This window comes from Shewanella sp. SR43-4 (assembly GCF_014163845.1).
Taxonomy (GTDB): Bacteria; Pseudomonadota; Gammaproteobacteria; order Enterobacterales; family Shewanellaceae; genus Shewanella; species Shewanella vesiculosa.
Genome location: NZ_JACJEB010000001.1, coordinates 331,204 through 388,874 on the forward strand (window position 1 = coordinate 331,204; position 57,671 = coordinate 388,874).

General features: G+C 41.2%; 53 protein-coding genes and 1 tRNA gene (2 of these 54 only partly in view). 27 read left to right on the plus strand and 27 right to left on the minus strand.

Annotated features, from left to right (window positions below; genetic code table 11):
* Window positions 1–115, minus strand: the 5' portion of a protein-coding gene (locus tag H5123_RS01500; protein WP_182696782.1) for a hypothetical protein. Its footprint begins 2,708 nt before the window's first position; only the first 115 of its 2,823 coding nucleotides appear in the window; its start codon is at window positions 113–115; the stop codon falls past the left edge of the window.
* A gap of 230 nt (window positions 116–345) precedes the next feature.
* The gene (locus H5123_RS01505) at window positions 346–720 is read right to left on the minus strand and encodes a hypothetical protein (RefSeq protein WP_124015172.1); all 375 of its coding nucleotides are present in this window, start codon (window positions 718–720) and stop codon (window positions 346–348) included.
* Between the two features lie 303 nt (window positions 721–1,023).
* Between H5123_RS01505 and H5123_RS01510 the strand changes: the two genes are divergently transcribed.
* Window positions 1,024–2,232 (plus strand): potassium/proton antiporter, encoded by a 1,209-nt coding sequence (locus H5123_RS01510; protein WP_124015173.1) that lies wholly within the window; start codon window positions 1,024–1,026, stop codon window positions 2,230–2,232.
* 67 nt (window positions 2,233–2,299) lie between these two features.
* On the opposite strand, the gene H5123_RS01515 is transcribed toward H5123_RS01510, so the two are convergent.
* The 7 genes from H5123_RS01515 to H5123_RS01545 all read right to left on the minus strand — a co-directional run bounded on the left by H5123_RS01515 (window position 2,300) and on the right by H5123_RS01545 (window position 9,885).
* Complete coding sequence (locus H5123_RS01515) at window positions 2,300–3,517, minus strand: M56 family metallopeptidase (protein WP_182696783.1); 1,218 nt, start codon at window positions 3,515–3,517, stop codon at window positions 2,300–2,302.
* On the minus strand, window positions 3,517–3,891 hold the full coding sequence (locus tag H5123_RS01520; protein WP_124015175.1) for a BlaI/MecI/CopY family transcriptional regulator: 375 nt from the start codon (window positions 3,889–3,891) through the stop codon (window positions 3,517–3,519). The genes H5123_RS01515 and H5123_RS01520 overlap by 1 nt, the downstream gene beginning before the upstream one ends.
* A 187-nt stretch (window positions 3,892–4,078) precedes the next feature.
* Window positions 4,079–7,291, minus strand: a complete 3,213-nt coding sequence (locus H5123_RS01525) for an efflux RND transporter permease subunit (protein ID WP_182696784.1) — start codon at window positions 7,289–7,291, stop codon at window positions 4,079–4,081.
* Between the two features lie 16 nt (window positions 7,292–7,307).
* Complete coding sequence (locus H5123_RS01530) at window positions 7,308–8,540, minus strand: efflux RND transporter periplasmic adaptor subunit (protein WP_182696785.1); 1,233 nt, start codon at window positions 8,538–8,540, stop codon at window positions 7,308–7,310.
* A gap of 184 nt (window positions 8,541–8,724) precedes the next feature.
* Window positions 8,725–9,135, minus strand: coding sequence for a hypothetical protein (locus H5123_RS01535; RefSeq protein WP_182696907.1), 411 nt, complete (start codon window positions 9,133–9,135; stop codon window positions 8,725–8,727).
* Window positions 9,136–9,179: 44 nt separating this feature from the next.
* Window positions 9,180–9,356 carry a DUF3012 domain-containing protein gene (locus H5123_RS01540; protein ID WP_082707351.1) on the minus strand — a complete coding sequence of 59 codons (177 nt, stop codon included), beginning with the start codon at window positions 9,354–9,356 and terminating at the stop codon, window positions 9,180–9,182.
* A 163-nt stretch (window positions 9,357–9,519) separates the two neighbouring features.
* Complete coding sequence (locus H5123_RS01545; protein ID WP_124015177.1) at window positions 9,520–9,885, minus strand: STAS/SEC14 domain-containing protein; 366 nt, start codon at window positions 9,883–9,885, stop codon at window positions 9,520–9,522.
* 321 nt (window positions 9,886–10,206) lie between these two features.
* On the opposite strand from H5123_RS01545, the gene arfB reads away from it, so the two are divergent.
* From arfB to H5123_RS01565, 4 genes are all read left to right on the plus strand, one after another.
* Entirely contained in the window at window positions 10,207–10,623 is a 417-nt protein-coding gene (gene arfB / locus H5123_RS01550) for an alternative ribosome rescue aminoacyl-tRNA hydrolase ArfB (protein ID WP_124015178.1), read from the plus strand.
* A 156-nt stretch (window positions 10,624–10,779) separates the two neighbouring features.
* Window positions 10,780–11,226: a type II 3-dehydroquinate dehydratase gene (gene aroQ, locus H5123_RS01555; protein WP_182696786.1), complete on the plus strand. Its 447-nt coding sequence runs from the start codon at window positions 10,780–10,782 to the stop codon at window positions 11,224–11,226.
* 18 nt (window positions 11,227–11,244) lie between these two features.
* Window positions 11,245–11,640 (plus strand): DUF3859 domain-containing protein, encoded by a 396-nt coding sequence (locus H5123_RS01560; RefSeq protein WP_182696787.1) that lies wholly within the window; start codon window positions 11,245–11,247, stop codon window positions 11,638–11,640.
* Window positions 11,641–11,715: 75 nt separating this feature from the next.
* Complete coding sequence (locus H5123_RS01565) at window positions 11,716–12,723, plus strand: class I SAM-dependent rRNA methyltransferase (RefSeq protein ID WP_182696788.1); 1,008 nt, start codon at window positions 11,716–11,718, stop codon at window positions 12,721–12,723.
* A 141-nt stretch (window positions 12,724–12,864) separates the two neighbouring features.
* Here the strand turns inward: H5123_RS01565 and H5123_RS01570 are convergent, their stop codons facing one another.
* Window positions 12,865–14,625 carry an alkaline phosphatase gene (locus H5123_RS01570; protein ID WP_182696789.1) on the minus strand — a complete coding sequence of 587 codons (1,761 nt, stop codon included), beginning with the start codon at window positions 14,623–14,625 and terminating at the stop codon, window positions 12,865–12,867.
* 373 nt (window positions 14,626–14,998) lie between these two features.
* Between H5123_RS01570 and H5123_RS01575 the strand changes: the two genes are divergently transcribed.
* Window positions 14,999–15,421 carry an organic hydroperoxide resistance protein gene (locus H5123_RS01575; RefSeq protein ID WP_182696790.1) on the plus strand — a complete coding sequence of 141 codons (423 nt, stop codon included), beginning with the start codon at window positions 14,999–15,001 and terminating at the stop codon, window positions 15,419–15,421.
* A 123-nt stretch (window positions 15,422–15,544) separates the two neighbouring features.
* On the opposite strand, the gene H5123_RS01580 is transcribed toward H5123_RS01575, so the two are convergent.
* The 4 genes from H5123_RS01580 to H5123_RS01595 all read right to left on the minus strand — a co-directional run bounded on the left by H5123_RS01580 (window position 15,545) and on the right by H5123_RS01595 (window position 19,551).
* Window positions 15,545–16,723, minus strand: a complete 1,179-nt coding sequence (locus H5123_RS01580) for a tetratricopeptide repeat protein (protein WP_182696791.1) — start codon at window positions 16,721–16,723, stop codon at window positions 15,545–15,547.
* Between the two features lie 196 nt (window positions 16,724–16,919).
* Entirely contained in the window at window positions 16,920–17,930 is a 1,011-nt protein-coding gene (locus H5123_RS01585; protein WP_124015185.1) for an LLM class flavin-dependent oxidoreductase, read from the minus strand.
* A 34-nt stretch (window positions 17,931–17,964) separates the two neighbouring features.
* Window positions 17,965–18,489: a DUF3087 domain-containing protein gene (locus tag H5123_RS01590; RefSeq protein ID WP_182696792.1), complete on the minus strand. Its 525-nt coding sequence runs from the start codon at window positions 18,487–18,489 to the stop codon at window positions 17,965–17,967.
* 294 nt (window positions 18,490–18,783) lie between these two features.
* The gene (locus tag H5123_RS01595) at window positions 18,784–19,551 is read right to left on the minus strand and encodes an SDR family NAD(P)-dependent oxidoreductase (RefSeq protein ID WP_182696793.1); all 768 of its coding nucleotides are present in this window, start codon (window positions 19,549–19,551) and stop codon (window positions 18,784–18,786) included.
* 105 nt (window positions 19,552–19,656) lie between these two features.
* Between H5123_RS01595 and H5123_RS01600 the strand changes: the two genes are divergently transcribed.
* Window positions 19,657–19,992 (plus strand): helix-turn-helix domain-containing protein, encoded by a 336-nt coding sequence (locus tag H5123_RS01600; RefSeq protein ID WP_124015188.1) that lies wholly within the window; start codon window positions 19,657–19,659, stop codon window positions 19,990–19,992.
* Window positions 19,993–20,037: 45 nt separating this feature from the next.
* Here H5123_RS01600 and H5123_RS01605 read toward each other — a convergent pair whose 3' ends face one another.
* A complete protein-coding gene (locus H5123_RS01605; protein ID WP_182696794.1) occupies window positions 20,038–21,510 on the minus strand; it encodes an MBL fold metallo-hydrolase RNA specificity domain-containing protein in 1,473 nt (490 codons plus the stop codon).
* A 369-nt stretch (window positions 21,511–21,879) separates the two neighbouring features.
* Here H5123_RS01605 and H5123_RS01610 point away from each other — a divergent pair, with 369 nt between their 5' ends.
* Entirely contained in the window at window positions 21,880–23,088 is a 1,209-nt protein-coding gene (locus H5123_RS01610) for a porin (RefSeq protein WP_124015190.1), read from the plus strand.
* A 151-nt stretch (window positions 23,089–23,239) separates the two neighbouring features.
* Here H5123_RS01610 and H5123_RS01615 read toward each other — a convergent pair whose 3' ends face one another.
* Together H5123_RS01615 and H5123_RS01620 are read right to left on the minus strand one after the other, a co-directional pair.
* Window positions 23,240–23,749, minus strand: coding sequence for a peptidylprolyl isomerase (locus H5123_RS01615; protein WP_182696795.1), 510 nt, complete (start codon window positions 23,747–23,749; stop codon window positions 23,240–23,242).
* 94 nt (window positions 23,750–23,843) lie between these two features.
* Complete coding sequence (locus H5123_RS01620) at window positions 23,844–25,184, minus strand: M20 family metallopeptidase (protein WP_182696796.1); 1,341 nt, start codon at window positions 25,182–25,184, stop codon at window positions 23,844–23,846.
* Window positions 25,185–25,336: 152 nt separating this feature from the next.
* On the opposite strand from H5123_RS01620, the gene H5123_RS01625 reads away from it, so the two are divergent.
* Together H5123_RS01625 and H5123_RS01630 are read left to right on the plus strand one after the other, a co-directional pair.
* On the plus strand, window positions 25,337–25,855 hold the full coding sequence (locus H5123_RS01625; protein WP_182696797.1) for a GNAT family N-acetyltransferase: 519 nt from the start codon (window positions 25,337–25,339) through the stop codon (window positions 25,853–25,855).
* A 658-nt stretch (window positions 25,856–26,513) separates the two neighbouring features.
* Complete coding sequence (locus H5123_RS01630) at window positions 26,514–28,415, plus strand: EAL domain-containing protein (RefSeq protein ID WP_182696798.1); 1,902 nt, start codon at window positions 26,514–26,516, stop codon at window positions 28,413–28,415.
* 81 nt (window positions 28,416–28,496) lie between these two features.
* Here H5123_RS01630 and H5123_RS01635 read toward each other — a convergent pair whose 3' ends face one another.
* The 3 genes from H5123_RS01635 to H5123_RS01645 all read right to left on the minus strand — a co-directional run bounded on the left by H5123_RS01635 (window position 28,497) and on the right by H5123_RS01645 (window position 32,847).
* Window positions 28,497–29,708, minus strand: a complete 1,212-nt coding sequence (locus tag H5123_RS01635; protein WP_182696799.1) for a hybrid-cluster NAD(P)-dependent oxidoreductase — start codon at window positions 29,706–29,708, stop codon at window positions 28,497–28,499.
* A gap of 113 nt (window positions 29,709–29,821) precedes the next feature.
* Window positions 29,822–31,480, minus strand: coding sequence for a hydroxylamine reductase (gene hcp / locus H5123_RS01640; protein ID WP_182696800.1), 1,659 nt, complete (start codon window positions 31,478–31,480; stop codon window positions 29,822–29,824).
* 380 nt (window positions 31,481–31,860) lie between these two features.
* Window positions 31,861–32,847 (minus strand): DUF4382 domain-containing protein, encoded by a 987-nt coding sequence (locus tag H5123_RS01645; RefSeq protein ID WP_182696801.1) that lies wholly within the window; start codon window positions 32,845–32,847, stop codon window positions 31,861–31,863.
* A gap of 276 nt (window positions 32,848–33,123) precedes the next feature.
* On the opposite strand from H5123_RS01645, the gene H5123_RS01650 reads away from it, so the two are divergent.
* Window positions 33,124–33,792, plus strand: coding sequence for a DUF3157 family protein (locus H5123_RS01650; RefSeq protein WP_182696802.1), 669 nt, complete (start codon window positions 33,124–33,126; stop codon window positions 33,790–33,792).
* 145 nt (window positions 33,793–33,937) lie between these two features.
* Here H5123_RS01650 and H5123_RS01655 read toward each other — a convergent pair whose 3' ends face one another.
* Entirely contained in the window at window positions 33,938–34,198 is a 261-nt protein-coding gene (locus H5123_RS01655; RefSeq protein ID WP_124015199.1) for a DUF5062 family protein, read from the minus strand.
* Window positions 34,199–34,524: 326 nt separating this feature from the next.
* Between H5123_RS01655 and H5123_RS01660 the strand changes: the two genes are divergently transcribed.
* The 11 genes from H5123_RS01660 to H5123_RS01710 all read left to right on the plus strand — a co-directional run bounded on the left by H5123_RS01660 (window position 34,525) and on the right by H5123_RS01710 (window position 47,622).
* Window positions 34,525–36,675, plus strand: coding sequence for a M3 family metallopeptidase (locus tag H5123_RS01660; RefSeq protein ID WP_182696803.1), 2,151 nt, complete (start codon window positions 34,525–34,527; stop codon window positions 36,673–36,675).
* Window positions 36,676–36,873: 198 nt separating this feature from the next.
* Window positions 36,874–36,963: transfer RNA gene (locus tag H5123_RS01665), tRNA-Ser, on the plus strand.
* A 465-nt stretch (window positions 36,964–37,428) separates the two neighbouring features.
* Complete coding sequence (locus H5123_RS01670) at window positions 37,429–40,644, plus strand: putative Ig domain-containing protein (RefSeq protein ID WP_182696804.1); 3,216 nt, start codon at window positions 37,429–37,431, stop codon at window positions 40,642–40,644.
* Window positions 40,645–40,941: 297 nt separating this feature from the next.
* A complete protein-coding gene (locus H5123_RS01675) occupies window positions 40,942–41,403 on the plus strand; it encodes a hypothetical protein (RefSeq protein ID WP_182696805.1) in 462 nt (153 codons plus the stop codon).
* A 797-nt stretch (window positions 41,404–42,200) separates the two neighbouring features.
* Window positions 42,201–42,650 (plus strand): hypothetical protein, encoded by a 450-nt coding sequence (locus H5123_RS01680; protein WP_182696806.1) that lies wholly within the window; start codon window positions 42,201–42,203, stop codon window positions 42,648–42,650.
* Between the two features lie 94 nt (window positions 42,651–42,744).
* On the plus strand, window positions 42,745–43,551 hold the full coding sequence (locus H5123_RS01685; protein WP_182696807.1) for an alpha/beta fold hydrolase: 807 nt from the start codon (window positions 42,745–42,747) through the stop codon (window positions 43,549–43,551).
* A gap of 81 nt (window positions 43,552–43,632) precedes the next feature.
* Complete coding sequence (locus H5123_RS01690) at window positions 43,633–43,836, plus strand: hypothetical protein (RefSeq protein ID WP_182696808.1); 204 nt, start codon at window positions 43,633–43,635, stop codon at window positions 43,834–43,836.
* Between the two features lie 540 nt (window positions 43,837–44,376).
* A complete protein-coding gene (locus H5123_RS01695; RefSeq protein WP_182696809.1) occupies window positions 44,377–45,939 on the plus strand; it encodes a peptide MFS transporter in 1,563 nt (520 codons plus the stop codon).
* Between the two features lie 299 nt (window positions 45,940–46,238).
* Window positions 46,239–46,697 (plus strand): nuclear transport factor 2 family protein, encoded by a 459-nt coding sequence (locus H5123_RS01700; RefSeq protein WP_182696810.1) that lies wholly within the window; start codon window positions 46,239–46,241, stop codon window positions 46,695–46,697.
* A 13-nt stretch (window positions 46,698–46,710) separates the two neighbouring features.
* Window positions 46,711–47,172 (plus strand): DUF1499 domain-containing protein, encoded by a 462-nt coding sequence (locus tag H5123_RS01705; RefSeq protein WP_182696811.1) that lies wholly within the window; start codon window positions 46,711–46,713, stop codon window positions 47,170–47,172.
* Window positions 47,173–47,430: 258 nt separating this feature from the next.
* A complete protein-coding gene (locus tag H5123_RS01710; protein WP_124015207.1) occupies window positions 47,431–47,622 on the plus strand; it encodes a DUF3185 family protein in 192 nt (63 codons plus the stop codon).
* A 149-nt stretch (window positions 47,623–47,771) separates the two neighbouring features.
* Here H5123_RS01710 and H5123_RS01715 read toward each other — a convergent pair whose 3' ends face one another.
* Together H5123_RS01715 and H5123_RS01720 are read right to left on the minus strand one after the other, a co-directional pair.
* Entirely contained in the window at window positions 47,772–49,535 is a 1,764-nt protein-coding gene (locus H5123_RS01715; RefSeq protein WP_182696812.1) for a flotillin family protein, read from the minus strand.
* Window positions 49,536–49,632: 97 nt separating this feature from the next.
* Window positions 49,633–50,268, minus strand: a complete 636-nt coding sequence (locus H5123_RS01720; RefSeq protein ID WP_182696813.1) for a YqiJ family protein — start codon at window positions 50,266–50,268, stop codon at window positions 49,633–49,635.
* A gap of 369 nt (window positions 50,269–50,637) precedes the next feature.
* Here H5123_RS01720 and H5123_RS01725 point away from each other — a divergent pair, with 369 nt between their 5' ends.
* Together H5123_RS01725 and H5123_RS01730 are read left to right on the plus strand one after the other, a co-directional pair.
* Window positions 50,638–51,381, plus strand: a complete 744-nt coding sequence (locus H5123_RS01725) for a sulfite exporter TauE/SafE family protein (RefSeq protein ID WP_182696814.1) — start codon at window positions 50,638–50,640, stop codon at window positions 51,379–51,381.
* Window positions 51,382–51,520: 139 nt separating this feature from the next.
* Window positions 51,521–52,150 carry a flavin reductase family protein gene (locus H5123_RS01730; protein WP_182696815.1) on the plus strand — a complete coding sequence of 210 codons (630 nt, stop codon included), beginning with the start codon at window positions 51,521–51,523 and terminating at the stop codon, window positions 52,148–52,150.
* A 233-nt stretch (window positions 52,151–52,383) separates the two neighbouring features.
* Here H5123_RS01730 and H5123_RS01735 read toward each other — a convergent pair whose 3' ends face one another.
* Window positions 52,384–52,890: a glycine cleavage system protein R gene (locus tag H5123_RS01735; RefSeq protein ID WP_182696816.1), complete on the minus strand. Its 507-nt coding sequence runs from the start codon at window positions 52,888–52,890 to the stop codon at window positions 52,384–52,386.
* 639 nt (window positions 52,891–53,529) lie between these two features.
* Between H5123_RS01735 and H5123_RS01740 the strand changes: the two genes are divergently transcribed.
* Window positions 53,530–54,126 carry an acetate uptake transporter gene (locus tag H5123_RS01740; RefSeq protein WP_124015213.1) on the plus strand — a complete coding sequence of 199 codons (597 nt, stop codon included), beginning with the start codon at window positions 53,530–53,532 and terminating at the stop codon, window positions 54,124–54,126.
* Between the two features lie 57 nt (window positions 54,127–54,183).
* On the opposite strand, the gene H5123_RS01745 is transcribed toward H5123_RS01740, so the two are convergent.
* Both H5123_RS01745 and H5123_RS01750 read right to left on the minus strand, forming a co-directional pair.
* Window positions 54,184–54,702: a hypothetical protein gene (locus H5123_RS01745; RefSeq protein WP_182696817.1), complete on the minus strand. Its 519-nt coding sequence runs from the start codon at window positions 54,700–54,702 to the stop codon at window positions 54,184–54,186.
* Between the two features lie 4 nt (window positions 54,703–54,706).
* Window positions 54,707–55,504, minus strand: a complete 798-nt coding sequence (locus tag H5123_RS01750) for a helix-turn-helix domain-containing protein (protein ID WP_182696818.1) — start codon at window positions 55,502–55,504, stop codon at window positions 54,707–54,709.
* Between the two features lie 464 nt (window positions 55,505–55,968).
* Between H5123_RS01750 and H5123_RS01755 the strand changes: the two genes are divergently transcribed.
* Both H5123_RS01755 and H5123_RS01760 read left to right on the plus strand, forming a co-directional pair.
* A complete protein-coding gene (locus H5123_RS01755; protein WP_182696819.1) occupies window positions 55,969–56,790 on the plus strand; it encodes a cytochrome C in 822 nt (273 codons plus the stop codon).
* A gap of 7 nt (window positions 56,791–56,797) precedes the next feature.
* Window positions 56,798–57,370, plus strand: coding sequence for a hypothetical protein (locus H5123_RS01760; RefSeq protein WP_259395566.1), 573 nt, complete (start codon window positions 56,798–56,800; stop codon window positions 57,368–57,370).
* Window positions 57,371–57,589: 219 nt separating this feature from the next.
* On the opposite strand, the gene H5123_RS01765 is transcribed toward H5123_RS01760, so the two are convergent.
* On the minus strand, window positions 57,590–57,671 hold the final stretch of the coding sequence (locus H5123_RS01765) for a prolyl oligopeptidase family protein (protein WP_182696820.1). 2,012 nt of this gene lie beyond the right edge of the window; 82 of the gene's 2,094 nt are visible here — the last part of the coding sequence; its start codon lies off the right edge, out of view — the gene reads right to left on this strand; it ends in the stop codon at window positions 57,590–57,592.

Sequence of the window (57,671 nt, forward strand, 5' to 3'; positions counted from 1 at the left end):
TAACAACATCACTACCTGTATTGATATTAATATCGCCACCACAACCAGCGAGCCCTAATGTTGCAGCAAGAGCAGTAGAAAGTGCAGTCAGTTTAAAAAGATTTTTCAGTTCCATTATCATCTCCGGAGACGGATGTAAGCATGTGAGTAAGTTGGCTGGATGACAAACTAACCTGCAAAAATGACAAAGAGACTGCTTAAATATTACGCTTACATTTCATTAACATTTCAGAAATATTCAAGTTCAATGGTACTGCGGCTTAGAAGGGATTTTACTTGCGAAAAAAATTAACAAAAAAGACAAAAAAATAACTTAACAACTGTTTGCATAACAAATAATACTGGTTAATTGATGCTGACATATACTGCCCATAAGCCAAATATCAGCGCACTAACACCAGCAGGTCTGAACCAACTAATACAATGTGTACCGGCCCATAAAGCAAACATCTTATGATATTTTTCAGTCATAAAAACTAGAAAAACTGCAATGATAAACAGCAAGTTAGCTATCACCTCAAACACTAGCGGGAATGAAGTATTATCCGCATCGAGTAACAATGCTGCGCCAATCATTAACCGAGAAATGATTTCGACAGCATGAAAATACCTTTGGCGACTAAATAGAACAATAGCATCAGCAAAACCTTGTGGCTTAAGCAACATAAACAGCCCAACACAACTGATGATAACGCCCCAAACACTAATTAATATCGCCATGATGTCTCCACAATGCACTTCTATATGCAGATATTAGCACCAAATAATGTAATGAAAATGTGGCAAACCAATATTGTTGAGCAGGAAAAAAGATCTATCAATTATGATGAAAGCTAAAGTAAAGTGGCTCATAGCCGTTATTTATAAATTCTGATACCTGAACGCATGCTCGTTGGTGCAAATCACTGATGAGTTATAAATTAATATTAATAACTATTAATAAATACTCATAAAGCAAGTTTGGGCTAATTTAATGTTAAAATAGCCATTTAGTAACGTTTAAATTAGCCAAGGAGTGCCTATATGCCATCTGATATCATTATTTTAGGGATCTCTATTCTTATTGCTATTGGCATTTTGCTCCATCACCCTTCTAAGACATTAGGCCTACCCTCACTCTTAATTTTCATGGGTGTAGGACTTGCCTTTGGTAATGGGGAATTTGGTTTTGTATACGATGATCTGCAACTGACCTCGTTGATTGGCACTCTCGCATTAAACACCATAGTATTTGTGGGCGGGCTGAATACACCAATGAAAAATATTCAATTTTCTTGGAAAGAAGGCGGCATGCTGTCCACTGCCGGCGTCATCTTCACGACAATCATTTTTGGCTTTATCCTGAATGCCTTACTCGACTTTAACCTCATTACTTGCATGTTATTTGCGGCGGTAGTGTCATCGACTGATGCTGCAGCCGTATTTTCTATTTTAGAATCCAAAAAACTTAAATTAAAACACGGCACCGGCACTATTTTAGAATTCGAATCGGCCACTAATGACCCGGTCGCCTTGCTGATGGTTATCATGCTAACCGACTACATTATCAATAGTACTAACGGCGCTCCGACAACAATATCGATACTATTAAACCTAGGACAACAAATTGGTGTTGGGGCAATTATTGGCCTATTGATGGGTAAAATAACCGTTTGGACATTGAATCGTATCAAACTACCTGAATTTGGACTTATTCCTGTATTTATTTTGGCGACTTTTGCCATCACAGTATCTGGTACCGAAATATTAGGCGGTAACGAACTGATTGCGGTTTACATTACCGGAGTGATTATTGGTAACTATTTAAAGAAAGGTGCTGAAGTCAGTAAGCATTTTTTTAATGGGATTTCTTGGTTAGCGCAATCATTAATGTTTATTATTTTGGGCTTACAAATATTCCCGCAGCAGTTATTACCTGTGTTTATGGTGTCTTTACTGCCTGCTATCTTGCTTATTCTGGTGGCACGGCCATTAGCGGTGCAATTGTGTTATCTGCCCTTTAGGCAAGCAACTTGGCGCAAGCGTTTGTTTGTCTCTATGATAGGTCTAAAAGGCGCTACGCCAATTGTATTTGCGCTGATCCCCGCTGCGGCAGGTGTTGAAGGTTCGCGAGAAATGATCCACATGGTGTTTTTTATTGTGCTGATATCGGTCATTGTTCAAGGCGCAGCCATCGAACCACTTGCCAATAAACTGGGACTCAAATTAAAGCCCAAACCGCCTCAGGTTTAAAAATGATTCAATGCCCCATAGCAATGAGGCATTGAATCATTTTCAATATTGGCGATATAACTAAACCCTAATTTACTGTGATTCTCTCCACTGATTTTTCAGGCTGATGGATCACATAATCTAACTGTACTTGTACGTCTTTAAAACCATCTGCTGAAGTTTGATACTGCCACTGTTCAAGCGCCTCAACTGCCGATGCGTCGAACATTTGTTTTGGCGCTGACTTCATTACCCTAACATTACTCACTTTTCCTGCTGGGCTAATATCAAATATCATTTGCACATAGCCGTTGAGCCCTTCTTTAGCGGCATCTATGGGATAGCTAGGCTCAATTCTGATTACTGGCATTGCCATAGCATCAGTGTTGGTTTTAGCCTTAAGATTGTCACCTGCCAATGCCTGCTGATTAAACATAAAGGCACTCATACCAATAACCAAGGTCATTCCAACCAATGCTAGCGTGCTTTTTCCATGTTGCTTTTTCATCTGTAAGATCCTCTCTTTTAAGATAGTTTTGTCCCCATAAGGGGTGTGTAGCATGCTCAAAGGTGCATGCTGTGAATAGGCCAATAGTGTTTTGCTATAGGCAATTTTAGCTTGGGTTTTCATGTCGGCGGTCACTTGCGCATCACATGACAATTCTTGATCTTGTCTAAATCGGCGGTAGCTGAGCCACATCAAGGGATTGAACCAAAAAAACACGGTTAAGCCATAAGCCAATATATTCATCCACAAATCACCACGTTGATAGTGATACATCTCGTGCTGAATAATGGCTTGCTGCTGGCTATCATCGAGTTGCATAAAGCTATGAGGGACTAAAATACTGGGGGTGAAAAATCCCGCTAACATAGGTGATTCAATCTGAGAATGAACCAGCACCTTAAGCTTGCTAGAGCTTACCTCTAGCGGTTTTGCATCATTAATTAACCGTTGCAGATTGGCGTATTCCATTACGATATTAATCACTAATAAGGCAACCACTGCGGCGTAGAGATAAGGCAAATAGCGTTGATCAAGTAAACCTGCCGACAAGGCAACAGTATCGTTAGCCAACACATAATATTGCTCGATGACTGAGACGCTATTACCGCTGCCAAACCAGCTAAAGTGCTGTGGTAATATCATTTGCAGTAAATCGGCAAAAACAAATAGCGGCACTGATATCCACATAAAATAGGTATAGTGCGCGCCAAGCTTAGACAATAAAAACCGATGTAATAGCAGTATTGCCAAACACACCATACTCAGTGAAAGGGTTTGTTCCATAAACCAATTGATCATCACTTTTGTTCCTTTTGCCAATCATCGAGTAAAGTTTGCAGGTCGGCGACATCTTCTGCCGACAGTTTGTTTTTCTGCGCAAATCCGGCAACCAGTGGGGTTAACTTGCCGGCAAACATGCGATCCACAAAAGAAAGCGACTCTTTAACGGTATAGTCCTGCTCAGCGATTAACGGTGAATAATGGTAAACCCGCCCCTGTTTTTCAAAACTGACGGCTTGTTTTTTAACTAAACGATTAAGCAAGGTTTTCACCGTTTTCTCATGCATGTCATGGCTTTGTGCTAAGGCATCAACCACTTCGCTCGAGGTTAATGGCGACTGTTGCCAAAGCTGCTGCAACACCACTAATTCACTATTGCTGATCTCTTTCATGCTATACCGCTCATTTGTTGTTAAAACTTGTGAGGACAAAAAAGGATTACAGACGTAATCTATTTATTTAAATTACAACTGTAATCTTAAATAAGCAAGCAGTTTTTTACATGATTTACTCATAAAAATGAAAAAGCCTAATCAGATGATTAGGCTTAAGATTGAAGTATTATTTAGCGAATAGGCTTTATGACAATGATAGTTTATCGCGATACAACCATTGATAAACCGTAGGCAACACTAATAACGTCAAGGCGGTTGAGCTAAACAAACCGCCGATGATCACGACAGCTAACGGCTGTTGAATTTCACTGCCCACGCCAGACGATAACAAAATAGGGATCAGCCCTAATACAGAGGTGAGTGCCGTCATTAACACCGGACGTAAACGCCCTACTGTACCTTGATAAACACTGTCGTATAGGCTTTCAGTTGATGATTGTCTGCGCTGGTTAATTGAGTCCACCAGCACCACACCATTTAACACCGCAACACCAAACAAGGTGATAAAGCCAATGGAGCTGGGCACAGATAAATAGGTGCCAGTAGCATATAAAGCCACTACGCCGCCGATTAATGCCAATGGCACATTAGCCATAATCAAGGCCACTTGTTTGACTGAACCAAACGAGAAATACAGCAATAGGCCAATCAGTGCGATAGAAATGGGCACCACTAACATTAGCTTTTGTTGCGCTCGTTGCTGGTTTTCATATTGGCCGCCCACCACCACAGTATAGCCAGCAGGTAATTCAGCTTGCGGCACTATGGCATAAATATCATTGACCACCGAGCCCATATCACGCCCCGACACGTTGGCTTGCACCACCACGCGGCGCTGTACATCGTCACGACGAATATTCGGCGGCGCCATTTCAATCACCACATCAGCGAGATCGCCCAAGCGAACAATCGCACCATTGGCGCCACTGAGGAGCAAATCTTCAATTGCATCAGGCGCATTACGATATTGCGCGGCTAATCGCAGGTTAATGTCATAACGGGCGTTACCGTCAATCACCTGACCAGCGCTGGCACCACCAATACCTTGAGTGACTAAACTCATCACTTCATCAACGCTGATCCCATAACGTGCCAGTACTTCACGTTTAGGCCGAACCACTAACTGAGCTTCACCGCTGACTTGTTCTAACGATACATCAACCGCCCCAGGAATGGCTGCGACTAAGTCTGTTAGTACCTGACCTTTTTCCGATAATATGCTCAAATCTGGGCCAAATATCTTAATCGCTAACTGCGCTTTAACCCCTGATAATAGCTCATCCACTCGAGTCGCAATGGGTTGTGAGAAGGTCAGCAATAATCCCGGGAATATCGCTAATCTTTGCTCCATTAAGCGCTGAAGCTCAAAGCGGTTACTTGCCGATGTCCATTGTTCTATCGGCTTAAGACCAATATAGATTTCAATATTACTCACAGGTTCGGGGTCGCCGCCAAGCTCTGGTGCGCCAATGCGACTTAAGGCATATTCCACCTCTGGAAACTCCAGCAGCATGGCTTCAATTTTAGGCGCGACGTTAATAGAAGTGGCCAAGCTTGCTGTCGGTGCCAGTGTGACGCGTAAGTTAATGGTGCCTTCTTCGAGTTCTGGCACAAATTCAGTGCCTAACTTTGGCAATAACAACATGCTTGAGATAAACAACACTACAGCGGCTAACATCACCGATTTAGGGCTTGATAATACCAGTGTCAAAATACGGCGATAAACCGCATCAATGGGTGCCAGCACTTTACTTTGACGCACCACAACACCGCGTTTGAACAAGAATACCGCTAATGCGGGTACTGCAAATAATGCCACCACCAATGCCGCCATCATGGCTAAAATAATGCTAATCGCCATCGGCTGAAATAACTTACCTTCTACACCTTCAAGGGCAAATAACGGCATAAACACCACGATGATAATCGCTGTCGCAAAGAAGATAGGGCTGCACACTTCTTTGGCCGCCAGCATGACCCTAATCGCCATACTTTGGGTTTGGGCATCAGAGCCACTTTTACGAGTAGCATGATGATCACCATCAAGATGCACAGCAGCATTTGGGTTGGCGCCCGTTTCAGCGCTAACATGCTTAAAGATGTTCTCAACCATCACCACCGAGCCATCAACGAGCATACCTATTGCGACCGCCAGACCACCCAAGGACATTAAGTTAGCCGACATACCATAATAAGACATGATCAATAACGCGATCCCGATCGACACTGGGATCGACAGCAATACCAACAAGGTGGCGCGGATGTTGACCAAAAACAACGCCAGAATAATCACGATAAACCCAAAGGCCATCAATAACGCTTCAACGACTGTGGTTACCGCTTGCTCGACCAAATCGGCTTGGTCATAAAACACCTCAAATGACACTCCTTTTGGTAAGGATTGCTCAATCAAACTAATACGTGAATTGATGTCATCAATGGTGGCTTTGGTATTGGCCCCCATGCGTTTAAGCACGACGCCAGCAACAACTTCACCCAGTGCTTGTACATCGGATGACGAGTTATTATCAGCAGCTTGCCTACGCGACATAGTCACTGCGCCGACTCTTATTTCACTACCAAATGCCACGTTAGCAATGTCGGCCACTCGAATAGGCGTGCCATTGATTTCGGTTAACGGAATGTCGGCAATGGCTTGTAAGCCAGCATCGCCTGCGGGCAATAAACCATAACCACGGACCACTAATTGCTCTTGGCCTTGGTCCATAAACCAACCGCCTGCGTTACGATTATTACTTTCCAATGCTTGGCTAACTTGGGTCAGCGACAAGCCATAACTGCGCAGTTTATTAGGGTCAACTTGCACTTGGTATTGCAGCACCTCGCCGCCAAATGACAATACTTCGGTCACACCGCTTACTGGCATTAATATCAGCTTAACTAAGTAATCATTTAAGCTACGCAGCTCAGATGCGCTGATATGGGTTTCAGGTTCAGCCCGTAAAATGTATTGATAAATTTGCCCTAAACCCGAGGTGTTTGGGCCTATTTCGGGAGTACCGACACCCGCAGGAATCGACTCTTTGGCAGCTTGTAGTTGTTCAAACACTTGCTGACGGGCAAAGTAAATATCGGTTCCCTCGGCAAACACTACGGTCACCAACGACAAACCAGTGCGCGATAATGAACGCACTTCAGTCACCGCGGGTAAGGCATACATAGCCGACTCGACCGGATAACTAATCAGTTTTTCAACTTCTTCGGCAGCCAAACCTTCAGCTTCTGTGTTAATGGTCACTTGCACATTAGTCACATCTGGAAATGCATCTAAATTTAGTTTTGGCAGCATGAATATTGAAGCCACAACCGCTGCGAGCAAGCTAAGTAAAACCAATAACCGCTTTTCAACGGCAATCTCAATTAATTTATATAACATGATGATGTCCCAGCGCTTAGTGATTGTGGATGTCAAAACCAGCTTTGGCTTGCTCAGATGCTAAGAAAAAAGCCCCAGAAATCACCACCCGAGTTTTCGGTGTTAAACCGCGAATAAAACTCAACCCGCGTTGACGCTCAACCACAGTCACCTCGACTGCACTGAACTTCCCCTCCTGCTCAATAAACACTTGCCAGTCGCCATCACCACTGCGAGTTAACGCAGCATCAGGCACAATAAAGCCAACCGATTTAACCTGCTTATCTTCCGCTAGGTACAATTCGGCAAACTCTCCTGCATGTAATTCATGGCCTGGATTTGCCATTCTCACCAACACTTGCTCGGTACGGGTTTGCGCACTAATTTCATGGGAACGACCAATAATAATGCCGTCACGAGTACGATCACCGACACGCACTAACACATTGCGGCCCATATCCACTTGATCCGCTTGTAGAGGCGTAAGCTCGGCCTGCACCCATAAATACGACTCATCGGTGAGTTGCATTAAAGGCGTACCCGCATCGAGTACCTGGCCTAACGTCGCGACATCTTGTTGAACTCGCCCATTGATAGGTGCTAATAACTGGAACTGGCCAATCGAACTCGGTGATTTAGCTAAGGCTTTAATTTGCGCGGGTGTCATCATGATGGCTTGTAAAATAGCTCGCTTTAACTCGGCATTCACTTCGATTTGCATCCGCTGACTGGCACTGATGGTGCCTGGGGTCATGCGCTTGATCCGATCCCATTCAGTGGCGGCATTAATGTAATCTGCTTGGGCAGCAGCAATGTCAGCGCCACCTATGGTTAACAACGGCTGCCCCTGGGTGACCTGCTCTCCGGGCACTACATGACGCTTGAGGATCTGCATGTCTAATTGCGGGGCTATGGTAATGGTTTTGTCTTTATCGACGATTAATTGCGCGGTCGCGACCGCCTGTAAATTAAACGCTTGTAGGCTCAATTCAGACACTTCAATTCCGGCTAACTGTCTTTGCTCAGCATTTAAGCTTAACAATAACTCTTGGTGGTCAGTTGCTGTAGATTCATTGCTTGCCTGAACAGGCAAGCTCGACAATAACAATAATGATGTCAATAACCCAGAACAGAGCAATAGCCCCCTCAGGCTATTTATCCATGCTGTTGAATGAGCAATGATAACGACACGACTCTTGAGATGAGGTACGGTAAATTTGGCATTTAATCCTGCCAATAAAGATAAAAGCGCTACTAATTTGGTTTTCATGGTTAATCCTAAAAACAATCTAGACCGTCGACAACCCCAGGGGGAATCAACGATAATCGGTTTAGCCACCAGCCTTAATAAGCTTCAGATAACGTTAAAATAAAATGCAAAAAAGTAGCACTCATTTACGCAATGTGAGCAGATCAAGGTGCAGAACTAAACAATAAAAAGCTGTTTAACAGGATTAAGCTATCGGAGGACGATAAGTCGGAAAAGATTCTGGAGCTAAGTAGTGCAGGCTAACATTGGCATAAGCATCATGAAAATGCTCATGGGTGATATTATCGTTAAGCATAGCAAGTGCCACATGACCGCCATGACACTGGCAATCTAAGCACACATCAACGCGCTCAATATCGGTACTACTGGCAGCATGCTGATGATCATCATTAACGGAATGAATACCTAAGGCGTCGAGCGCACAGGCACAGTCGACACATTCAGCAAGGGTAATCACTTCGGTGGTAAATTGCAGATGTGGGTGGTTATTTTGCTCTTCGTTACTGTTGCCCGCATGCAATTGATGCGCACCCATGTTGGCGCCCACAAATTGTAGTAGCACAATGGCAATCAGTAATTTGGCTATACTAGCCATAAAAGGCAAAACGCGATAACTCAACCACCCACTCCTAAACAATATTATTTGAATACACAGTGCTTGGCATAATCGGCAGCTTCATTAGCAGTCCAATCACCACTTTGTTTTTCTTTCATTTGCTTACACCATGCTTCACTACCCACTTCAGGGGCGCATGCCGTTAAACTAAGCGTTAACAATAACGCACTTGATACGGCAAAAAGCTTTGATAATGACATAAGTAATCCTGTTTTAGAGTAATCGATTAATACTAAGGCCTACTGACCTTTAAAGATGAATTTTGCAACAGTTGCTGATAATTTGCTACTAGCTAACGCTTATGATGAGTCATTTTCGCCATAAATAATCGTTAGCAATATCAAGGCTGCTACCACACGGCTTCTAGCACGCAGAACGTTTGGCAATCCAAGAGACAGCATCTTGCTTACGCTCTAATGGGAACCATGCTACTTCGCCTTGCATAAATGGCCCCATCAACCTCACCGAATTACCCACCCAATCAGGGCCACCGACAAACACTAGCGCATCAAACTCAGGTAACTGCACTTCACCACTGCCGGTTAATGAACCAAATTCCCAGCCTTCGAGTAATACATCCGCTTCAATATACAGACACACTTGATTCCAATCTTTACGGTAACTCTTAATGGCAGGTTGTAAACGGGTACGATAATCTTGTGCCGATAAACGGCCACTAACAAATAAACTAATCACACCCTTGGAAATATCGGGAATTTGACACAACATAACGGCAACTCCAGCCTTGTAATCAGGCCATAGAACAGACTTTATACGGTGATGTAATCGTGTAAAGCCACAATGGCGCTAATAATAGCAAAACTATTCTATTCATTTCATTAAATATGTAATAACTCAGAGGCCAATCAGAATTTTAGTTGCTCCGAGCCAACTGATCAGACTAGAGGTGGTCCAATGACAACACTGAAAAGTTTGTCCAATTACGGTAGAATAGGCAAATACCACATAAAATAAACCCTCGTACTTTTGAAATATTAAGTATAAGAATAGGTTTATCGATAATCAATTTAAGGGGACGACCACACCCGAATGATACAAATTACTCAACGAGTCATATTGCAAGACAACGAAATTGAATGGCAATTTGTCCGCTCAAGCGGTGCGGGTGGCCAGCACATTAATAAAGTCTCTACCGCCGCTCAACTCACCTTTGATATTGCCTCATCGTCTTTACCTGAGTTTTATCAACAAAAACTGCTCGAAAAAGCCGACCATCGCATAACTAAAAGCGGTAAGATCATTATAAAGTGCCAGCAATCACGCAGCCAAGATTTTAACCGTCAAACGGCATTAGAACAGTTTATTGAACTGGTAAAAAGCGTGGGTATTGTGCAAAAAGCTCGTATCCCTACCAGGGCAACAAAAGGCAGTCAAAAACGACGTATTGAAACAAAGAAACAACGCGGTGCCACTAAGGCAATGCGCCAAAATAAATCTGACTATTAATAAAAAGTGTCTCTTCCATCGCTCAATCGTTTAACCTTATGCGCGAGTTGAGCATTTTTTGGTTTACCTAATAACCGTCTTCGGTAAGAATGCTTGTTAACCGCTTTTGTGCTGCAGATTAAATCGACTTACTTTGCGATGTTTACAGGAACCATTATGAGCCAAACCCTAAAAATTTTATTGATCAACGGTCCTAATTTAAATCTACTTGGCCGTCGCGAACCAGGGCATTACGGTCACCAGACCCTGACAACTATTGTTGACGAGTTAAGCAAAAATGCGGCCCTAGCTGGCGTTCAACTTGAACATATTCAGTCCAATGCTGAGTACCAGCTTATTGATGCGATTCATGCAACTGATGCACAATTTATTATTATCAATCCTGCTGCTTTTACTCACACCAGTGTTGCTCTGCGCGATGCGATACTTGGCGTAGCTATTCCATTTATTGAAGTGCATTTATCCAACGTACATGCCCGTGAGCCATTTAGACACCATTCGTACTTTTCTGACAAAGCCCAGGGCGTTATTTGTGGCTTAGGCGCACAAGGTTATGAATTCGCGTTACAAGCGGCAATTAAACACTTAAATGATCAACACTAGAGTTAACAAGGGTAGCGCTTGAGTAAATTAAAAGCGGATGTCAGTATTATTTACAGTGGGATTTTTAGCCAGTGGGACAATAGTAGTGACGAGCTACCGCGCTTATTACAGGCAACGGTCCATGTGCCCGGCCTTATCGATACTGAATTTGGCTTTATCACTCGCATCAAAAAAGCCAAAAACCAGATACTAACTTACTGTATTTATCATCCTGACATTCCTGACGATGACGGTAACATTCGCCCACCGTTTGAGGGTGAAGTGTTTATCAAGGAAAATGATTGGCGCTTTTATCTGGGTGATTGCATCTGGGCGCCGGTTAACAACAAACTTGGTAACTGGCGCATGACATTAACCCTCAATGGCAAAATCATTGCCGACAAAACCTTTAAGGTATACCTGCCTGAGGAATAGTCTCTGCCGTAAGTTCACTAAATGGGAATGTTTGCTATAATCCGCGCCAATTGCCACACCATTTAACGAGCCCCCATGTCTATTCAAGCTGTTTTAGCCGATGCGCTAGCCAAACGAAGTGCTTTTTTTGAGCAAGCGTCCCACGATAAGACCGATTGTTATCGCGTTTTTCATGGCACTGTTGAAGGTGAAAATGGCTTAAACATCGACCGCTACGGCGATGCATGGTTAATCCAAACCTTTCACCAAACGCTAACGGCGCAACAACTTGAAGACATATCAAGCATCCTTAGCGCCCATGCTGATTTCCATATCGTATATAACGATCGCTCAGGCAGCCATTCTCGCATTGCTAACCATAGCGAAAATGAAGCCCAAGATTACTCACAATCACCCCAAGTTATCCATGAAAATGGTATAGCCTTTACCTCTAAATTACGTCATGAAGGTCAAGACCCACTACTGTTTTTAGACATGCGCATTGGCCGCGAATTTGTTCGCAACAATAGCCAAGATAAAACCGTATTAAATCTGTTTTCATATACGTGTGGCATTGGTATTGCTGCGGCAATGGGCGGCGCGCGACGCGTCATGAATGTCGACTTCTCATCGTTTGCATTGGCTGCTGGGCAAAAAAATGCCGAGTTAAATAATGTCACTGATGTGTGTGAGTTTGTCCAAAGTGATGCGTTTCCGGCACTGCGTCAATTAGCCGGTTTACCTATCGGCGGACGTCGTAATCAAAAACTGCCAAAATACCCAAAACTGCGCGCGACTCAATTTGATTTAGTGTTTTTAGATCCCCCGCGTTTTGCCAAGAGTGCTTTTGGTATAGTCGATCTGGTCAATGATTACCAAGGCCTATTTAAGCCAGCAGTGCTGACAACTAAAGCCGGTGGCACTATAGTTTGCTGTAATAATGTCGCTAAAGTGGATCGCCAAGCATGGTACGACAGCTTAGTGCGTTGTGTTGAAAAACAAGGCCGCACAGTCACTAGCAGCCAGTGGCTTCACTGTCACCCTGACTTCCCCGCCTTTGATGACAATCATCCATTAAAAATCGTCGCCTTGACGATAAATTAATTTTCGTTATCTACTTTATGGATAATGCATTCAGCCACCTAAGGGTGGCTGAATGTTATCTCTTATATAAATGAGCGCTTATCAGTGAGTAAATAGGCGTAAATGGCCACGACCTGAATTACGGCCATTATCCAAGCATTATTACACCGCAGTCACTTTAGGATTACCTGCTGTGCTGGTGGCGCTGAAGCCACGCGCTTCTAAACGAGCAAAGGTTTTATCTAAAATAGTATCTACATACTGCCAATCACTGCGCACTTCATCTTGCGTAAAGCTCAGCAATAAATAACCGCGGTCTTTTAAATTGGCATATTTAAGATCGGCAATCAAACTCACAATGGCGGCTTCTGTTGACGGCATTTCAGCATCTGACAATCCCAAATAATACTCAAGCCCAGGAGAAGATACCGAACTGGTGGCAAATTCTATTCCTACGACATCCCCGCCACTGTCAGTTAATTCACTCGCCCATGCATTGTGGGTATCACCAGCAATAACCACCAAGTTGTGATTTAACGATTTCGCGGTTGCTAAAATCACTTCACGCTCGTAAGCATAACCATCCCAAGCATCTAAATTATATGGAATAGCAGGTAATTGAAGCAGGGCCATAACCTCTGGAGTTAACCTAGCTTGGTTCGCTTGCAAATACGCTAATTCTTCTGCAGTTAATGTTGGGTCACTTGCTTGAGCGCGACCGGCTAATTGCGCGATTCCAGCTAACTCAGCAAACTGCGGAATACTCATTTGTTGGGTTGCAATAGCGGCTGGCATTAACATCTTAGCCATTAACACTTGCTGACCAAGTACTTGCCACTTAGCAGTAGACTGCAATAAGGTTTGCTGTAACCACAAAAGCTGTGTTTGGCCTAGCAAAGTACGGTTAGTATCCGTCACATCAGTTAAAAATGTGGCACTGTTAAATGCCCCTGTCGTGGCATCAATGTATTGGCTATATTCTAATTGCTTATCACGAGCCAATACCCGAGTATCGAGCATGTGCAAATCAACCAAATTACCGAAATTGAAACTTCTGTAAATTTCCTCATGGTTACCTTCACTCCATGGTCGAATAGGCAGCCATTCAAAGTACGCTTGCAGTGCGGCTTGTTTGCGCAGATCAAAATCACCTTCGCCATCGTTATGATTTTCGGCGCCGTCTTTCCAAGTATCGTTAGCGACTTCATGGTCGTCCCACACTGTGATAAATGGCACTTTAGCATGCAGTTTTTGTAAACTGGCGTCACTACGATATTGGCTGTAACGGGTGCGATAATCTTCTAGTAGAAATAACTCACCGGCAGGCAGAACTTCACGACCTAGCTCAACGGCATGCTCACTAGCATATTCACCACGAGCGTATTCATATAAATAATCACCTAAATGCACCACAGCGTCTAAATCATCTTGCTGCGCCGCCATTTCGTATACATTAAAGTAACCCGCGGGGAAGTTAGCACATGACATTACCGCTAGCTTTACCGATGCAACACTGCCCTCTGGTAAGGTGCGCGTTTGGCCAATTTCTGACACTGTATCGCCAGCTTTAAAACGATAAAAATACTGCTGTCCCGCTTCAAGTCCGACCGCGTCAACTTTAACGGTATAATCACGATCTTTAGTCGTTGTCATTTGGCCGTTAGTGACTAACTGAGTAAACTTACTGTCGGTGGCAACCTCCCATGAAACGGTAACCTCGGCGTCAACATCAGGCGTAACACGGGTCCATAAAATCACCGCATCGGTGGCGGGATCGCCACTGGCAACACCTTGTAAAAACTGAGCCGATACTGCATCGTCATCATCACTACCGCAGCCCATTAATCCATACGACACGACTACCGCGCCTACGCCTTTGGCTGACATTGCCAGAAAATCTCGACGATTTACAAACCGTTTCATAGCCTATCCTTTTTATCGTTAGCTGTTATATGGCGATGCTTAGCATTGCCTAAGAGGTCTAATGAGATGCTATTGTGAAAGCAAATGATGACATAAAGGTGACAGAAGAATGACAAGCTAATCAAATTGATACCGCGATGAAAATACTCTTTATGCTAATCAAATCATGATATGCAGACATAATAGAAAATTAAATTGCACACAATGTAGTTGCAAAAGTAAAAAACTAGGCCTATAGTGAACACAATTAGATTGCACGCAACCTAATATCATTAATCAGTTAATGATGAGATATCTACACAATTTAGATATCAGCCAGGGCAATCAACAGAATTGATACAACAATATCTTTAACTACTTTATGAGGTCTATTATGAAAGCGTTATACACAACTTCAGCTACAGCTCTTGCAGGTCGTAATGGCCAAGTTTCTACCGACGACAAAAAAGTCGATTTACAATTAAGCTACCCAAAAGAAATGGGTGGTAGTGGTGAGTTTACTAACCCAGAACAGTTATTTGCTTCAGGTTATGCAGCGTGTTTTTCTAACGCAATTTTGCATGTCGCTGGCCAAACTAAAGTGGCTATCAAGGCAGCTCCAACCACAGCGACGGTCGGTATTGGCGCCAATGATAATGGTGGCTTTGCATTGACAGTGGCACTAGCCGTTGAACTTGATTTAGACCAAGCAGAAGCTGAACAGTTAGTTAAAACAGCGCACCAAGTTTGCCCATACTCAAACGCAGTACGTGGCAATATTGATGTAAAGTTAACCGTAAATGGCCAAGCTATTTAAGCTGTTATAAATTAGTTTCACTGATTTAAACACCAAAAAACCAAGACATCTGTCTTGGTTTTTTTATGTTAATGTCAAAGGTTGTCATGCTTGTAAGCAACTGTGGTATGAAGCGTCAAAAAGCTAATCAGATACATTGTTTAACATATCTAATTTTGCTAAATAATGCTTTTTACTGTCTGGCATATCAGTCAGTTCTATCGCTTTTTTTAATATTTTCTGAGCCTTTTCTGTATTGCCTAGGCCCAATTGAGCTCTGGCTAGCGCAAAATAAGCCGGATGGAAATAAGGCGCGTTATCGATAAACTTTTCTAGGAAAGTGACTGTGGTTTGATAATCTTTGAACTCCAATGCCTCAATACCCAAACTGTAGTAGCTATATGGGTTACTCGACTCAAGCGACAACAAGTATTGGTCGATCTTTTTTGCTGCTACAACTCTGTTTTGTAATTCCAGTAATAGGCGATAATTACTTAATACTGCCAAGGAATTCGGATTAATATCAAGGGCATGCAGGTAGAGTTTTTCAGCTGTCTGTTCGTCGCCTAAGCGCCGATGAGTAATGGCCATCATATTGATCAAAGCATCATAATCTGGCGCTAGCATTAACCCTCGCTCAAGTAATATAAAAGCAAATTCATACTGTTTTGCTAGCATGGCATCGGCCGCTAAATTACGATAAAACATCGCTAAAAATTCAGATTCTGAGACGATGGCACCAGTGCGATCAAAACGATCCGGAAAATAATCAATCACAGTTGCAGTGCCGCCACTAAAAAAATGCCCACTTGGTTTCTCGTCATACAAAAACGTGCGCACATGGTCTGAGGTGACAAGAATATCTGAAGTAATATTGGTCAATATTGGCGCAGCATGAACCACTTGAAACACCGGATATACATTCAATTCTTTTGCAACTGAATAGGTCAATAATGCCAATGCCATACAATTACCAGATTGATTCTTCCATGACTCAGTACTGGTATAATTTTTGCCTTCATAATTAAAATTAGTCATTTTATGCTTAATGAACTCAGACACTTTTAAGCGATTGGGCAGTGCTTTAATATTATCTTTGGCAATAAATGCAGCTAATTCTTGTCGCTGTGCTTCAGACAAATACGTCAGACTAGCAATCTCAGGGACATTTTCAGTAGAAGTGGAATGGATCAGTGCTTGATTAAACTGTGGTAAATCAGAAGCGTGTTGGCTATTTTTTGAATGGACAGAGCAAGCACTAAGTAAAACAGTACAGAATAATAAGGCAAGGTTCGGGTGGCATAAACGCTTAACTCTCAACATTGGCAACATTCCGTGTAGTCATTGATTAACTTAATATGAATCAATTCAATCAACATGGCAAGGCAACCCAAATAGCCATATTAGAAATCATTCGCGCCCACTTTATTAATGAACACTGATTTGTCATGACATAAAAAAAGCGCTCACAAGCTGTGAGCGCTTTAATCCATCTTTACGGGATGTGATTCAAACTATTTTATTGTTTCACGCTCATTAAAATATCCAGGGCACGTAAACGATGCTCGCTGTCATACAAATCATTAGTAAACATCAACTCATCAACACCAAGCTGTTCAACAAACACTTCTAGACGATGTTTAATGGTTGCGGGTCCACCGCAAATAGACAAACTTAAAAAGCTATCAACATAGTTTTTTTCTTGTTCGCTCCATAAACCATCCATGCTGTCGATCGGCGGCTTCAGCCACATCTCTTGACCACGAATTAACGCTAAAATACGTTGTTTAGAGGTCGTACTAAGATGCTGAGCCTCGGCATCGGTAGGCGCGGCCACTAAAGGCAAACCCACCATCACATAAGGTTTATCCAACACGGCAGAAGGGGTAAATTCTCGTCGATAAAGCGCTATGGCATCAGACAGAAAACGTGGCGCAAAGTGGCCTGCAAACACATAAGGTAAACCACGCTGAGCGGCTAATTTAGCACTGAATAAGCTAGAGCCTAATAACCAAATCGGCACATTGGTATCCTCTCCAGGGATCGCCCGTACTGCTTTATCGTGACGGTTTTCACGCTGTTGACTTGGGCCGAGTAACGACTGCAACTCGCTCACTTCATCAGGAAAATGCTCTGCCCTTTGATTATCACGATTAAGCGCTAAACTGGTCACCGGATCGCTGCCTGGTGCGCGGCCCAGGCCTAAATCAATTCGTCCCGGATATAAGCTAGCCAAAGTGCCAAACTGCTCTGCTACCACTAAAGGAGGATGATTGGGCAACATAATACCACCAGCACCAACACGAATGTGCTTGGTACCGCCGGCAATGTAACCTATTAAAATCGAAGTAGCCGAACAAATAATGCCCGGCATATTGTGGTGCTCTGCTAACCAAAAACGATTAACACCAAGGCTTTCGGCGTGTTGGGCATAACGCAAACTGCCTTGTAAAGTATCTGATATGGTGGAATCTTCGCGCATCGGCGCAAGTTCGAGTAATGAAAAAGGAATATCTGCCAATATTGACATCATGGCTCCTTATTGTAGGTAAAAATAGAGGGTACTAAAAAGCTTGCAACATCTCGGGAGTAAACTCTTCTACATCAATTGAATATCCAGCAGCATCAATACACTGTTGGAGTTTATCCAATTCATTATTGACGTTTGATATAGTTAAGGTGTTGTTATCTAAGTTATAAACTAACGATAAACTTTGATAATAGAAACTCAGTATCACTAACGCATCGCGATTATTATCTTTGGCGGCTTGTTGTACTGATTTCAGTTTACGGAAAATTTTGTTTTGTAGCTGCTTTAACTGCCACACGTAATACACTTCATAAAATCTGGGCTTATGACGTAAATTGCGAACTAATAAACTACACGCCATTATCGCTAAAATAAAACCGGTAAAGTTCAGATGGAAATTGCCCGTAGACTCAACACCCGCGAGCTGTTTAACGCCAAAGAAATAAATCATCAGTTGGCCAAACACCAAAGATAAAATAGCCAGTGTTGCCACTAAGCCGATTTGCACTTGATTGTTAACTGAACGGTATCGGCTTTTATCTATGTTAACTAACTTCATCACGCTGCTCACATCACTTATTTGTGCATAGCTTAACGTGTCAGAGTGATTTATAGAATGAAATATTAACGCTTATTAAATGTGATTTAATCTAATCAGCCTCAAAAGATGACCTCTGCTAACAAAGGGCGAACCAGATCGCCCCTTGCCAACTAACATCAAACATTAATGCCTCAACCTGCGCATTAGCGCATCGCGACGACTTAATCGTCGGATACTCAACACTGAGTTAGATATTAGGCAATAGCCAAACAGTAACAACCATGGCGACTGCATTGGCCTTTTGAAGTATAACTAGTTACGGCCAGCCATTACGCCGCCATCAATATCCCACACGGCTCCGGTCACCCAAGATGCTTGCTCTGATAACAAAAACACTATGCTATTAGCAACATCGGTCGGACTGCCCACTCTGCCGATAGGATGAAATGCATTAAAGCTTTCAAGCACACCGGTCATATCTTGCGGTTCAATAAATGCTTCATAAATTGGCGTGCTTACAACGGCTGGCGATACTGCATTCACTCGAATGTGACTGTCTGCCAGTTCCATTGCCATGTGTTGAGTTAACGCATGTAAACCTGCTTTAGCCATAGAATAGGCACTTGATGGTGTGGCTTTGATGGCTTGTTTAGCCCACATAGACCCAATATTCACTATGCTGCCACCGCCATGTTTAACCATGTTTTTAGCAACTGCTTGGGAAATAACAAAAATCGCTTTGTTAAGTTCCATATAAATATCGTAATCACTCACTTGATGCTCTAAAAATGGCTTAGGATTAAAGTATCCAGCGGCATTCACTAAGTGTGCAATATGATGATCAGTTGCGTCGATCATCTTGAGCAAACGCGCTAAGTCTTCTGCGTCGTATAAATTAGCTTGAAATCCGCTGACATGTCCTAATGATGATAGCTGCGCCACAGCCGTATTAAGCTTATCAGCCTTGTTACCCACAATAATGGTATCGATACCTTGAGTGACTAATTGCTTAGCCGTTTCAAAACCAATACCACTCGTACCGCCAATAATTAGCGCTGTTTTTGAAGTTAAATTCGTCATGTGTTCGCACCTAATGTAATAGTAATTGTGGTAAGCTTATTGGTAAACTATCCTTTTGAATAGTAAGTACAAATCGGTTACATGGGTACTTTTAGGTACATATTAATGAATACAAACGAAAAATTATTTACCCGAAAATCGGCGCCAGAAAAAAGTGCTCGTATGGTTGAAACCATTTACGGCTGCAAATGGTCGTTAACTGTGTATCAGTTATTGGCTAATAACATCAATCGCCCTGGTGAAATGGTCAAATCGGTTGAAGGCCTGAGCACTAAAGTGTTGAATCAATGCCTAAAGAAAAACATCGAATTCGGCATCTTAAATAAAACCAACTATCCTGAAATTCCACCTAGAGTAGAATACGAGGTAACCGAGTTTGGGCAAAAGTTTATGCGTATTTTAGATGATATTGAAAAACTGCAACACGAAATTGATGCTTAACCCGCAGGCTAAGCAATCGATCACCTAATAACACATTAACTCGAATCACGTTTCTGGTGTCTCATTAGATTCACTTGCCTTATTCAGCCATACCAACTCAGGCAAAGCGTTTAAATCTAAGCAATCTCCGCGCTGGGCAATGGCACTATTTTTCGGTTTATGAGTGGCATCTTGATTCAATGCTTCAATTAATACTTGTTGCGCTTTTGACTCACCATGCACCAAAATCACCGGGGGGGCTTGATGAAAATGCTGATACCAACTCAATAATTCGGTTTGATCGGCATGAGCAGATAAGCCCCCCACAGTATGAAGACGGGCAGCCACCTTAACGCTCTGGCCATGAATAGTGAGTTCTGTTGCCCCATCCACTAATAGTCGCCCGGGTGTACCTAGTGCCTGAAAACCACAAATAATAATATCGGCTTCGGTACGCCACAAGTTATGCACAAAATGATTGCGAATACGGCCGCCATTACACATACCGCTGCCCGCAATAATAATCAGCCCTTTATGAATATCATTTAGCTCTATCGACTCTTCGGTACTATTAATAAACTCAGCGCAAGACAACAAGGGATGCTTCCCGGGAGATAAGCGGGTAAAGCGCTTAAAATCATCGTCCATTAATGGGTAATTATTAACATATATCTCAGTAGCCTTTATCGCCATAGGGCTGTCTAAGCAAATACGCCAACCAGATAAATCCCACTCTTTGGCATATAAATGAAACAAATATAACAACTCTTGGGCACGCCCAACCGAAAACGCGGGAATTAAAATATTGCCACGACTCTGATGAATCGTATCTTTAAAGATGGATTTCAACTCGACCAAGGTATCTTGCCAACTGCGGTGAGTTCTATCGCCATAGGTGCTTTCCATCAACACCAAATCGGCTTGTTCAATAAAGGTTGGGTCATCCAATATAGGCATGCCCGCTCGGCCTAAGTCACCACTAAACACCAGTTTTTTTTGCTCAGGTTTATTGCCTAACCACAACTCAACCACAGCAGAACCTAGAATATGCCCGGCATCAGACAAACAAACTTCTACCGCATCGGCAACCTGCAGTCGTTGACCGTAATCTACCACCTCAAATTGTGCCATCACTTGATCGACATCTTTCTCAGTAAATAACGGCTCAAGCAGCGCTAAATCATGTTTAGCTCGTTTTTTATTTTGCCTGTCGGTATCTCTTTCTTGCAGCATGGCCGCATCGCGCAACATGACATCACATAACTGCGCAGTGGCTTTTTGAGTATAAATGGGGCCAGTAAACCCCTGATTAATCAAATAAGGCAAACGGCCGGAATGATCAATGTGTGCATGGCTTAATACTACTGCATGGATTTGTGTCGCATCGAATGGAAAAGGATCATGATTACGTAACGCGTCAGCTTTACTCCCTTGAATTAAGCCACAATCAAGCAGCACTTGCTGTCCATTGACTGTGAGTAAATGGCAAGATCCAGTGACCTCTTCCGTTGCGCCGAAAAACTGCAAAGTCATGTGCATAGTGTTGCTCCCGAAAAATCGATAACAGTGCCTAATTAAGCGTATGACATTTGAAGAATAAAGTAGCGATCTACATCAAATTAATTATAGATAAAATGCACACCACTATGACTGGGTAAAAAACTACCTTACATGCATAAGCAACCACCAATTAACATTTGCTTACAATTATTAACTGGCACCTAACTCGCTATTAACACGAGCTTTAGCTAAGTCATTGAACAATGCATTTTATGATGTATATCGCCTTTTTTGAGCATATTTCACTTTGTTAGTCGACTGATGGTTTGCTACTCTCCGTCGTCTCAATGGAAAGATATATTAACGGACTAAGCTGTGCTTACTCAAATAACAAGACAAGAGATTAAAATGAATAAAACTTTAGTTGCAGCATTGATTTCAACCATTCTGGTTATCCCTTCGGCCTCAGCAATCGAAATTTATAAAGATGATGTCAATGCTGTTAAAATTGGCGGATTTATCGATGCGCGCGTCATCAATACCCAAGGCGAAACAGAAGTTGTTAACGGTGCTTCTCGAATTAATTTTGGTTTTAGTCGTCAATTACAAAATGATTGGAAAGCATACGCTTTGCTTGAATGGGGTGTAAACCCTGTAGGCAGCACAGATATTGTGTATAACAACCGCTTTGAATCAATCCAAGAAGAGTTTTTCTATAACCGTCTTGGCTATGCAGGTTTATCACACGACAAATACGGTAGCATCACAATTGGCAAGCAGTGGGGTGCTTGGTATGACGTGGTATACAGTACCAACTATGGTTTTGTGTGGGACGGTAACACTGCCGGTGTTTACACTTATAACAAAGATGACGGTGCGGTAAACGGTGTTGGTCGTGGCGACAAAACTGTTCAATATCGTAACAGTTTTGGCGATGTCAGTTTTGCAGTACAGGCGCAACTTAAAAACAGCGCTTTCTATACTTGCGATGTTGAAAATATTACTCAAGATGCCTGTGAAGAATTATGGGCAGCAAGTTCACCTTCTGCGCAACAAGTTGAGTATAACTACACCTATGGTGGTGCAGTAACTTATCAAGCAACAGACAAATTAGTGTTAACTGCTGGTGTTAACCGCGGTGAGTTTGATGTGACCTTTGGTAATGGCACTTCATCTACTGCTGTTGATCTTATTTACGGCATGGGCATTACTTGGGGCAACTTTGACCAGAATGGTTTTTATGCTGCTGCCAACGTCAACAAAAATGAAAATCATGACACCGACAATATCGGCCGTTTAATTAACGACGCTGTAGGTCTTGAATCATTATTCTCATACAAGTTTGATAACAATATTCGTACGTTCTTGTCGTATAACATATTGGATGCTGGCACTAACTATGTCATCCAACCTAACTATAATGCTGACCCAAATGACATGTTCAAACGTCAGTTTTTCGTAGTAGGTTTACATTATGTATTTGATCCAGATACTGTTGTGTATATTGAAGCGCGTCGTGATTACAGCGATTTCACCAGCGCAGACAAAGCACAACAAGCAAGAATGGAAGTGTCTGAAGATGACGGCGTTGCCATTGGTATCCGTTTCACACTTTAATGTAATTTGGTGTTAATTGCCGATCAAAAAAAGGTTCGACATCACTGTCGAACCTTTTTTATATTTATGCCTTTAAGCACAGACCAAAACTGAAACGTTAAGAAAGTTAATTGATTCAAGTCACTGAATCAAAACTCTTAAATCAACAATCTCAAGCCACGGGTTTTTCGTCAATAATAGTCACTTTCTCAACAATAATAGGTTCACGCGGCACATCTTCATGGCCAGCCATGGTGGTAGTTTTCACCCGCTCCATTTGCTGAATAACATCCATCCCCGCTGTGACTTTAGCAAATACAGCATAACCCCAGCCAGCATTAGTCATGGCTGCATGGTCGAGAAAATCATTGTCGGCAACATTAATGAAGAACTGCCCAGTAGCAGAATGTGGCGCATCTGTTCGCGCCATCGCTAATGTGCCGATCACGTTTTTCAAGCCTTTATTGGCTTCATTGGCAATCGGGTCACGAGTGGGTTTTTCTTTCATTTTGGCAGTTAAGCCACCACCTTGCACCATAAAGCCTTTAATCACTCGATGAAATATCGTTCCTTCATAAAAGCCGTCTTGGCAATATTTTAAAAAGTTCTTTGATGAAACTGGCGCGCGTTCCATTTCCAGTTCTACGGTAAAATCGCCAAGATTAGTTGTAAAAACAATCATATACTGCCCACGGGGTTAAAAATGAGAATAGCCGCCATTATAGCTGCTATTCCACTTATCGCTAAAGGAAATCCTATCGCTGAACACTTGGCATTTATTGCGCTGGCTGATTAAATAAATCCATCGCGGTGCGCGTCATCGCTCTTACACCAGTGCGAATCGTTAACGGATAATCTGGTGCAAACTGACTCGAATGCAAAGACGGTAAGGTATCGCCAGACTCAAGGCTCGCTTGATACAGGCTAGGGTCGACCCCGCCAAGCCAAAATAAGGTAATAGGACGTTTCTCTGGTGTAAGTCCATATAAACCAAAATCTTCGCCAGCCATTACTGGCGGTGCAACCAGCACATTATCACGACCTAACTCGGCTTCAATACTGGCTTTAACCTTAGCGGCTAATGAGGGATCGTTATACGTTGAAGGGATAGTTTCATCATCATGCACATACACCACAGGCATAAGCTCATCAGGCAAACCTGCACTTATTGCGATACCCGAAGTAATCCGTTTAATCGCCGCGATTTGCTGCTCACGAACCTCAGGATTGTAAGAGCGTAATGTCAGTTGCAGCTTGACCTCATCGGAAATAATATTGTGCTTTGATCCACCATGGATCGAGCCAACAGTTACCACATTAGGCTCTAATGGTGACACTTCGCGGCTAACAATGGTTTGCAGTGCAAGTACGGTGCGCGCAGCAATAACAACCGGATCTATGGTTGCGTGCGGATAAGCGCCATGGCCGCCTTTCCCCTTAATGGTAATATCAACCGAATCAACATTCGCCAAGGCATAACCGCTTACGGTGCCGACTTTTCCTGCTGGAATTGCTGCACTAACATGTAAACCAATAATACTATCTGGTGTTGGGAATTGATCAAATAACCCCTGTTTAAGCATGGCTTTTGCACCACCACCGACCTCCTCTGCTGGTTGAGCCACCATCATTAACGTACCTTGCCAATCGGCTTTGTGAAGCATCAATTGTTGTGCTGTGCCAATTAAACTGGTCATGTGAATGTCATGGCCACAACCATGCATAATCCCCACGGTATTATTACTGGCATCTACTGTGGTCACGGTCGAGGCATATTCTTTGCCCGTTTGTTCAATAATAGGTAAGCCATCGATGTCAGCGCGGATCATCACCACTGGCCCATTACCATTTTTAACAATGCCAACCACACCATAACCACCAAAATTTGACGTCACTTCAAAACCGAGTTGTTTGAGCTCTTGCGCCATACGTTGACTAGTGGCTTTTTCTTGATATGACAATTCAGGGTGTTGATGCAAATGTAAATAAAGCTGCTCAAGTTTAGGCAAAGCTTTAGTGACAGATTGATCAAGTTCACTTGCAGCTGCTGTCAATGACAGTGACGCAGCTGAAATCGCTAACGCTAATAACGGGTAAACAACACGAAGGCAGGCCATATTATTCTTAATTGTCGGAAATTGAATATGTTAACCTACCACAAGCTTAGGCCACTTTGTAATGGGTTTTAATTTCCTGGTAATCGCTTAAAAGATTAACTCATTGTGGTCATACAGAGGATAAGCAGGGAAACCAATCAAAAGGAAAAATAATGAAAGTCATTACTGAAACGCCAAGGTTAATTATTCGCGAATTTACTCTTGAAGACGCTCCTGCAGTATTGCACTTTAATACCCCTGAGCAGGTTAATCGTTACACTGGCGATGCGGGAGTGTGCACAAGGTTGCAAGATGCAGAAAACATCATTCGTGATATTTGGTTAGTTGAATATCAACAGTACGGTTTTGGTCGTTGGGCTGTAGTCCTTAAAGATAACAATACTGTTATTGGGTTTTGCGGTTTTAAAAATGAAATCCGCATCAATGCCATTAATATTGGCTACCGCTTACATCCAGATTATTGGGGGATAGGTTTAGCCACTGAAGCTAATAAGGCTTGTATTGAATACGCAAACAAACATATGAATTTAGACATTGTTTATGCCGATGTCGCCGATGCCAACAGCGGTTCAATTAATGTTGCGACTAAACTAGGAATGACCTACCACTCCCAATACCAAGATGGCGAGTTGACCTTCAATCGTTATGTGATGTCATTTAACAACAACTAACGACCTCTGATCCCAAGTTCAAGTTAAGTACTCAATTTAACAAAAGCTCTAACCGCAAATTGCTTGCCTGCTTTGCCAATAAAGCAGGCTTTATGATCCAAGCTGACGATTAGCCAAGCTCATGTTTCACTATCAAGTCCAGCTTATAAAAAAAGCAAATTTGATTATAAAATAAGCGCTTGTAAGCAAAGAGATAAAAGTCATTTTTGAATGATTTTTTTATACACTAAATTAAACACTATCAATGCCAAGCTAATCCATATAACCAGACCAGCTGCGCTCGAACTCGCGACAAAAACATTAATAACCAACATAGTGATAGTATTTATGTTAGCTTGTTATTGTACGTTGTAAGGGATCGATGCGAGATTCATGGATGAAAGAGTAGCTACGGCAGTTAGCCCGTTATGTAGCATCACAATGGACTCTTTAGAAATTACCCAACCAGTATTTCCCTTCATTCAAGACCTCACACTATCTCGTTGCACTTTACACAAAACTTTTAAGCATTTGATTTTAAAAAATAATTTGTAACGATTCACTATTTTAAATGTTAATAATCTCGAATTCGCCAATGTTACAGAGTGGCGACCTGTTGACGTATCTCGTTACGTACAAACAGTATGTTTTTTGAGTAACAATAAAATAAGAGGTCATAATGTTGTTGAAAAATAACACCATTTCAATACCGCCAGAAATGCTAACGTCTTGGCAAACGGCTGTCGACCTCATCGCCAAGGTCGCTAAAGTGCCAGCATCATTGATCATGAAACTTCATGCTAATGAAGTGGAAGTCTGTGTCGCCAACAATAACACCGATAACCCATATACACCCGGGATGAAGGGCAAGCTAGGCCATGGCTTATATTGTGAATCAGTGATTAAACAGCAAACTGAATTACACGTTGAGAATGCATTAAACGACCCCCTTTGGAGCCAAAATCCAGATCTTGCCCATGGGATGATTTCTTATTACGGCTTACCACTCAATTGGCCCAACGGCGAGACCTTTGGCACCATTTGCGTATCAGACAAAAAAGCAAAAGGCTACTCCGCCGACATCATCATGCTATTGGAGTGTTTTCGTAAAAATGTTGAAAGTAATCTAGAAATACTTGATCAAAAGGAAAAACTGGTACAAGCCAACTTACTATTAGAAACTCGTATTGCGCAGCGGACTTTTGAATTAGAGAAGCTTAACAATGAATTAATGCAAGAAATCGACTCACGAGTTGCAGCGGAAAAACTATTAGATATTCAACAACGTTTTGATATCGTTACTGGCTTGCCTAAATTCAATCAGCTCGAAACCATGTTTAACCAACTGACAACAAAAAATGAATTTACCTGTATTTCAGTAATCCATTTCAGCATCACCAACTTAAAAGTCGTTCAAGACGGTTTAGGTTATGACATCAGTGAAAAAGTGCGAAGTATAGTGGCGCAAAAGCTACAACGCTTTATGACGAATAACACCTATCTTGCCATTGTCAGTGAGACGACCTTCTGTATCGTTATCACCACAAAAAAACGGCTGTTCGCGGATAAAATAGCGAATTTTTGCTGTCGATTATGTCAGCACTTTGGCCAAGAAATTTATGTCGAAGACTTGTCATTATCCGTTACCACCGCAATGGGAGTCGCATTTTATCCTAACGATGGTAGCCGATTTATGGACCTATCCAGAAAATCCAGTGCGGCTCTGTCTCATTGTGAAACAGGTAATAGTAATAGCTATAAGTTCTTTAACCAAAAAATGGAATCTGAACTGTCTAGTCGCATACAAATGGAATCATTACTAAGAGGCGCACTTAAACGCGATGAGTTGTCGTTACATTACCAACCGTTTGTATGCACACAAAGCAAAAATGTTGTCGGTGCTGAAGTGCTGATAAGATGGCATAACCCAACGTTAGGCCAAGTTTCACCAACTGAATTTATTGAAATTGCAGAACATTCAGGACAGATCATTGAACTAGGTTATTTTGTATTAAGAAGTGCGTTGAAACAATTAGCTTATTGGAGAGAACTCTATAATCAAGATTTTTATCTGGCGATCAATATGTCACCCATACAGCTAAAAGACAGCTACCTAGTCGACAAGATTGTTAACTTGCTTGAGTTATACAAAATACCTGGCCATTTACTTGAAATTGAGCTGACCGAGAATGCGTTAATCCACGATACAGTATGTGCCCAAGATGTATTGAGCAAGTTAAATCAGCACGGGATCCGTTTATCGTTAGATGATTTTGGTACTGGCTATTCGTCACTCAGTTACTTACAACATTATCCGTTTAATTCGGTTAAAATTGATCGCAGTTTTATTTGCAATCTTGATACCTCAGAACAGAGCCGACAGTTAGTCAGCACCATTATAGCCATGGCAAATAACTTACAGTTATCATTGGTTGCAGAAGGCGTTGAAAATCAATTTCAAGCCGACTTTGTGGCGACACAAGGCGCCAACATCTGGCAGGGTTATTATTTGGGTAAACCAGTAGATGCTGATGATTTTGCCCAACAATACTTAATCACCTCGATCACCTCACAAGATTAGTCGTAACCAAGAGTAGACTCGTAGCATTAAATGTTTACTGGCTAAGTGTTGAAGCTACAAATAGGGAGATATTTACCCTAATCACATTTGTAAGCGTACATTCGAGGTTATTTTAGTTGAACAGGCCAACACAAACCCCGCGGAAATTTCGTCTGGCGTTAACGCCATTTGACTAGACGATACCGTGGTGCCCGAAACAACCTGGCATTTACACGCACCGCATACGCCAGAACGACATGCGGCAATTATCGGTATCTTTGCTGACTCGATACCATCAAGTAGGCTTTGATCGCCGCTTAACGGCACCTGTTTGTCACCTATACTCAACATAAACTGCTCGGTTGATGGATTACTTTCTAATGCAGCTTTCAACCCCATGGCACTACTGGCACCAAAGCTTTCTTGATTGAATTGACTCATATCAAATTCGGCAGCTTCAAGCATTAATTTTACTGCCGCCATGTAGGGTTCAGGTCCGCACACAAATACGGTACGCTGTTGATAATCTGGCACTAACTTAACTAAGGTTGCTAAACTTAAACGACCACTTTCACAACTTGTAGAGGCATATTTATCAGTCAAATTTTGCTGATTATCATCAGACTCAAGTACATAATTAAGATTAAAATGTTGGCTACGAGATGCCATCGTCGCCATTGAATTGGCAAACATAATGTCATCGACCGTCTTGGCACTGTGTACAAAGGCAATATCGCTATCGGTGGTGGTATCGCAAAGCCAGCGCGACATAGAATGCATTGGTGTCACACCGCAACCGGCGCTTAAAAATAAGTATTTATCGGCCTCAATGTCGACCAAGTTAAATATCCCATCAGGGCCAGTCACTGTCACTTCATCACCTACGTTGAGAGACTCAGTTAAGTAATTAGACACCACGCCACCAGCTATTTTTTTAATCGTCACCACTAGTGAAAATGGTCGTGAAGGTGACGATGAAATAGTGTAACTGCGATAAACCTTGTCGCCATTAATATCTAACTTAAAGGTAATAAACTGCCCCGGTTTAAAATTAAATTTAACCGGTGTAAGACCCTGAAAGCGAAAGCTGACCACATCGTGGGTTTCATGCCATTTTTCAACACAGCAAAGCTGTACCTCGCCTCGTTGCCAGTTATCGGCAGCCAAAAGTGCTTTCGGACTAACCTGTGCTGTAGATTCAAGCGTTGGCGTGGTCTTGATAACGGGGGCCTCGTTAACAGGTGTAACAGATTTAGCTGCTTGGGCACAAAGCGCTTGTGAAAATGAAAAACCAACTGAGGGAGTACTACTCATTTAGATACCTTTAACGCAGTAAAAAACACAGATAGCAATATGAAAATCTCATATCGTTTTAGTCGTAATCGTGCAAACAAGCCTGGCTTAGATGCACGATTGTTATGACAGTATTACGCTACCTTGATCATCGCTTTTAAGTCTGATTCAACATCGGTAGTGGTACGTAAACCAAATTGTTGCTCAAGGATATTGGCCAAGTTTTCAGTTAAGAACCCTGGTGCACTTGGGCCTGTACGAATGTTTTTCACCCCTAGAGATAGCAAGGTTAACAACACTACAATCGCTTTTTGCTCAAACCACGACAACACAATGCTTAACGGTAAATCATTAAGGTCACATTCAAAAATGTCCTTTAACGCTAACGCTAACTGAATCGCCGAATAAGCATCATTACACTGGCCAATATCTAACAAGCGTGGCACACCGTTAATGTCGCCAAATTCCAATTTATTGAATTTGTACTTACCACAACCTAAGGTCAAAATAATTGAATCATCAGGCACAGACTTAGCTAAGTCTGTAAAGTAATTGCGCTCTAATTTGTCACCATCACAACCACCAATTAAGAAGAAGTGCTTAATAGAACCATTCTTAACGTTTTCAACCACTGTTGGTGCTGCAGCCATTAATGCATTTCGAGCAAAACCGATAGTGATAATGTGAGGGATTTCATCATAGATAAAGCCTTCAAGCGCGAGTGCTTTGTTAATCACTTCGCTAAAGTCATCACCTTCAACATGGGTCACACCAGGCCAACCGACAATACTGCGGGTATAAATGCGGTCAGAGTATTCACCCACTGTAGGGTCGATAATGCAGTTTGAGGTCATCACCACTGCGCCAGGGAAAGTGGCGAATTCTTTTTGCTGATTCTGCCAAGCACCGCCGTAGTTACCGACTAAATGCGAGTATTTTTTAAAGGCTGGGTAAGCCAAAGCGGGTAACATCTCACCGTGAGTAAAGACATTAATGCCCTTGCCTTCGGTTTGTTGCAGAATAAGCTCTAAATCTTTCATGTCGTGGCCAGACACTAAAATCGCCTTGCCTTTAACAGATTTTGTATTTACTTGCGTTGGCTCTGGGTGGCCAAATGAGGTAGTTTCGCCCAAATCTAACATCGCCATAATGCGATAGTTTAATTGGCCAATTTGCATTGCTGTAGCAAATAATTTGTCAGCATCAATAGAGTCTTCGCCTAAAAATGCCATGATGTTATGGAACTCAGCTGCCACATCAACGTCAGTTTGATCTAATACGCGAGCATGCTCCATATAAGCAGCCGCACCTTTTAAACCGTATAAACATAATAAACGTAAGCCAAGAATATCTTCATGCACGTCACCACGATTAGGCAGTGCCATGGGTGCTTGGGCTAACATTTCAGGCTTTGAAGCGCCGAGCAATAACTCGCCTTGGGCGCTGACCATTTCTGGCTCTACGCCCTTGCCTTTACAGGCAGCCATATAAGCCGCTTTTAATTGGTCACGATAGGTTTGAGCCTGATAGGCATAATCAATTAAACGGTCATCATCAAAGTTTACGTTAGTCAGTGTGGCAAAAAAGGCTTTAGGGACAAACACATCAATGTCGCTGTCTACAATGCCAAACTCACGGGCTTTAACTGCGTAAGCAGACACGCCTTGCAGCATATAAATTAATAAATCTTGAATATCAGACGTCGACGCTAGCTTGCCGCACATACCTTGCGAGTAACTACAGCCATTGCCTTCCGGTGTTCTAATGGTTTGCTCACATTGCACACAAAACATAACTCTACTCCTTAAATATTATTCATGTATAAATTTTACATGTTAAGGATGAGTTTACGCTTTACCCTGTAAATCAACAGCCGTTTTTGGCACTAATGTCAGCTTTTATGAGCTACATCACCTTCAGCAATCGCTAATATTAGCGATTTGTTATTGGGTCATTTCGATGGGGATAACTGAGGTATGACGCGCAAAAATTATTATCGTTCGCAACATAATGAGCATAAATATCGGAAAATAACCTAGCTAGAGTCAGTAAGACATACAAGCAATGATGTCTTACTGATTGTTAGTTGATTGACCAAATCAAATGGGTAAAAAGTCTTGTTAAAAAATATAACGCATTAATAAAATGATAGAAAGTTCAACTAGCCTCAGCACTAGCCACCATGCCCTTGATGATGGCCACCATTGCCGTTGCCGCACTCATGTATCGTTTGTTGTCCGCCGAGAGGGCCAGATTCAATGGTGATAGCGCCTGCATCTTCATACATAGCAAAAAGCCCTGCGCTAATGTCATCAATGATTGGATCATCTAAATGACCTAAACAACTATAACCAACGCGGTAATTGCCTACAGGCAAATAGCCCATTGCAAAATACCAATCTCCATCCGCAGTTTGTAACAATCGGCTCACCGATAACGGAGCCGTTAGCCCTGCTGGATGTGTTGTGCCCATATCGGCCATTTGATCAACAGAGGTGACACTTTCAGGATATAAATAGGCTAAATGATAAAACTCCCCACCAACAGGAGTGACAGCAGCATAGTCAGTTTCACAATTGGCAATCCATTGCGGATCAACCTCGCCAATTAAATGTCCCATTTGACTATTATCCACTGACCACATTGCACTATGACTTAATTGGTATTGTTCCTGCTCCCTTAACAAACCCCGATATAAGTTAATTTCCAACGTCATTAGACGTTGTTGGTTAGCAATAATCTCAACATCATCTATTGGTAAATAACCATTTTCAACTTGCAAACTATGACGGCCTTGACCATCTTCAACATAACAACCTTGATTGCCATCACCCTGATCAATTGTCACGTGAACATTATGATATTGGCCAACAGGTAGATCGATATTATCAATGGCAAGATGCCGGTTCATGCCTTGATAATCGAGTAAATTAAACTCCCTATGTTGCAAACTATAACGGTGAATTTCACCCGCTGCGTCTGTCATAACAAGTTCATTCATCACTAATCCTAACCGAGACACTCCAGCCATAGGCGCATCAGACACCCCTAAAGAAAACTGCCCTAAAGGGATAACCTCATCGGTTGTGCTATCGCTGCCACCACAAGCGCTTAGTAATAAAACCGTAGATAACATTAATACTGAATAATAAGTTTTCATCACACGTCCTCTATGTATTCGAAACCCAACCAGTGTTGCGCACAAAGAGGTACCTAAATTTGATCAACATCAACAAACTGCGTTTAAAACAGTATATTTTTTAACCTTAAACTCACAATCTACAGTGGACTTACGCATAACCTAGCCACAGCGATAAAACCATACTTAACATGAGCGGATATAATATGGATCTACAATCTTACTTTATTTCCAATTCAACGATAAATGTACGTAGAATGAGCCAAAGTAGTAACGACTTTCAATCAGGACGAATAGATGAAAACCAAACTTAATGCGATCGCATCAGCCCTATTTTTATTCCTTGCTCCAGCAGCAATGGCCGCCGATGTCGCGGTGATCACCTTAGAAAATGGCGCCAATGTTCGCCTAAAAGACGATTTCACTTGGGAATACATCATTACTGAAACCGTAACCCAAGCAGAGCTCGCTGCTAAAGCAGGCATCACAGAGCAAACAAGCATAGCAACACCCGCTACAATTGCACCAGCAGCCCCTGTTGCAGCGCCAAAGGTAACCATGCCAACTGCGCCAGCAGTTAATACTCAGGTATCAACTACCCGTTTAACGGCAGCGGCGTTAGCACAGCCAGAATTATTAGCGAGTACGGCTAAAGATGGCATTAAAATAACCCTTGCAGACACAAAATGGAAAGGCGATAAACTCGGCTTAGTGTTCGATTTTGACAGCACCAGCAACGAACATGTCACGGTTGTTGAAGTTGAAGTGAGTTTTTACAATGACATGGGTGAGTTGCTTAAAACAGAAAAGCTTGAAGCCTGGGAAGCGATATTCCGTATGCCAGAAACTTACCTGCGTAAAGGCCAGCATCGTCAAAGTGATGCAATTTGGGTAGAAGGTATTAATAAGCAGCAATGGCAAAAACAGTTGATAAGCTTAAAAATTGTTGAAATTGAATCACGCTAGGTCAATAGCTAAACACTAAAGTATCTACGAAATATAACAGTCTGGATTAGAGTCAGTACCAGCAATATAACCTTAACATCAATAAAAAAGCCCAAATGAAATAGCATTTCATTTGGGCTTAATTCTATGGTGCCTGTTGATAACGTTAGTTTAATAACTCATGCTCTTTAGGCAGCTGCTTACTAATCCACAATATCAATTTATGTTTGCGATTCGGGCCATCATCTTTATCTTCGGCCAAGGGCTGAATTAAATTGTCTTGCACTAATAATCGATAAATACACTCGATTTTATCTTTTGGTGAAATGCCTTTGCCAAAATCATCAAAACCACGCTTTTGCGCATATCCCATGCCAATCTCCATCGCGAGCTTGAGCAGTTTTGTATCGTGTTTACCTGCTTTCATCTATCACCCTCATCGTGCTACTTATTGCTATTAAGCTACGCGAATATAGCCAAATTAGCACTACAATTGCGCTCGATTTGCAGCAAAATCTAACAAATATCACTATTGGCAACTTTAGTTACAATAATTAATCTTAGTTAATCCCTTTAACCTTTGCGGCAAGGCACAGGCTTGGTATTGTATTAAGTTATACCAACTGATGAGCAACCGCTTATTTTTGAGTTTGGTACGATTTCATTACGTTTTTATTGTCACTATTCAGCCACGCAACACATTTTGAATAGGCATACAAACACCTAAAAGGGCCAAGACCCAAGGATATTACAATGCGTAAAACACTTATTACCACTGCAGTTAGTGCTGCATTGATGCTCAGCGCGTGTTCAGAGCAATCAGCAAACACCTCAGCGGCAGCCGAAACTGTAGAAGCATCAACCATGACCCAAGCACCAGCAACTGCTGAAAACGTTCTGTTAACACCAAGCCCTTTACAATACATGGCTCCTCAGTTCGACAAGATAACCACTAGCGAATACTTACCAGCATTTGAGCAAGGTATAAAAGAACATAATGCTGAACTCGCAGCAATTACTAATAACAGTGAAGCGGCCACATTCGACAATACTATTGTTGCACTTGAAAAAACCGGTGCGATTTTAGATCGCACACAACGGGTATTTTTCAATCTGTCAGGGCTCATTTCAGATGACAACTTCACCAGTATTGAAGAACAAATAGTACCGAAACTAACGGCACATCAAGACAATATCTATCTTGATGATAAGTTATTTGCTCGCATTCAAGCGGTTTATAAAAACAAAGCAACATTAACTGGTGAAGACTTACGTTTAGTTGAAGTGTATTACGACCGTTTTGTCCGTGCCGGCGCTAAACTGTCTAATGCAGACAAAACTAAAATGCGTGAATTAAACGGTGAATTAGCTAAATTTGAAACCAGTTTCTCGCAAAACGTATTGAAATCATTTAAAGATGACGTCATCGTCGTGACAGACAAAGCCATGCTAGATGGCTTATCAGACAGTGACATCGCTTCATTGGCCGCTGCCGCAAAAGATGCTGGCAAAACGGGCTACATGATCACCTTAGTCAACACCACCACTCAGCCGCTATTGTCTAGCCTGAAAAACCGCGATTTACGTAAACAGCTATGGGAAACTTCAGCTTATCGCGCCATGGACACTAACGCGCCATTAAACATCAAAATTGCTCAACTGCGCGCACAAAAAGCTGAACTACTCGGCTACCCAACATGGGCTGCTTATTCTCTTGGCGACCAAATGGCCAAAACCCCAGAAGCCGTTTACGAAATTCTCGACGATTTAGCCCCTAAAGCACTGGTTAAAGCAAAAGTGGAAGCCGCTGATATTCAAGCTGAAATCGTTAAAGACGGTAAAGACTTCAAACTTGAACCATGGGACTGGGCTTACTATGCTGAAAAAGTTCGTAAAGCCAAATATGACCTAGATGACGGCCAAGTTAAGCCATACTTTGAAATGAATACCGTATTAAACGACGGTTTATTCTTTGCAATGAATAAGCTTTACGGCATCACGGTAAAACCTCGTACTGACTTACCTGTGTGGCAAGAAGACGTCACCGCATATGAAATCTTTAATAAAGACGGTAGCTCTATTGGTTTATTCTATTTAGACCCATACGCGCGCCAAGGCAAGCGTGGCGGTGCATGGATGGATGAGTTAGTCAGCCAATCATTCTTGAAAGGCACTAAGCCTGTTGTCTACAACGCACTGAACATTCCAAAGCCAGCCGACGGCCAACCAACGCTAATGACATTCGACGAAGTGAGCACCATGTTCCATGAATTTGGGCATGCTATTCACGGGTTATTCTCACAAGTTAACTATCCAAGCCTTGCTGGTACGTTAACAGCTCGTGACTTTGTTGAGTTTCCATCACAAGCAAACGAAGACTGGAGTATCGACCCACAAGTGCTAGCCAACTACGCTAAGCACTATAAAACGGGCGAACCTATTCCAGCAGAGCTACTAGCTAAAGTATTAAAGTCGCATACCTTTAACCAAGGTTTCGGCACAGTTGAATACTTAGCAGCAGCCTTACTGGATATGGAATGGCACTCAATTACTTCAGATACTGAAATCACTGACGTGGCAACCTTTGAAAAACAAGCACTCGCAAAACACGGTTTGGATTACACACCAGTGCCTCCTCGCTATAAAACTACCTACTTTAGCCACAGCTTCGGTGGCGGTTACTCAGCAGGTTACTACGCGTACTTGTGGACTGAAGTTTTTGCCGCTGACGCGTTCTCTTACATGATGGATAACGGTGGATTAACCTTAGAAAATGGCCAAAAATACCGTGACACTATTTTGTCAAAAGGTAACAGCCAAGATCTAATGCAAGACTACATCGACTTTACTGGTAAGAAACCATCAACGGATGCTTTACTAAAGCGTCGTGGTTTAGTTAACTAGGTATTATTGTCGTTACAGCAGCCTCTCTTGTTGGTAATTAGCCAGCAAGAGAGGGCAGTAGCGAAAGCGCGTTAAAGACTAAAAAGGGTAAATATTGTGCAAACGCGAGCCTTTTTGTGTCATTTTGCACATTTGTTGTGCCATCGAACACATCAAGGCTTTACATTTTCGCCAATACCCTTATTATTCACCGCGTTCGGAGGGATGGCAGAGTGGTCGAATGCACCGGTCTTGAAAACCGGCAACGGTTTATCCCGTTCTAGGGTTCAAATCCCTATCCCTCCGCCACATTCAAATAAAAAGGCCCGCTATTTATAGCGGGCCTTTTTATTGGGCGAAAGATAGGACTTTGAGCCCAAGAGCTCCACTTTGTTACAAACAAGCCATTACTCAGCAACCTCAAAAAAACAACCTGATTTGCTGATATCTATTAAATAATATGCCTTTAAGCCAACCATCTACTCTTAAGTACAAAACAAACCTGCACTCTTTAAGGACCTTATTCAATGTGTTCGGCCGAATATAGCACGTCAAATAGTGTTAAATTTAGGCTTATTAACTAAATAATGACAGTGTTATTTTTAACAAAACACTTTTAACAAAACGGCAACCATTGTACAATTTCGTGGCAACAAGTGGGCTCGAATAGTTGCTGAAATAGATAAAATTTAGCCATATAGAATCTTTTTCAATATAAATCAAAATTTCGGCAAGACCTACACAGGAATAATAATTTAAGTCGAAGGAATCGATATGAGAATTGTTTATTTAATGCTTACCCTTTTGTCTTTTCAAGCTATAGCTCTTGAAGACAAAGATTTTGTAAAAACTTATGACCTCAATAAAAACCACTATTACTTAAGCACTGGATTTAAAAACTATGAACATTTTAATCACTTTTCAGTCAAAGCTGGTACTTTTTTTCAAGCTTGTAATGACAATGGACTACAGCCTTGGGTAATAAAGCATGGTGAGGTCGTACCACAATTGCTATGGGAGGATGGTTCAAAATACATTAACTGTTCATCAATTCAACAGGTAAATAACAATACATATCAGCTAAGTAAAGATGAAGTTTTATTTAATCCTTTTCCAACGAATGATATATTTGTTACGGATGGAACAACCCAAGGAACTCGAATATTCAACGAGTTTGAATTAATAAAAGAAAGCATTGGGACGTTTAAAGATCCTGTTGAAATCCCTCAAAACATATTGAAAATTGGGAATGACAACTACCTTTACTCACTGCCTGATGGTAACTATTTATTCAATATAACAACGAAAAAAAGCCATAAATTTCATAATTTAGAGCGTTTTTACAATCAAAGAGAGTGCTCACTTTGGGGATCTTCGGTAGTTTGCATATTGGAAGGTAAACTTTACATTTCAGATGGAACAGTAAACGGAACAAGGTTAATTTATGAATCTGATGACGAAGACCGATATAACTTTGCTGACACCAACAAGCAAGATGAATTTGTTACTCTTACTTTATTAGGGGAACAATCTAAACTCATTAAAATAAATATTGAAACAGGTGAGAAGCATACTTTATACGAGGCGAGTGAGAAATGGTTTTTATCCAAGAAAATCATACATACCAATGACGCTTCATTTTTTGTAGCATTAGCCATAAGCTCACTAAATGAATCAGAACTCACATATAATTTATTTAAATATAGCAATCAAACTAAAAAATCAGATTTTATCTATAGAGATAAAGTGGAAAATTATTGGGGCGACTTATCAATATACTATATAAAAGATCAACTATTAATAAAAGGTAATAGCAATCCTCACTCTAACAATCCAGACGATTTCTTTTCATTAAGCAGTGATAATACGTTATCAGAAATAAAACTACCAGCTAATGAAAATCAAGTGGGATACATAAATCAAACAGATGATGAGATTTACTTTTACTGCGCTAGTAATGGTGAACATATAAAGGCTTACTCGCCAGAAACAATGACATTTTCGGATACATTTTTTAGTCAAATAAATTATATCTCTCAATCATTTGTCCATGACAACAAATTATTTGTTGATAAAATCTTAAAAGAAGCTAGTTATGGAAATGGATTACATATATTCAACAATATCACTAAAACATTTGACTATGTTTCAAGCGTAGAGAAAGGTACGCATACAGTTTCAAGTGACATTCGTTTTTCTAGTATAAATAATTCAGATATTTTTGCTTATGGTTGGTTAGATGAAGAAATAAAACCTTTAGAAAAATTAGGTTTTAATGAAAGAAATGGAAACCATGTATTTTTTAAAATGTCGGTTGAAAATGGGGTAGAAGTAATTAACCAAACCTTACCTAACGATTATCCGAAATACGGAAATAACGCTATAACAAATATGGAAAATGATGTCTTTTATTTGTTAAATGGAAAAGTAAACAAGTATGATAACTCAGCTCAATCTTCGAGTGAAGTATTTAATTATGACAGAGATATTCCTGGTGGCTGGATAAATAAGTTATTATTCACAGATGAAAATAGATTGTTTGTAGAAGCTAGCGCTAACGAATTAAGAGTTATTGATACACAATCAAGTAAATCTTTCTCAACTAGTGATTTGGGTTTAGAAGCTGATTCGGTGTACCAGTGCGGGCAACTTGTTGTATCCCAGAAGTTTTCATATGATACTGAAACGAAAATGAACTTTCACAAATGGAATGGCAGTCAATATACTCTTAAACAATCAATAGGCGTCCTATCCAGCAGTTATGATGTATATCACTTAGATAATAAAAATGCTAAATTTTATTACCTTAAAGCAATATATAATCAAGATTATGTTCCTAAGCAAACACTTTCAATTTATTCTTTCGATTGCCAAACTGAAAAAGCTGAAAAGCTATATTCGCTTGAAGAAGATGAAAACACTCAAGATATACAGTATCTTGATAATAAAATAATATTCTCAAGCTATTTATATGGAGCTAATGGTTACACTTCGAAGTTGCAATCTTTAGATCTTAACACAAACAACTTGACGATTTTACATGATGACTATTCTCAGTTTAATTCTGCCTCTATGTTTTATACGAATAAGGGCGCGTATCATTTCAAATTAGAGGATGGAAAATTTAGATTTTCTTTGATCTCAAATAATACCAGTACTGAACTGAGTAGTTTGAATATCTCCAATATGTTTATGTCTATTTCACCATTCACGCTTGATAATGACCCAAAGAGCTGGATATTTCTACCCGTTACACTTTTAGATGGACTGCTTCAATTAGCAGTATATATGCCTGAGTATGACCGTTGGCACACAATAAAAATTCCAAACGTTTATAATGAAACAACTTTTATTTCGCAAAGTTTTTATTTGGACGGACATTATTATTTCCCATATGAATCTTACCCATATGGCTACGAAATGTTTACTGTAAATCAAAACTGCTTAGTATCTCAAGTTGTTCACGATGAACAATGTAAAACACCGTACGAAAATAGGCCTCCCATCATGCTAAATATTGATAGCCCAACGTTGGAAGCTAATCAGTATCTTTATATTCCAACCAGAGCATGGGATGAAGACATGGATAAGTTAACATACTCCATTAGCCAAACACCTAGCTGGGTGAAGTTTAACTCTGAAAATGGAGAAATTTATGGTCAAATTCCAGCAGATTTCAATACAAATATAGACAATATCATTGTCACTGTTTCAGATGGCACACAAACAACATCCAGTTTGCCATTTTCTATTAATATCAAAACCGATGATGGGGGAGATGGTAATACTGACACTAACGAAAACGATGGAAGTAATGAGACAGACCTACCAACACCTGATAACTCTGACAAAAGCGGTTCATCTGGCGGTACAATGTTCGTTGAAATGTTATTAATCATTCTTGTACTGCTATCGAGACAAAAAATGTTGATAAACTATATCAATTATAAAATACGAAGAAATAGGACCAAGCTTAATAGCTTTCGATGAAACAGACCTTTTGAAAGAGCAAGTTAAGAACTGTGCGAAACGGTTAGTCTAGCGATATGGTTATAAACGGAAGAATCTCTCATTGAGATCTCTCCCACTTTTTAAATAACAATAAACAGGGCTGTAAAAATTAATGGTCGCTGCTGAATAGACTACTAATTTAACAAGAATTATTCAACTATTTTGATTGAAATTGATGAATTGAGTACATTGAGCATAACTATCACCAAAACAATGAAAACGAATTATGTTAATTGCCCATATATGGCTTGGTTTTATTGGTTGGGAAACTTTAAAATGATATCAATCAAGTATTTGATTATTATTCTGGCCGTAATTAGCTTCTGCGTTTGGCCGAGTAATTATAAGTCTACTTATATAACAAGAGTAAATGCAGCAAGCTACGATGTAGAAATACAAGTTAAAGCAAGTGAAATATACGGTATGTACAAAATTGATGTAAAGATAGGAAGTATTCCAACAAAATTTCATTGTTTAAAATTACATAAAGTAGATCTTGGTATTTATGGTGATAAAGGACCAAATGCTATTACCCCTTTAAATTTGAATTCTGACGGTGATTTATATTATTCTTTTTATTTGAAAAAGGATATTTTGGTAAGAACAAGTATTGGGATAAACTATTCCAATACCTTGAGTGAAAGCCAATGTGAGCAATTGTCTTTGAATGCGTTTATCGTTGAGTTGTCAGCTTGGAAAACAAGCAATTCGGATGTTTTACAATTAGATGAGGAATAACCCATAAAGTATTCAGCTGAAAAGTATATAAAACAATTTTTAAAGGCTCATAATTATTGACTTTTTTCACCTTCAGGAATAAAGTCAATCTTAGTTAGCAATTGCAGACTTTGAAAGTATTAAGCCGTGCAAATAAATGAATTTAAACGACTATTTTAACTACTCAATTTGAGAGCCTGGGTTCAAATCCCTCCGCCACATTCAACGGGGAAGCCTCATCAGCAATGATGGGGCCTTTTTTGTGATAGAATCAGCTTTTTTGATTACTGCGTAATTACACGAGAATTTTAATGTTTTCAGTTTGTGTTAATTCATTCTATACATAGTTTATGTATTCATTTAACGCTATATGCCGCATTACTAAATGTAATTCTGTGTAATCGTTGAGACATACATGCTGACTTTATTTATTGAGAAATAGTTACTCGAAGTATTGAGGTACTTTTCTATATAAGCCATTATTTACTGGCTAGATTGCGCTTAACCGAATGAACTGATTTATATACAGGTATAAATAGATTTAGCTTAATTACAATGAAACTACTCATTAGGTAAGCCTAAAGTCGTAATGTAGATTTATTTCGGAAAGTATAATTGATTGATAATATTGCAAATAAATATTATCGCTTGTTTTTCAAACGACATTAACGCACAACCTCGGTTGATTTGGGAATATTGAGAGTATTTTATCACTTTACATCAAAGACATAGAAAATGTAGGATGATATAAATCAATAACTTGAATAGCGGACTTTATCGGGCGAGCCGTTCAATAATCTGTTATGCAAAGTGGGTAAATGACCAAATTTTGGATTAATCATAAAATCGATATTGTCATTTTAGCTGTAATACTTTTAAGTATATCGGTTTGGTTTTTTCATGTCTGGTCAGATGAAAATATCGAAGAAATAGATTTAAGTAATAGCGCTATCTCATGTGAACTAAATGGAAAGTTTAGTACCTATTCAGTTCGATTTTCAAAAAATGGCACAGACTATTTCATGACTAAAAAATACAATTTTTGCGAATTGTACAGAGATGAAATACGTGGTAAATCAATAAAGGGGGAGTACCTTAAAGGTAATCACCTGTTGAAAAAGATTGAGGTCGATGGTGCTAGCTATCATGAGCAGTTAGCACTTAGTGCTTACTTTTCTGGCCTACTATTAGCATCGCTCTGCTGGGTATTTATTCGACCCCCCATAAAGTGGGTTGCACTTAAAATGCATAACAAGACTCTAAATTAAGATTTACCATGTCTGTCATACCATTTGCTGAGCAAATCGCCCGCCAGCACATGGTTCACTTATTAGAAGGGCGTTAGTGTTTTGAGGAGCAGATTTGAAATTCATTTCATTAATTGGCATTGCATTATCATTCTCAATAGCGGCACAACCTAACCTGATTAACGTTAATGAGTTTCAACTTGAATACGAAGTTGCTGGGCAGGGTAAGCATACCGTTTTATTGGAAGCTGGTGGTGGTGCAAGCATGTCTGATTGGGATACTGTTTTCAACCGAATAGCAGAGCATGCAACGGTCATTCGCTATTCTAGAGTTGGTAATGGCAAATCAACAGTTATTAAGCGTCATTTTACGTCGAATGATTATGCAGACTACGCTAGTGAACTTTTAGTTAATTTGAATATTAAACAGCCTGTCATTTTGGTCGCTCATTCATATGGTGGCAGCATCGCAAGAGACTTTGCAACTGCTTATCCAAAACAAGTAAAAGCGCTCTTATTGTTAGATCCGTCCTCTGAACATGATGTTGATATATTGCGGGCCATTGATTTAGAAAAAGCGAACCGAGAAATTGCTCAAATCAAGCTAGATGATGTGGCTAATGGTATGTCAAACCAATATCTCGATTTTTGGAGTAAAAGACCGCTTCCTGATTATCCACAGATCAAAGATATACCCGTAACAGTTATTGCCTCGGTCAGGAAAACAAAGAATCCTGCTAACTTGTTTTTTACCGATGAAGGCAGAAAAATGTGGGGGGAACTGTGGCAAACTTGGGCTGGTGCATTTCCACAGGGGAAAACTGTTCTAACAGAAAAAAGTGGCCATTTTGTTCAGGTGGATGAACCTGAGTTAGTTGTAAATGAGCTTTTAGCCTTGATGCAAAAGCTGGACAAACACTAACAAGTAAAGGCAACTGACGCGCATCGTGCAGCTGCTTTAAGCATTATGTTTTTTGTAGTTTCAATTAAAAAGGAGTTTATTATGGGAGGTATAAGTATTTGGCAAATTTTGATTATTCCTGTTTTTATAATATGGATGTTACCTTGGATACTAGCTTTAGTTTCTAAGAAAGCAAAAGGTGCACAGAAAGTAATTTGGTTTCTAATGTCGTTTTTTATATCCTGGATAGGATATTTTGTTTATTACTTTGTTGTAATCAAAGAACTCCCAGAAAACAACACATAACAAGAGACTATGGCTCAATAACTATAACTATAACTATAACTATAACTATAACTATGATTCAGCTTTAGCATTTCTGACTGAACATCATTTTTCTAGTGATCGAAATAACAGTTTGATGTAACAATTTACTCATTCAATACTCTTACAGCTCACATATACAGGCGTCTTGGAAATAGGAAACACCTCCCCCTATTCGCCGCATTAAAGACGAAGGGCTCATCAGCAATGATGAGCCTTTTTTCATTTGGCGAAAGATAGGACTTTTAACCCATGGGTTCCTTTTTATGTAAGTAAGCTATCCCTCCGCCACATTTATCGAGAGAGCTCAGTTGTGAACATTGTTTTTTGGATTGAGCCATTTGAGTCCAGAAGTTTCTATCTATTAAAATTGAACCAACAAAAACCTTAAGATTAACTGAAATTGAAAAGTTGATTTGTAACAAAATCTGTTTTTACCATTATCTACCATTGGTTTGCTTTGGTTATCGCCTTATACTTTTGAGCTCAAATATTAAAACAACAATGTTGGAAGCAAGCGATATGACTATTGGGACTGCTCCGGTAAGTAAAACACATTCATTTATGACTGTGTCCCTTATTGAATTATGGGAACGCTTTGGCTATTACGGCATGCAAGCGCTGATTGTGTACTTTATGGTGCAGCGACTTGGCTTTGATGACTCTCGCGCGAACTTAGTGTGGAGTGCCTGTGCGGCGCTCATTTATGTATCACCGGCGATTGGTGGCTGGGTTGGGGATAAGATCCTCGGCACCAAACGCACTATGCTCCTCGGTGCAGGGATTCTGTCTTTGGGTTATGCGCTGATGGCCGTACCCACTGAAAATACGTGGTTTATGTTTTCAGCACTCGGTGTGATTGTAGTCGGTAACGGTCTGTTCAAACCAAATGCGGGTAACTTAGTTCGTAAGATTTACGAAGGTGATGACTCTAAAATCGACAGTGCATTTACCATCTATTATATGGCGGTAAACGTCGGTTCGACCTTCTCTATGTTATTGACACCTTGGATTAAAGATTACGTTAATGCCGAGTATGGTAACGAATTTGGCTGGCATGCGGCCTTTGCCGTGTGTTGTGTCGGTATTTTGGTAGGTTTAGGCAATTATGCACTCATGCGTAAAAGTTTAGCCCACTTTGGTTCAGAGCCTGATACGCGCCCAGTAAACAAAAAAAGCCTTGCCATCGTATTGGCGCTAGCTGCGTTGTCGGTTGTCGCTTCGGCCATTATTCTTGAATATGAAGCGGTTGCCCGTGTCTTCGTTTACGCCGCTGGTGTAGCGGTATTGGCAATCTTCTTTCACTTGATCCGCACCAGCGAAACCAGTGAACGAGCAGGACTGATTGCAGCGCTGATCCTCACAGTGCAAACCGTGTTCTTCTTTATTTTCTATCAGCAAATGTCGACTTCATTAGCGTTGTTTGCCCTGCGTAATGTGGACTGGGATTTCCAATTCTTTGGTACTCATTTATGGACTTGGTCGCCAGCCCAGTTCCAAGCATTGAACCCATTATGGATCATGGTATTAAGCCCTGTACTTGCGTGGAGTTATTCGTGGGCGGGTCGCAATAATAAAGACTTCTCTATCGCGGCGAAATTTGCCCTCGGTTTTGCAGTAGTGGCAATAGGCTTCTTTATCTATGGCTTTGCCGATCAATTTGCCGTCAATGGTAAAACCTCTTCATGGATCATGATCTGGGGCTATGCCTCATATTCTTTAGGTGAATTGCTGGTGAGTGGCCTTGGTCTTGCGATGATTGCCCGCTACGTGCCAGCGCGTATGGGCGGCTTTATGATGGGAGCCTATTTCGTCGCTTCTGGTATTTCACAGTATCTGGGCGGTGTGGTTGCTAACTTCGCCAGTGTGCCAAAGGATTTAGTTGATCCACTGCAAACCTTACCTGTGTATACCAGCCTATTTAATAAACTGGGTATCGCAGCCGTGGTTTGTACCTTTATCGCCCTTGCCGTATTACCGCTGATGCGTCGCCTGACGGAGACTCACAACTCACATAACACAGTTATTGATGATGTTGGTGACAGTGCAGCAGCATCGCTACGTGATGTAAAAGCCGAGCAGTAATGCCGAGCTGATAAAGCTTTATTGAATAAAAATCAACTGCCGATAAGCCATGCTCGTCGGCAGTTTTTTTATGACTTCATTCATCTAAAAAACCCTACCGTCATTAAATCGGCCTCTTTCCCCTGTAAATTGTCATAAAAGGCTATCGTTACTTAACCTAAAAGCCGTTATGTTAATGTCCTAAAGGTTGGCGGCGATGTTAGCCGGCCAATAATATTAAGCTCAATGTTATGCTGTCCGAACTCAACATTAGTACATATCCTGAGTTCAGGTGACTTACTCTTAAGGAGTCGATAGTAATGAAAAAAATCTACTTAGTTTTATTAACCTTGGTTTCGATGTCATCGGTCGCAGATGATGGCGGCTTAGCTGACCAAATGAAAGCGCTTGATACCGCGGTGTTTGACTCATTTAATCATTGTGAAAATCCTGAAGAACTGCAGAAACATGCGAGCTACTTTGCCACTGATGTCGAGTTTTATCATGATAATGGCGGAGTAACCTGGGATCGTGACACCATGATCGCCAATACGAAAAATAATGCCTGTGGCCATTACACTCGAAAGCTGGTTGAGGGCTCTTTTAACGTCCACCCGATTAAAGATTTTGGGGCGATTACCGAAGGGGAACATATCTTTTGTCACAATAAAACCAACCAATGCGAAGGTAAAGCTGACTTTGTCATGGTTTGGCGTAAAGTAGACGACAAATGGCAAATAACTCGAGTATTAAGTTACGGTCACCGTGAAAATAAATAAAAGGATATTAATAATGTACAAACAGATTTCAATTATCACACTCAGCATGATGCTGTTAATGGGCTGCTCTGGCACTGTACCGACCTTAGGCATCAATAATAGCCAATTGACCCCCTGCCCTAATTCGCCAAACTGCGTTAATAGCCAACAAACCTCCGCAGATGAAGAGCATGCTATCGCACCGCTGTATTTCACCGGCACCCAGCAGCAAGCACAAGTACGCCTGTTACACATACTCAAGACTGCAGAGCGTGCCAATATCGTTGTGGTTGAGGACGATTATATTCGCGTAGAGTTTACCTCGCAGATAATGCGCTTTGTCGATGATGTGGAGTTTTACTTCCCATCAACCGCAGCGGATAAAATAACCATACATGTTAGATCAGCTTCGCGTATTGGCAGTTCTGATTTTGGGGTGAATCGTGAGCGAATAGAAAAAATCAGAGGTGAATTTAATGCCTTTAAACCACAATAAAAATTATCAAGGTCATTTATAGAGGTATTGATACAGCCAGCAATGACTTAGCTTATAGCGGTATTATTTGAACGACAATAAACTCGATACATGCGAGCATTTATCTGCTCATTAACGAAAACTATCTGTAAATGTACCTTTTAAATGTCCATTTTTTCGTTTGCAGCGTCAGTCTTATGGCTAATAATAGAGGCTATTAACATTGGTCTATTCAACTAGGTCCATCAAGGGTAACGTCATCAGACGTCTGGAGTAAGAATGAATAATAAAATTATCGGAATTGTGCTTGTCATTGCGGGTATTTTTTTAGCTTTGTGGGGCTACAATATTTATGATTCAGCGAGCTCTCAATTTACTAGGGCATTAAGTGGTGATACACCGATAGAAGCATGGGCAGGAATGGCAGGGGGTATCATTTGCGTGTTAATTGGTATCACAAAGTTAAAGTAAAGCCATTTTACCCGCGTTACTGATTTATGGTTTATCGCGGTGTGATGCTCATCAGTCAGGTAAATAATAAAAAGCGTCTATTGACGCTTTTTATTATTAATAGAGCAAGATAACAACACTCTGTTATGTAAACCCACAGGTTAATCAGCTTATTGGGCTGGATTAACCCCAGGGGTAACTTCATCGACACTAAAGTCTGTTTTGGCCGATTGAATGGCATTAATCGCTTCAGATGTCAGTGTATTATTGCCTGTCAGTAGGTCGTTTAAATTACCTGACTCTGCATTAACTAGCCCCAACTCGCGCAGCATGGCATCGACAACAGGCGCATTGGCACGATAATTTAATGCCGCGGTTGTCACTTGCTCAGCAATACCGCCTTGCGATGGGTGACTCTCACCATTACCAAACTGATTACCCGTACCATAGCCTTGTAAAATCTTAATGCCTTCAATGTTTTCCAGTGGTTTAACCGCTTGTGCGACAATTTCAGGTAAGGCTTTTAATATCGCTAATGATCTTTGTAAGGCAATTTGTTCGTTGCTCAGTACGTTTTCAGCTTCGTACTGCGCCCGCTTACCAGCCGCTTCTACTGCATAGATCTTCTCATCGGCTGAGGCTTTGAGCATCTTAGCGTCTGCACTGGCACGCGCTTCAATTAAAATGGCACTCGCTCTATCTTCCGCGGCAATTTTTTCTGATTCAGCTCTAACAGTAACACCCACTGCGTCGCGCTCAGCTTCTTTGCGGGCGTCAATAACTTCGATGTCTTTACGACGATTAGCTTCAGCAGTTTGGCGCGCAGTAATCACCGCCTCTTCTTTTTCTACCTTAGTTTTTTCCGCTTCTGCGGCGCGAGCACGGGCGGCAGACTCTTCTTCTGACTTAGCGGCTACGGCAATGCGTTTGTCTTGTTCTGATACTTCGATATCGCGTTGCTGCTGAATGCGTGACTGTTCAATAGACTTATATTTTTCAATTTCACGGGTTTCGATGTCTTTGGTTTTTTCAATTTCAGCGGTTTCAATTGCGCGCTCTTTAGCAATTTCGGCTTCACGCTCTTCGCGGGCTTTGTTTTCTTTTTGTTTAATGATTTCAGCTTTTTGATCGGCACGTTTAAATTCAAGTGACTGCTGCTGCGCGAGGCGTGCTTCTTCTTCCGACTTTTCAATCTCTAACGATTCTTTTTCCGCTTCAAGATTACGCTGTTCAATTTTGATGCGGTTTTCTTGTTGGATATCGTTGGTTTCTTTACGTTTTTCTTCAATGATTTTAGCTAGACGTGCCCGACCTTCGGCATCAAAAGCATTATTTTCATTAAAGAATTGCAAGTCAGTTTGATCAAAACCCGTCAGTGAAACAGATTCGAGTTCTAAACCGTTTTTCTCAAGATCGTTGGCGACATTATTCTGCACTCGCTGAACAAAGTCAGCGCGCTGCTCGTGCATTTCGGTCATGGTCATTTCAGCTGCCACGGTACGTAATACGTCGACAAACTTTGATTCCATTAATTTTTTGAGTTCTTCAACACGATTAGTACGAGTGCCTAAGGTTTGTGCCGCCATAGAAATCCCTTCGGCATTCGGCGCAACTCGTAAATAAAAGTCGGCTTTTACATCCACACGCATTCTGTCTTTGGTGATCAAGGCATCTTTCTGGTTTTTTTCGACTTCAATACGCAGAGTATTCATGTTGACCGAAATCGTTTCGTGCAGCACTGGCAGTACAATTGCGCCACCATCTTTAATGATTTTCTCACCGCCAAAGCCTGTACGCACAAATGCCATTTCTTTGCTGGCGCGTTTATACAGTTTGGCAAAAATAAGCCCTATTACAATCAAACCTAATATAACTAGGCCTGCAATTAATAAGATAAAGCTGCTTCCAGAATCAAAGCTTGTTAAGGTTTCCATTTAATGTCCTTTTAAATACAACAGAGTAATTCGATCATGTCAGCACAATGCAATGGCATGACCGTTTGAAAATATAGAGTGATTATTATTAAGTTAACTAAATTTGTGCAGCCGTCCACACCTTGCCTTTGCGAGCTAACAGTACAACTTCCGCGCCTCGGACAAATTCAATACCTAGGCGTTCTGGCTCAACTAATACATAGTGTTTTTGTTGAAATTCGTCACGTGCCACCGCCTCTGTAGGCATGCCTTTAACTGCACGCCCCTGAGTAATGGTAGCGACGCAACCGACAAGTGAATCAACAGAAATCGCCGAGGTTTCATTTTTAGGAAGAATATTAGCAACAGCATTGCCGAGGAAATGACTAGAAATAAGCGTAATAATAAACGCGATAGGTACAGTGATAAGTTGCGGCAGTAGTGCTGCTGAGATTTGTAAGCTAGTAAAGTTAATTACGTAGCCTGCAATCGCAAAGCTACTTAATATCAACACCAGCCAAATAAGCAGCGGTAAACGATCAAGGCACAACCAGCCCAATAAACCTGTCATGCCGGTGATAGACGTTTCAGCATCCATATCGACATCAGTATCGACTGATAACGAGTTGTCTAACGCGCTAAAAATGCTTAAACCAGCAATCATTGCGATAAGCTCAAACGTGCCCAACATGATCACTATTACCAGTGCAATTGAAAAAGGCACATTTCCATGAGCGCTCAAAAATGCCAGCATTGTTCCTCCATTAACGATGTGAATTCCATTTATTCGTAAATTATCACGTTATTTTGCAATAGGATATCAGGCAATAGCGCTTTTCAACATAAAACTAAAATTAACCAACATTATTGTCTCACATCATAATAAGTTAATTGCACCCACAAGGGTAAATAGATAATTATTGATCAGTACAATATCGCCCTAGGGTAACTATTCGCTCAATTAGATCATCGCGCATTTCTCCTAAGTTGAGATTAAATATGCTATTCACCAGCTGAGCATATACCATTAGGCAGTGATATTATCTCTCCCTAATAATCCAAATTGCCAATTCTAACTATCTACTATTAATTGCCAATAATCATGATTGGCGCAGGAGTGTCGGTGTTAACAGATCCATTATTTTGGTTAGTGGCTATTCCAGCAGTATTAATCACAGGTATGTCAAAATCAGGTTTTGCTGGCGGTGCTGGCGGGTTAACAGTGCCGTTATTAGCATTAGCGATTAGCCCCGCAACCGCTGCGGCAGTGATGCTACCCTTGCTCGTTTATATGGACTTTTTAAGTGTACGCTCGTGGTGGGGGAAACAAAATACAGCACAACTGTGGATTTTATTGCCTGCTGCTATCGTCGGTATTGTGGTGGCTTATCTATTATTTGATCAACTTAATGAACAATACTTACGCGGTATACTTGGCGTGATTTCATTAGGGTTTGGCATCTACGGCCTCACATTAGGTGAATGGTCACAACGAAAACCATCCGCGCTAATTGGTAGAATGTGCGGCACCATTGCAGGCTTTACCAGCTTTGTTGCCCATGCGGGAGGACCACCATTAAATGCCTATCTGATCCCACTGCGTTTAGCTAAAACAGAATACTTGGGAACTGCCGTAGTGTTTTTTGCAGTGATAAATTTAGTTAAGTTAATTCCCTATAGTATGTTGGGGCAAATTAACCTGAGCAATTTATTAATCTCGGCATCGTTAGCGCCTATCGCTTGGATTGGCGTAAAATTGGGACTACGCATCCAGGATAAATTTGACGAAAAACAGTTTAAAAAAATCATTCTTAGCTTAATGATCATCGTTGGTTTGCGATTACTATGGACGGCATTTAACCCGTGATAGTAAAGGTCACCATTAGGCTAATAAAGTCATCATATGGATCTGATAGTATGAATTTAATGGGGCTGATTTACTGATATTATTGCCATTAACCTACTTGATACCATTAGACACGTTTAACAATAAAACAAGGTAAGATATGAGTACTGATAACCGCTACTTTTATGAACCAAGCAAAGGCCATGGTCTGCCACATAATCCACTCAATGCCATTATAGGCCCGCGACCAATAGGGTGGATTTCTTCTCGTAATGCTCAGGGCCAACGCAACCTTGCACCTTATAGCTTCTTTAACTGTTTTAACTATGATCCGCCAATTATCGGTTTTGCCAGTGTTGGCTGGAAAGACAGCGTGGCTAATATCGTTGAAACTGGCGAATTTGTGTGGAACCTCACTACCCGTAACCTAGCAGTACAAATGAATCAAACATCTGCCGCACTTCCTCATGGTACTGATGAATTTGAATTTGCCGGATTAACGCCAATAGCAGGTAATATTGTTAAGGCCGATCTTATTGCACAAAGTCCTGTTAGCTTCGAATGTAAACTGTCGCAATGCATCCAACTAACGGCAGCAAATGGTGACAAAATTGATAGCTGGTTAGTGCTCGGAGAGGTTGTGGCAGTGCACATTGACAAGCACTTACTCAGCGCTGAAGGTATCTACCAAACCGCATTAGCAGATCCGGTATTTAGAGCCGGCGGCCCATCGGCTTATTATGGTATTGCTGAAGAATTACGCTTTGATTTGCACCGTCCAACGGTGTAATTGCCGCAGAGTCTCATCAACCAGGTTGTCATTGGCAGCCTAGCTGATGGCGACACAGCCAATAAAATCGTCAATGCCGTCAATAAAGCATCACTGCCTTAACCCAAGGTAAAAGCAGTGATTAAAGCCAAGTACTGTTCAAAAAGCTACCGTCTTTCTCGCTATATGTTTATTTTCAATATGATGGTTTACATCTTGAGCTAAATCCATAGTGGACGTTAGTTCAAGGTATTTTAGTCTTCTATGCCGATGCGAATATTGTCGCTTAAGGTTTCAAGTTGAGAGACTAACAACGCGATGGTTACATTCTCAGGTAATCTTAACGTCATCTTGGCACTATATACCGTTTTGCCTAAACTGGTTACTTGTACACGGTAGCATTCTTGGTGATCAACACTGACATCAAGATCCGCTAAAATTTCATTAATATCATGAGTTAACCCTGAACGGTCACTGCAATCTAAAGTGAGCTTACACTCTTGAGAAAAATGTATCGATTCACTTTCAAATTCAGCATAGACAAAGGTTAGTTGGCTAAACTTCTGCTCTAATGTTTGTTTTAATAGCGTTTCTTTATCTGCATCTATCATCACCCGCATCATTGCAACAAATTGCCCATCGAGTTTAATGACTTTACTGGTCTCCCAACTTGCGCCAATTTCACGGCTTACCTGAGCAAGTGATTGCAAAAGATTGGGCTGTAAAGTCCCTAAGACCGTCGTAATAAACTTATGCTGCATATAACCTCCGATGATAAATAAACCAAAATAATGTTGGCCTATTTGATGTAGTTTTAGTTAACACCTCACCACAGACTAACTAGCAGTAGAAATTTAGTCTGTGGTCTGGGGCACAAATCACACGTTTGGTACAAAATAGGTCATAGATACTGACTTTAGCGCATTTATCCCATTCGTTAATTCGAGCAGAGGTTAACGATTAATTTGCAGTAAATATTGTTTTTGCAAGCCGCTACAAACTTAATCAGTTAGTGTTGCTTACGTCACAAATTAGCATGTTGCAGTAACGACTTCATTAGGCGATTTGACAACAGTTTAGCCCTATATTTGAGGCCCATCACAGCAATAGCAACGACTTGAATAATATCACACCAGTTGAAGGTGTTTTATGTATCTAATTGAATTTAAATAGTTTATTACTCGAATATTAATACACTTAACCCACCCACCGCACGAAAAAAACGCTAAGTTATTGTTTTTAAATAATAATATCTATCTTACTACTAACATCATGGCTCCCCTGTCACTTATTGCTACCCGCTGAAGCTTTCTCTAAAATGCGCGCCTTGCCCAATCGGGGTACAAATTAATCTTTAGCGACGTTATTTGGTCGTTATATTTTTCCATTAAGGAAACATCATGGTTACAAAATTAGCGAATCCTGCACCATTAGGATTAATGGGCTTTGGCATGACCACCATACTGCTCAACATTCATAATGCTGGCTATTTCCCCATTGACTCGATGATCCTCGCAATGGGGATCTTTTACGGAGGTATTGGTCAAGTGATTGTCGGCATAATGTGCTTTATGCGGGGCGATACCTTTGGTACTACGGCATTTACCTCATACGGCTTATTTTGGTTAACCTTAGTGGGGATTATTTTAATGCCTAATATGGGGGTAGCGGCCAGTCCAGCACACTTTATGGGCTGGTATTTAACCCTGTGGGGCACATTTACAGCCTTTATGTTTGTGGGTTCGTTACGCTACCCTCGAGCAAAACAAGTAATATTTGGCTCATTAACCATATTGTTTTTCTTACTGGCTGCGCGCGATTTTACTGATAATGCATTGCTTGGCACTATTGCCGGATTTGAAGGTATTTTCTGTGGTGCAAGCGCTATTTACTTTGCGATGGCGCAAGTGTTGAATGCCGAATACGGGCGTACTATTTTGCCCGTTGGTGAGTTAACGCACACCCCAAAAGTAAGGTTAAATTCGATAAAAGTATAAAAAATACAACACCTAATCTAACAGGCCGATACTAAGTCTCGGCCTGTTAGATTAGCTTTAATTGACCAAACGACACCCACATACGGTATTACTAGGCTGAAACAATACCACTGCATAGTCTTTTGCCTCATCACGTTCTAGCACCTGAATAGTTAATGAATGCATACCGTTCTTATTTAAATTAATGCCACTAACATACGATAGATACTCATAATGCTCTGGTTTATAAACATTTTTACTGCCTAAATACTCTTGTTTAGTGGTCACTGAAATATCATATATTTGCCTTTGAGTATCAATTCGGTTCACTTTTCCTGTCATCGCTAACGTTCCAGCTGAATTACCGGACAAATCGAAATAACGATAGTTAATTTGCGCCAAGCCATCTTTAGAGACCAAATCAACTAATAAGTAATGATTATGGTCTGCCTCGCCAGCTTGATGATTAAACAGTTCGGAACTGCAACTCAGCATAAAGTTTGGCGCCTTAGATGTGAGCGAGTAAATAGTCCCAATACAAGCCAGTAAACACAGCAAAATAACACTGTTGATGAGCCATAACCCTTTTCTTGCCATTATGCTAACGCCTCCAAGATTGATGCGAAGAGGCGATCTGGACTGGTGACGAATCACAAATACTCACCTGTTTGAGCCACTCTGGATTGATAAAACGCTTGGGTTGGCGCAAATCGCTAATTTTGATATTACGAATAATCGACTGGCCAAAATAGTCGCCTCTGAAGGTAATGTTCAGCACCTGCTTATCGTGAGATAAAGATAGAAAGACTTTATTCCATACTGTCTCATGACAATGTAATAGACTCTGAGTGAGCAGCTGCCCTTGAGCAATCAACAACTCATTATTGGTGTTTGAGGGCGAATATAAAATCATTTCAACTTCCTGACCAGAATCCAAGGTTACCGTGTCGATACTCAGCGGCATAGTCGGACTGATTGAGGGCCCAAGCCGATTAAACCACCATAGACTAAGCAGCAATACACTAAAAAGGCTTATGACAACCAGCAATACTGGTAAAGATTTGATGGTAAAACGTCTTCGTTGGTAACGGGTTTCTTTGCGGGCACGGTGATGTCTGAGCAAATAACCTTGACCTTTTACTGTCTCGATAAGCGTTTCATGTTGCGGCCCAAGAAATGAGCGCAATGTAAAAATAGCTCTGGCAACAGACGCTGAACTAAGATGTGAACCGTCTTTATGACCAGACTCTAATATAGGTTTAGCAACGACTTTGCCTTGATACTCGACTAATAATCTCAGTACATGTAACTCTGCTCTGGGAAGAGACCACACCAGACCACTTTCCTGATTGATCAGCTCACCTTTATCGCTATCAAACCTGCAATGGCCCAATTGCATACCAACTGCCTCAATACTTCACATAATGGCTAAAGTGTATGCAGAAAATCTTATAAAATCTGTGATCCTGCTATCTTCACGCTTTAATTCCTTATTCTTTGTAATTAATAGTGGTCAAGATTGATGTAATTGCGATATTTGTCACATCATTTCATACAGTTAATTTCAATAAATACTCAGATAAATGTACGTAAATCCTATAAATGATCAGACTTCTGTCACAAAAGACGGCTTTTTTTTGTGGCTAGTTAGTCTTCAAAGTTCAAGTTTATTCACTCAATTGAACATTATTTTAAAAGCCGTTTTATCTGGCATAAATCACACCTTTAATCGCCCCATTGCTTATCGTTAGGTCATCAAGTTGCTGTCGATATTCCGACCAGCAAAAATATGACAACAAGCCTAAGCCATAAGAAGTCATAGCGCTTAAACACAACAATAATGATGATATAAGGGTGATCAAAATGAGCATAAATCGACGTCAAGCATTAACAAAAATAATTGGATTAAGCACCGCCGCAGCCGGGGCAACCCTCTTAGGTACCTCAGCATTTGCTGCTACAGATGCAGATGGAAACTACCGTTTAGCGTTAGGAGAAAAACTCAAATATGCACCGTTAGATGCCATGGCTACTGCCAAGCTAGCCTATGAAACTGGCGGCGGTTGTATGCACCAAGTCTTTCACGCCATTGTGACTATGCTCGCGGTATCGGCCAGTATTGATGCTGACAAGTTTGCGACTATCCCAACAGCATTAGCCGGCTACGGCTGGGCTGGCGTGGTAGGCCAAGGTACTCTTTGCGGTAACTTAAATGCAGCAGGCATGCTGATCAACATTCTTGATGATATTAATGCCCAAAACAACGCGATTATTGGGGCTTCATTCCGTTACTATGAAACCAACGATTTGCCTTTATCTTCAGCTGAGTTCATTGCAGGAATAGGCTCCACAGCCGAAAAATCATTAGAAGTGGGGGCAACATCTATTGCTAACAGCCCATTGTGCCATTCATCCATTAGTAATTGGTCTGCGGCATCAGGAAAGCCTTTCGCATTAAAAGGTGAACGCTGTAAACGCCTATCTGCCACTATGGCTTATTACATTGTCGATCTATTGAATCGAGCTCATGGCGGCGAGGATATTTCGGTATTAGCAGAAGCGAAACCATCGGCGACAACCCAAGCATGTCAATCATGCCATGGTGTCACCGAAACGATGGGCTCTGCTGCCAGTGTGAAAAGCGACATGGAATGCACGACCTGCCATACCGGACATTACAATTAAGGAGCGCATGATGAATGTCAAATATCTTAGCGCCATATTAGCCAGTTCATTGCTAATCTTTGGCTGTAATAGTGACAATGATGACGATGTAGCGGTTATTGATCCCCCTGTGGTGGTTGTACCGCCAGTGGTGACACCGCCAGTAGTTGTTGTACCACCAGTTCTTGATGGCATTAGTATTGATGATGCAAGCAGCGTAATTGTTACCCTGGATACATTTAATGCTACCACTGGCTCGCTATTATTCACGGTCGCCAATAATGACGGCGAAGCCCTCATTGATGTAGCCAATTACGATATCGTCTATTTTGGCTTTCCTGATCCAGCATCGCTATCGATAAAACCTAAGGCTTGGAAACGTTGGCATGTCACCCAAAGCTATCAATGCGATGGTGCAGGAAGTGATAGTTGTAGCGGAACATTAGAAGCAACCGATACTGCAGGCAAATATACTTTTAATGTCAGTGACCTCGACTTACAAAGTAAAGCATCGGCCAATGCCGCAATGATTTATAAGGTTGCGATTAAAATTAAGGGCTCGCTTGCCAGTAATGCAATTGAATTGATAAGTGCAGATTAAGTCATCGTCATTTAGCCTCCCCCTAGCTAATGGCGAGAATAGCACCCTTGCAATTAGCTTCAGGCTATTTTGCCGCAGCACTACACTGCGGCTCTTTTTATCATAAAAGAGTACGACTGAGACATGCGGAGTTTCGAGCCGAGTCATATCAATGTCAGACACAAAAAAAGGGTTTCAGCACTGCTGAAACCCTTTTTACTCATCACTGAGCGACTATATTTAACGAAGTTGCTGCATTAAGTAAGCGTAAACCATTGAGCTTAACTGAGCGGCTTGGGTATTGTCGGCCGCGCCAGCATGG

What these genes read in the sequence shown, in the direction of transcription:
- H5123_RS01505 (WP_124015172.1), bottom strand. Translation starts at nt 720, where the DNA reads ATGGCGATATTAATTAGTGTTTGGGGCGTTATCATCAGTTGTGTTGGG.
- H5123_RS01510 (WP_124015173.1), top strand. Translation starts at nt 1,024, where the DNA reads ATGCCATCTGATATCATTATTTTAGGGATCTCTATTCTTATTGCTATT.
- H5123_RS01515 (WP_182696783.1), bottom strand. Translation starts at nt 3,517, where the DNA reads ATGATCAATTGGTTTATGGAACAAACCCTTTCACTGAGTATGGTGTGT.
- H5123_RS01520 (WP_124015175.1), bottom strand. Translation starts at nt 3,891, where the DNA reads ATGAAAGAGATCAGCAATAGTGAATTAGTGGTGTTGCAGCAGCTTTGG.
- H5123_RS01525 (WP_182696784.1), bottom strand. Translation starts at nt 7,291, where the DNA reads ATGTTATATAAATTAATTGAGATTGCCGTTGAAAAGCGGTTATTGGTT.
- H5123_RS01530 (WP_182696785.1), bottom strand. Translation starts at nt 8,540, where the DNA reads ATGAAAACCAAATTAGTAGCGCTTTTATCTTTATTGGCAGGATTAAAT.
- H5123_RS01535 (WP_182696907.1), bottom strand. Translation starts at nt 9,135, where the DNA reads ATGGCTAGTATAGCCAAATTACTGATTGCCATTGTGCTACTACAATTT.
- H5123_RS01540 (WP_082707351.1), bottom strand. Translation starts at nt 9,356, where the DNA reads ATGTCATTATCAAAGCTTTTTGCCGTATCAAGTGCGTTATTGTTAACG.
- H5123_RS01545 (WP_124015177.1), bottom strand. Translation starts at nt 9,885, where the DNA reads ATGTTGTGTCAAATTCCCGATATTTCCAAGGGTGTGATTAGTTTATTT.
- arfB (WP_124015178.1), top strand. Translation starts at nt 10,207, where the DNA reads ATGATACAAATTACTCAACGAGTCATATTGCAAGACAACGAAATTGAA.
- aroQ (WP_182696786.1), top strand. Translation starts at nt 10,780, where the DNA reads ATGAGCCAAACCCTAAAAATTTTATTGATCAACGGTCCTAATTTAAAT.
- H5123_RS01565 (WP_182696788.1), top strand. Translation starts at nt 11,716, where the DNA reads ATGTCTATTCAAGCTGTTTTAGCCGATGCGCTAGCCAAACGAAGTGCT.
- H5123_RS01570 (WP_182696789.1), bottom strand. Translation starts at nt 14,625, where the DNA reads ATGAAACGGTTTGTAAATCGTCGAGATTTTCTGGCAATGTCAGCCAAA.
- H5123_RS01575 (WP_182696790.1), top strand. Translation starts at nt 14,999, where the DNA reads ATGAAAGCGTTATACACAACTTCAGCTACAGCTCTTGCAGGTCGTAAT.
- H5123_RS01580 (WP_182696791.1), bottom strand. Translation starts at nt 16,723, where the DNA reads ATGTTGAGAGTTAAGCGTTTATGCCACCCGAACCTTGCCTTATTATTC.
- H5123_RS01585 (WP_124015185.1), bottom strand. Translation starts at nt 17,930, where the DNA reads ATGTCAATATTGGCAGATATTCCTTTTTCATTACTCGAACTTGCGCCG.
- H5123_RS01590 (WP_182696792.1), bottom strand. Translation starts at nt 18,489, where the DNA reads ATGAAGTTAGTTAACATAGATAAAAGCCGATACCGTTCAGTTAACAAT.
- H5123_RS01595 (WP_182696793.1), bottom strand. Translation starts at nt 19,551, where the DNA reads ATGACGAATTTAACTTCAAAAACAGCGCTAATTATTGGCGGTACGAGT.
- H5123_RS01600 (WP_124015188.1), top strand. Translation starts at nt 19,657, where the DNA reads ATGAATACAAACGAAAAATTATTTACCCGAAAATCGGCGCCAGAAAAA.
- H5123_RS01605 (WP_182696794.1), bottom strand. Translation starts at nt 21,510, where the DNA reads ATGCACATGACTTTGCAGTTTTTCGGCGCAACGGAAGAGGTCACTGGA.
- H5123_RS01610 (WP_124015190.1), top strand. Translation starts at nt 21,880, where the DNA reads ATGAATAAAACTTTAGTTGCAGCATTGATTTCAACCATTCTGGTTATC.
- H5123_RS01615 (WP_182696795.1), bottom strand. Translation starts at nt 23,749, where the DNA reads ATGATTGTTTTTACAACTAATCTTGGCGATTTTACCGTAGAACTGGAA.
- H5123_RS01620 (WP_182696796.1), bottom strand. Translation starts at nt 25,184, where the DNA reads ATGGCCTGCCTTCGTGTTGTTTACCCGTTATTAGCGTTAGCGATTTCA.
- H5123_RS01625 (WP_182696797.1), top strand. Translation starts at nt 25,337, where the DNA reads ATGAAAGTCATTACTGAAACGCCAAGGTTAATTATTCGCGAATTTACT.
- H5123_RS01630 (WP_182696798.1), top strand. Translation starts at nt 26,514, where the DNA reads ATGTTGTTGAAAAATAACACCATTTCAATACCGCCAGAAATGCTAACG.
- H5123_RS01635 (WP_182696799.1), bottom strand. Translation starts at nt 29,708, where the DNA reads ATGAGTAGTACTCCCTCAGTTGGTTTTTCATTTTCACAAGCGCTTTGT.
- hcp (WP_182696800.1), bottom strand. Translation starts at nt 31,480, where the DNA reads ATGTTTTGTGTGCAATGTGAGCAAACCATTAGAACACCGGAAGGCAAT.
- H5123_RS01645 (WP_182696801.1), bottom strand. Translation starts at nt 32,847, where the DNA reads ATGAAAACTTATTATTCAGTATTAATGTTATCTACGGTTTTATTACTA.
- H5123_RS01650 (WP_182696802.1), top strand. Translation starts at nt 33,124, where the DNA reads ATGAAAACCAAACTTAATGCGATCGCATCAGCCCTATTTTTATTCCTT.
- H5123_RS01655 (WP_124015199.1), bottom strand. Translation starts at nt 34,198, where the DNA reads ATGAAAGCAGGTAAACACGATACAAAACTGCTCAAGCTCGCGATGGAG.
- H5123_RS01660 (WP_182696803.1), top strand. Translation starts at nt 34,525, where the DNA reads ATGCGTAAAACACTTATTACCACTGCAGTTAGTGCTGCATTGATGCTC.
- H5123_RS01670 (WP_182696804.1), top strand. Translation starts at nt 37,429, where the DNA reads ATGAGAATTGTTTATTTAATGCTTACCCTTTTGTCTTTTCAAGCTATA.
- H5123_RS01675 (WP_182696805.1), top strand. Translation starts at nt 40,942, where the DNA reads ATGATATCAATCAAGTATTTGATTATTATTCTGGCCGTAATTAGCTTC.
- H5123_RS01680 (WP_182696806.1), top strand. Translation starts at nt 42,201, where the DNA reads ATGACCAAATTTTGGATTAATCATAAAATCGATATTGTCATTTTAGCT.
- H5123_RS01690 (WP_182696808.1), top strand. Translation starts at nt 43,633, where the DNA reads ATGGGAGGTATAAGTATTTGGCAAATTTTGATTATTCCTGTTTTTATA.
- H5123_RS01695 (WP_182696809.1), top strand. Translation starts at nt 44,377, where the DNA reads ATGACTATTGGGACTGCTCCGGTAAGTAAAACACATTCATTTATGACT.
- H5123_RS01700 (WP_182696810.1), top strand. Translation starts at nt 46,239, where the DNA reads ATGAAAAAAATCTACTTAGTTTTATTAACCTTGGTTTCGATGTCATCG.
- H5123_RS01705 (WP_182696811.1), top strand. Translation starts at nt 46,711, where the DNA reads ATGTACAAACAGATTTCAATTATCACACTCAGCATGATGCTGTTAATG.
- H5123_RS01710 (WP_124015207.1), top strand. Translation starts at nt 47,431, where the DNA reads ATGAATAATAAAATTATCGGAATTGTGCTTGTCATTGCGGGTATTTTT.
- H5123_RS01715 (WP_182696812.1), bottom strand. Translation starts at nt 49,535, where the DNA reads ATGGAAACCTTAACAAGCTTTGATTCTGGAAGCAGCTTTATCTTATTA.
- H5123_RS01720 (WP_182696813.1), bottom strand. Translation starts at nt 50,268, where the DNA reads ATGCTGGCATTTTTGAGCGCTCATGGAAATGTGCCTTTTTCAATTGCA.
- H5123_RS01730 (WP_182696815.1), top strand. Translation starts at nt 51,521, where the DNA reads ATGAGTACTGATAACCGCTACTTTTATGAACCAAGCAAAGGCCATGGT.
- H5123_RS01735 (WP_182696816.1), bottom strand. Translation starts at nt 52,890, where the DNA reads ATGCAGCATAAGTTTATTACGACGGTCTTAGGGACTTTACAGCCCAAT.
- H5123_RS01740 (WP_124015213.1), top strand. Translation starts at nt 53,530, where the DNA reads ATGGTTACAAAATTAGCGAATCCTGCACCATTAGGATTAATGGGCTTT.
- H5123_RS01745 (WP_182696817.1), bottom strand. Translation starts at nt 54,702, where the DNA reads ATGGCAAGAAAAGGGTTATGGCTCATCAACAGTGTTATTTTGCTGTGT.
- H5123_RS01750 (WP_182696818.1), bottom strand. Translation starts at nt 55,504, where the DNA reads ATGCAATTGGGCCATTGCAGGTTTGATAGCGATAAAGGTGAGCTGATC.
- H5123_RS01755 (WP_182696819.1), top strand. Translation starts at nt 55,969, where the DNA reads ATGAGCATAAATCGACGTCAAGCATTAACAAAAATAATTGGATTAAGC.
- H5123_RS01760 (WP_259395566.1), top strand. Translation starts at nt 56,798, where the DNA reads ATGATGAATGTCAAATATCTTAGCGCCATATTAGCCAGTTCATTGCTA.